Source organism: Streptomyces minutiscleroticus (assembly GCF_014650875.1).
GTDB classification, from domain to species: Bacteria; Actinomycetota; Actinomycetes; order Streptomycetales; family Streptomycetaceae; genus Streptomyces; species Streptomyces minutiscleroticus.
Map to the genome: position 1 here is coordinate 1 of NZ_BMVU01000040.1, position 55,187 is coordinate 55,187.

Consider the following 55,187-nt stretch of genomic DNA (forward strand, 5'->3'; position numbering starts at 1 on the left):
CCCGGTTACATTCCGAACCCGGAAGCTAAGCCTCACAGCGCCGATGGTACTGCAGGGGGGACCCTGTGGGAGAGTAGGACGCCGCCGAACAATTCTTGGGAAAGCCCCACACCATTGGTGTGGGGCTTTCCGCATTTCCGGACCCTTTCCGGGACCTTTCCCGGATGAAAGATGTAGTGCACCGGTACTACGGTGGCCCTCATGACGTCCGAGAGCTCCCCGATCCCCGTAGTCCGTTCCGTGCGCGCCGATGAGTGGCCGCAGGTCAAGGAGTTGCGGCTGGCCGCGCTGCAGGATCCCGTCGCGCCCCTCGCCTTCCTGGAGAGCCACGACGACGTGGTGACCCGGCCGGACGCCTACTGGCGGGAGCGGACCGAGGGCGCCGCGGCGGGCAGGACCGACCGGCAGCAGGTGATCGTGGAGGCGCCGGCGGACGGACGGTGGCTCGGCTCGGTCACCGTACTGGTCGAGGAGGCCGGGACCGGAGACCCGTTCGGAACCGAGGTCGACCAGCGGCAGGCTCACCTGGTCGGGGTCTTCGTACGGCCCGAGGCGCGGGGCAAGGGGATCACGGAGCGGCTCTTCGCGGCCGCCCTGGAGTGGGCGTGGGACGTCGCAGGCGTCGACCGGGTGCGCCTCTTCGTGCACGAGCGGAACTCCCGGGCCGAGGGCTTCTACCGCAAGATCGGGTTCGTTCCGACAGGGAGGACCGTGCCTGTGCCGGGGAACCCCGGACAGCGGGAGCTGGAGTTCGTACGGACGCGCAAGCGGGCGTAGCCCTGCAACCAGCCCTGCTGCGACGCCGCACCCTCTCGGGCTGGTGCTCCGGTACCGACGATGTTCCGGTACCGCCGGATCTCACACCGGCAGGTCGTGGTGCGGCCAGCGGGTGCGGGCCTGCTCCCGGGAGCGGAGCAGGGCCAACGTGGGCAGACCGCGGTCCGCGCCCGTGGTGAGCAGGTCCGGGAGTTGCGGCAGCGGCGCGACGGCGGCCACGTCGTCCAGGACCAGGGAGAGTGGTGGGTCGAGGCGACCGGAGGATGACCGTTCGGCCATGCGCCGGCCGCGCTCGACCACGCTTGCGGCCAGGGCCGTCAGGAGGGGCATCGCGCCGGGCCGCGTCCGGGGGTCCTCGATGGCTTCACCGACCACATAAAGTGTTCCCCCTTCGTTGATGAAGGAATCCAAGGTGAGCGCGTCGGTTCGGTTGGGAGTGCAGGACTCGCGGACGTTGATGGTCGAGAGGGCGGCCAGGGCGCGGGACGTCAGCTCCTGCGCGATGTCGCGGCGCTCGGGGTGCGAGGTGAGTGCCGCCTCCAGCTCGCCCGCGGAGCCGGAGGCCGCCTTGGTGTTCGTGCGCAGCGTACGGACCGCGTCCTGGACCTGGGTGCCCTGGGCCCAGCGGTGGACGTGCCGGATGGTGCGGCCGTCGACGGCCGCCGCGTGCAGATAGCTGCGGAGGAGCGTTTCCGCGACGTCGGCCACGGCCTGGTCGATCTTCGCGGTGGGGCGGACGGGGGAGAGCAGGGCGGCCGCCCGCGCCGCCGCGGTGGCCCTGTCCTCGCAGCCGGTGGTCGGCGGCCAGTGGAGGCGGGCCGGCGTGTCGCAGAGGTGCGAGGGGTCGTAGAGGAGGACGGGACCGAGCTTGGCCCGGGCGTCCTTGGTCTCCGCCCAGAGCGCGGGGGAGGACGTGATCACCAGGGCGGGGCCCTCGGCGTCGCGCACGGCCTGGACGGCCAGCGGGTGGCGGGTCTCGGCGGGGCCGAGGACCACCGGGCCGCGGGGCGCGGGCACGGTGACCGGGAGCGGACCGGTCGCGGCGGCGCGCAGCGGTTCGGGGATCAGGGGGCGTTCGCGCACCGGCGCGGCGGCGCCGACGGCGGCCTCCGGAGGGGCCGGGACCACGGCACCGTACGTGCCGGGAAGGCCGGGCACCGGTCCTCCCGCGCCGCCGGTCCCGCCGTAGGCGTCGCCGGGGAGTCCGGACGACAACGGGACCGGGCCGGACGTTCCCGCCGTCCCGTACGCGTCGGGCACACCACCGGTCATGGGTGTCCCCGGAACTGCGGCGGCAGGACCGCCATGGATGTCGTGGACACCGCGGACATCGTGTGCCGTGTGGAGGTACCGCGTATGCGTTCCCGTGGCGTCCGCGGGCGGCTTCTCGTACGCCACGGCTCCTTCTCGGCCCGGGCTCCGTTCGGCAGCCGGTGCCTGCGGCGGAGCCGTGGGCCGTGGGGCGGGCGTCGATGACGCGGGGGTCGCGGGAGGAACGGCGGCGGTGGTCCGGTCCGCGGCGGGGGCCGCCGCGGCCTTCCTGCGGGCCGCGCGGCCCGCCCGCCACCGTGCCGCCGTGCCCATCACGAAGACCGTCAGCACCAGCAGCACCATCAGCTGGCCGATGAACAGCCCCCAGAACAGCCCGTAGCCCGACAGCTGCTCCTCGGGGGTCCCGGGCCAGGCACCCGGGACGTCGTGCGGCTGCCCGACGAGGTGGCGCATGGCCAGCGGGGTGCGGACGAAGGTGACGCCCGAGGGCCAGGAGCCGTGGGCGAAGAGGCCGGCCAGGCCCGTGGCCGACCACACCAGCACGGTCATGCCGAGCAGTAAGGCGAGCACCCCGACCAGCAGTCCGTCGGGGACGCCCCGCTCGCCCTGGCGTCCGCCCTCGCGTCCGCTTCCGCGCTCCTCCGGCCTCATCTCATGCCACCGCTCTCGTCCCGCGCTCTCGTGCCGCTTCGTACGGGTCGCCGGTCACGCCACCGTGGACTCGGACGAGCCGTCGATGTCCGCCATGTGCTGCTCCATGAAGGCCGCCGCCCGCTCCTCCGCCTCCAGCTCGGCGGCGCGCAGGGCGTCGTCCGTGAGGTCGCTGGAGGACTCCGTCATCGCGCGGTCGGTGAAGACCAGGGGACGCTCGGTCTCGGTGATCAGGTGTTTGACCACCTGCACGTTGCCGTTGACGTCCCAGACCGCGATGCCCGGGGTCAGGGTCGGGATGATCTCGACCGCCCAGCGGGGCAGGCCGAGGACCCGGCCCGTGGCTCTGGCCTCGTCGGCCTTCTGGGCGTAGACGGTCCGGGTGGAGGCCATCTTCAGGATCGCCGCGGCCTCCTTCGCGGCGGCTCCGTCCACGACGTCGGACAGGTGGTGGACCACCGCCACGAAGGACAGGCCGAGCCGCCGGCCGAACTTCAGCAGCCGCTGGAACAGCTGGGCCACGAAGGGGCTGTTGATGATGTGCCAGGCCTCTTCGACCAGGAAGATGCGCTTCTTGCGGTCGGGGCGGATCCAGGTGTGCTCCAGCCACACGCCGACGATCGCCATCAGGATGGGCATGGCGATGGAGTTGCGGTCGATGTGGGAGAGGTCGAAGACGATCAGCGGCGCGTCCAGGTCGATGCCGACCGTCGTCGGCCCGTCGAACATGCCCCTGAGGTCACCGTCGACCAGCCGGTCCAGGACCAGGGCCACGTCCAGGCCCCAGGCCCGCACGTCCTCCGTGGCGACGTTCATCGCCTCGGCCGACTCGGGCTCGGGGTGGCGCAGCTGGTCCACGATGTCCGTCAGGACCGGCTGGCGGTCCACGATCGTCCCGTTCACGTAGGCGTGGGCGACCTTCAGCGCGAAGCCGGACCGCTCGTCCAGGCCGTGCCCCATCGCGACCTCGATGATCGTGCGGAGCAGGGCCAGCTGGCCGGTGGTGGTGATCGCCGGGTCCAGCGGGTTGAGCCGGATGCCGTGGTCCAGGGCCGCCGTCGGGTCGAGCCGGATGGGAGTTATGCCCATCTCCTCGGCGATGAGGTTCCACTCGCCGACGCCGTCCTCGCCCTGCGCGTCGAGGACCACGACCTGGCGGTCGCGGAATCTCAGCTGCCGCAGGACGTACGTCTTCTCCAGCGCGGACTTGCCGTTGCCGGACTCGCCGAGCACCAGCCAGTGCGGGGCCGGGAGCTGCTGTCCGTAGAGCTGGAAGGGGTCGTAGATGTAGCCCTTGCCGGAGTACACCTCGCGGCCGATGATGACGCCGGAGTCGCCGAGGCCGGGCGCGGCCGTCGGCAGGTAGACCGCCTGGGCCTGTCCCGTCGACGTCCGCACCGGAAGCCGGGTCGTCTCGACCTTCCCGAAGAGGAAGGACGTGAAGGCGTCCGTGAGCATGGACAGCGGATCCCGCATCGCAGCAGCCCTTCTACCGTCGGATGCCGGTGGCGAACGGCAGTGTGTTCACGAAGGCGCGGTGGTGTTCGCGGTCGCACCACTCCAGCTTCAGGTACGACTTGCCGGCCGAGGCGCGGATGGTGCGCTTGTCTCTCGCGAGCGCCTCCGGCGTACGGGAGGAGACCGTGATGTAGCCGACGAGGTTGACGCCCGCGGCGCCGCTCGCCAGGTCCTCGCCGCGCTGGTCGAGGCGGCTGTGCGAGGCGAGGTCGCGGGGGTCGACCGTGCGGTTCATCTTGGCGGCGCGGCTGGCCTCGGCCACGTCGTTGGTCTTCTCGGTGAGCATGCGCTCGATGGCGATCTCCGTGGGCTCCAGGTCCATGGTGACGGCGACCGTGCGGATCACGTCGGGGGTGTGGACGAGGAGCGGGGCGAGGAAGTTGACGCCGACGGGGGTCATGGGCCACTCCTTGATCCAGGCCGTGGCGTGGCACCAGGGGGCGCGGGTGGAGGACTCGCGGGTCTTCGCCTGGAGGTACGTCGGCTCCATCGCGTCCAGCTCGGCCGGCCAGGCGTTGCGCTTCGTCATCGCCTGGATGTGGTCGATCGGGTGGTCCGGGTCGTACATGGAGTGGATCAGGGAGGAGAGCCGGCTCTGGCCCAGGGGCTGGCGCACCCGGATGTCGGCCTCCTGCAGGCGGGAGCAGATGTCGGTCAGCTCGCGCGCCATGACGACGGCGAGGCCGGCGTCCCGGTCGAGCTTCTTCCCGCCGTGCGGGCGGGCCGCGCGGGCCATCGCCTGGGCCTCGGCGGCCAGCTCCCGCGAGTAGTGCATGCAGGCGACGAGGTAGGCGCGGTGCTGCTCGCTGCTGGTGGAGACCATGGACTGCAGCTGGTCGTAGGACTGCTGGAGCCAGGCCGGGGCGCGGTCGTCGCCGCGCACGGCGACGTCCTTGGCGTGCGCGTCCGGGTCGGCGGGGAGCGTACGGGCGAGCATCTGCAGGCGGGTGACGAAGCCGTCGCCGTTCGCGACGTGCTTCAGCAGGGTGCCGAAGCGGTCGACCAGGGCCTCCTGGTCCTCGGAGTCGCGCAGGCCCACGCCGGGGCCCTCGATCTCGATGGCGGCGGTGACGGTGCGCCGGTCGGCGTGCAGGAGCACGGCGATCTCGTCGGGCCCGAAGGGGGCGGAGAGCCAGTTGATCCGTCCGATGCCGGGCGGCGGGCCGACCTCGACCTCGCGTCCGTCGATGCGGGTGCCGGCCTCCATGGCGGTGCTGCGGTAGGCGGTGCCCTGGCGCAGGGTGCGCTTGTAGCTGCGGTTGATCTCGAACCACTTGTAGAACGTGCGGCGCCGGTACGGGACGTACACGGCGGCCAGCGCCAGCAGCGGGAAGCCCATGAGGAGCACGATGCGCAGGGACAGGACGGGAACGAGGAGCCCGCACATCATGCCGAGGAACGCGCCCGCGATGATCAGGGCGATCTCGCCGGTCTCGCGGTTCCGGCCGATGATCGCGTTCGGCCGGGCGCGGCCGATCAGATACGTACGGCGGGGCGTGACCGGATGGGACAGGTGGGACTCGGTCGTCAACGCCCTTCACCTCCCGAGCGGTTGGTACTGCTGTTGCGTGTGTTGCCGGCGTGAGGAGTGTTCACGGGGCTGTTGCGGGGCGGCGGGGCCGAGGGGGCGGAGCCGCCGCCGGAGCCGGAGGTGCGTGCGCTGTGGGCGGCGACGCCTCCGGTGGCGGGGTTGGCGGGACGCGGCTGGGAACTGCCGCCTCCGCCGCCCGCGCCGTTGTTGTCGGCCCGGGTGCTGTGGGTCTTGATGCCCTGGGCGACGAGGGTGGCGGGGGAGCTGATGACCGCGGCGGCCTTGCCCTCCGCGCCCTGCATGATGCGGTTGTTGCGGGAGCCGGCGATCTCGTCGCCGAAGCCCGGGACGAAGCGGTAGATCATCGCGCTGGCGAAGATGGCCAGCAGGATGATGGCGAGGCCGGAGACGACGGCGGAGAACGCGTCGGGGCCGTCCTCGGCCGACAGGGCGCCGGCCAGGCCGAGCACTATCACGATGACGGGCTTCACCAGGATGACCGCGATCATGATGCCCGCCCAGCGGCGGACGTGGCCCCACAGGTTCTTGTCGACGAGCCCGGCGTACACGACCGTGCCGAGCAGCGCGCCCACGTAGAGGAGGGCGGCGCGGATCACCAGCTCCAGCCAGAGCACGCCGGCGGCGAGGATGGAGACGAGGGAGACGACGATCAGCATGATCGGCCCGCCGCCGATGTCCTCGCCCTTTTCCAGGGCAGCGGAGAAGTTCCCGAAGAACGTGTCCGTCTTGTCGCCGGTGGCCTTGGCCAGCACGTCCGTGACGCTGTCGGTCGCGGAGACGACGGTGTAGAGGATCAGCGGGGTGAACGCCGAGGCCAGGACGGTCAGCCAGAGGAAGCCGATCGCCTCGGACAGGGCCGTGCCGAGGGGGACGCCCCGCACGGCGCGCTTGGCCACGGCGAGCAGCCACAGCAGCAGGGTCAGGATCGTCGACGCGGCGAAGACGACGGCGTACTGCTGCAGGAACGTGGGGTTGGTGAAGTCGACGTTCGCCGTGCTCTGCACGGCGTCGCTGAGCTTGTCGATCGTCCAGGACGCGGCGTCGGCGCAGCCCTTGGCCAGGGAGGAGAGGGGGTCGAGCGTGCTGCCGATGGAGGGACCGTCGGCGCCGCCTCCGCCGCCGCCTCCGCTGTTGTTGCGCTCGCACTCCTCCTTCATGGAGCCGACGACGAACCGGCAGTCGTCGTCACCGGACGGCGACGGCGACGGCGTCGGTGCGGCGACCGCGCGGGTGGCCAGCAGGACGAGTGCCGTCTGGACGGTCGCTGCGGCTGCGGTGACCTTCAGTACGCGGCGTGGGCTACCGGGCATACGTGAAGCCTCCGAACTCCTCGACAGCCTTCGAGATCTCTTCGGACGGCGAGACCTTGTTGTCGCCGTTCACCGGCGCGGGCCCCTCCTGCTGGGAGAAGGCGTCGATCTTCCAGTCACCGTCGGTCCACCGCAGCTGCAGCGTCATCGTGAACCAGTCGCTGCGGACCGGGTCGGTGGAGTCGTCCCCCGCGGTGCCGAACACGCCGGTGCACCAGACCTCCGTGGTCGCCGCGGTGTCCGAGTAGGCCGTGGCCTTCGTGCCGACCGGCATGGTGCGCGACACGTAGGTCTGTCCCGCCGGGGCCTCGCCGTTCCGGTCAAGCCCGACGCTCTTCAGGAACTCCGTGGAGTACGCCTTGTCCATCCTGCTCTTGAACGCGGACACCTTGTCGGCTGCGAAGATCTGTTCGAGGATCTGGGCCCGCCGGGCCGGCTTGTAGATGTCGGCGGACGCGAGCGCCACCGCGTAGTTCGCCGCCGCCGACTGTGCCCCCTCCTGGCTGTGCTCGAAACCCGACGGGATGCCTCCGGTCGTGGTCCGCACGGGGCGGTCGCCGGACGGGGCCGTGGGGGCCGCCGCGCTGCCGGCGGCCTCGTCGTCGGCCGGGCCGGAGCCGCCGCCCCCGCGGTTGGCGAAGGCGATGGCCGCGATCAGCAGCACCACGACGCCGACGACCGTGACCAGGCTTCTGGACGAGGACCGTCCGGACCGCCGGGCGCCGCCGTACATGTCGTCGCCCCGGCCGGGCAGCCGGGTACGTGTCTGGCCGCTGCCCCCGTACCCGCCGTCGTTCCCGGAGCGCGCGGCGTCTCCGTACCCGCTCTCGTCGCCGAGACTCATGCCGCGTCAGCCCCCTCGGCCTCATGGTGAACCGCGTAGTACGACGGTAGCCGCGCTGGTGGCCGCGCGGGCGCGGTGTGGTGACTCGACATCAGGGAAACGCAACCTCAGCCGGTGGGCACGACGGACGGGTGGGGAGATAGGGGGGAACCGGGCGCGCCCGGCCGGGGACTGAGGGGCGCCTGGCGCGGCGGCGGGTTACACGGCCATGCCGTACACGATGGTGAAGAGCGTGCCGAGGGAGCCGATGATGAAGACTCCGGTCAGGCCCGCGATGATGAGCCCCTTGCCCTGTTCGGCACTGAAGGTGTCGCGCAGGGCCGTCGCGCCGATGCGCTGCTTGGCCGCGCCCCAGATCGCGATGCCGAGGCAGAGGAGGATGGCCACCGCCATCACGACCTCGATCATCACCCGCGCCTCGTTGCCCAGAGTGCCGAACGGCCCCCAGTCCGGGGCGATTCCCCCGATGATCGTGGTGATGTCGCCCTCTTCGGCCGCAAGGAACATGTAAGTCACCGCCCCTAATGGGTAGTTCTGTCTCCCCTGCCACTCTGCGCAGAGGTCAGGCTCATTGTCGCCGACAATGGTGCCTTCGTATGTCGACTTGGCGTCATTGATTGGCGGGTTTCGTACGAATCCCTTGCCGCCGCCCCTCGCCGGCCCCTGCGGGCGGTCCGGAACGGTGAATCAGGAGGCGTATGGTCACTCTGTGTATCACGCCAGGTCACGGCGGGCAATGAAGAACAGCGGAACCTGTCGTACGGGTGCGTCGTTATCCCCTTCTACATCTTTTCCAGCTTCCCACGCCGAGTGACGGTCTTTCGGGACTTGGCCACGTGATGATTCTCCGTAAATGTGATCGTTCCGCTGCGGGGTCGCCGCCTCTACACTGACCCCGGTGGACTCCTGTGCGACGAGGGGCGGTTGACGGTGCGTAAGGCGTGGATCGTGGCGTCCGCCGTCGTCGGCGCAGGTCTGAGCTTCGTGATGCTGCTGGTCGTCGGGGTCTACATGGTCGCCGGGAACCTCGCCAACGGCGTCGGCGGCGGTTCGGTCGGACTGGCCAAGGGCGCCGTGCCCGCCGCCTACCGGGCGCTCGTGCAGAAGTGGGGCAATCTGTGCAGCGCGATCAACCCCGCGCTGCTCGCCGCGCAGCTGTACCAGGAGAGCGGGTTCAACCCCAGAGCCCAGAGCGCGGCCGCGGCGCAGGGCATAGCGCAGTTCATCCCCGGCACCTGGGCCACGCACGGGGTCGACGGCAACGGCGACGGCAGACGCGACGTCTGGGACCCGGCCGACGCGATCCCGTCGGCCGCCTCCTACGACTGCGAGCTCGCCAAGTACGTCAAGGACGCGCCCGGCGACCCGACGGAGAACATGCTGGCCGCGTACAACGCGGGGGCGTACGCCGTCATCAAGTACGGGGGCGTCCCGCCGTACGCGGAGACCCGGAACTACGTCAAGACGATCACGACCCTGCAGGAGAGCTTCGCCGCGCCCGTCGAGCGCGTCGACCCCTCGCGGCAGGCCGCCGCGGCGATCGAGTACGCGCAGAAGAAGCTCGGCACGCCCTATCTGTGGGGCGGCACCGGCACCGCCGCGCAGGGCGGGCGCTTCGACTGTTCGGGCCTGACGCAGGCCGCGTATCGCAGCGTGGGCATCGAGCTGCCGCGCGTCGCCAACGACCAGTACAACGCGGGACCGCACCCGAGCCGCGACGAGCTGCTCCCCGGTGACCTGGTGTTCTTCTCCGACGACCTCACCAATTCGCGGGCCATCCGGCACGTGGGGATCTACGTCGGCGGGGGCTACATGATCGACGCGCCGCGCACGGGCGCCGTGATCCGGTTCGACCCGGTCGACACGCCGGACTACTTCGGCGCCACCCGGGTGACCGAGGATGGCGCGAAAGCGTTGCCCACCTCTGTGTGAACCCCTCCCCTGAGCTGCGGAGACGAGTCTCTCTTCGATAACGTCTGCGTGATCATTCGGTGGAGTGCGGAACGCGGGGAACCGGACTGTGCGTTCCTCTATGTGTAGAGCAGATCTACCACCACGGGGGTGCATCGGGCGGCGCGCGCACGGGTGCGCCCGCAACTGACGACGAAGGGGCCGCAGCGCAGATGGCTGGACTCGCCGAATCAGGGTCGAACCCCGACGTCGACTTGCTCTACGACATCAACGGGCTCGCCAAGGAAGCGCCGCACTGGTTCGACCGGTGCATGGAGTTCGTGGGCGAGTACGGGCTGCTTCTCGCCATGGTGCTGCTCGTGCTGTGGTGCTGGTGGGGCGTGCGCCGCCGGGGCGGCGAGAGCGCCGCCGCGTCCGTGGCCGCACTGGTGTGGGTCCCCCTCGCGGCGGGCGTGGCCGTCCTGGTCAACGTGCCCATCCGGGGCTTCGTGGAGAGACCCCGGCCCTTCCTGGAACACCAGGGCCTCGAAGTCCTCATCGAGGGCAAGAACGACTACTCCTTCGTGAGCGACCACGCGACGCTCACGATGGCGATGGGCGTCGCGCTGTTCGTGGCGAACCGGAAGTTCGGCCTCGTCGGCATCCTGCTCGGGCTGCTCGGCGGGTTCTGCCGGGTCTACATGGGCGTGCACTACCCGACGGACGTCGTCGGCGGCTTCGCGCTCGGCACGGCCGTGGCGCTGCTGCTGTCCCCGCCCGCCATGGCGCTGCTGACCCCCCTCATGCGAGCCGTCGAGCGCTCGCCGAAGGTCTCCTGGCTGGTCAGAGCGCGGGGCGCGGAGCGGTCCGGGGACGGGCCGCTGATCCCGGGGGCGCGGTCGGGCGCGGCGTCCGAGGAGCGCGACCTGGCCGCCTGAGCGGCCGGACCGGTCCTTCCCCTTCCACCGGCTCTCCTCCGAGGCCGCGGTGTCCACGGGCACCGCGGCCTCGCCGTGTTCCCGCGCTCTCCGCCGTGCCGTCGTCGGGGCCTTCCGCCGCCCCCGCGGGGTCTCGCGGACACGCCTCCCTACAGCCCCTGCGGATACGCGAAGAAGCGGTCCGGGTCGTACCGCTTCCTCAGCTTCTCCAGGCGGGCGGCGACCGGGCCGTAGTAGGCGGTGCGCCAGTCCTTCAGGCCCGGGTCCGTGTAGTTCTGGTAGGCCGCGCCCGAGGCGTGGGACCTCATCGCCGCGTGCGTGGAATCCAGCCACGACCGGGCCGCGGCGCCCGGGGTGCCCGCGTCCCAGGAGGCGACGTACTGGGCGAGCATCCGCGAGCGGCGGTGCACGAACGCCGTCGCGGTCGGGTCCACCCGGTTCACCGCGCCGCCGAGCGCGGTCAGCGCGACACTGCCCGAGTCCTCGCGCATCCCGGCCACCCGGTCCAGCAGGGTCCGGACGCCGGCCTCCGGCAGGGAGCGGTCGAAGAAGTCCGAGCGGGCCGCGTACGTCTCCCGCCTCAGCGCGCCCCGCGGGGAGCGACCGGGCACCGTCCCCGGCAGATGGCACTGCTCGTCCCCGTCGAAGGAGGCGCAGCCCGCGTACACCTCCATCGACTCCCGGTACGAGCGGCGGCGCAGGGAGACGCCGCTCGCGGGGGCGCCGACGGCGTCGGCGAGCCGGTCGACGGCGTTCTGCAGTTCGCCGTAGGTGCCGAGGGACAGCGCGGTGACGGAGACCGAGGGCGTGCCGCGGGTGCTGTCGAGGCGGCAGGCGGACCAGATCTCGTCGGGCTGGTCCGGTCCCCACTCCTGCCAGGCCCGCACCACGTCGGCGGCGCGCGGCCAGGGCCAGCTCAGGTCGGCGGAGACGGCCTGCGGCGCCGGGTGGGTCCTGAAGTGCAGCTCGGTGACGACGCCGAAGTTGCCGTTGCCCGCGCCGCGCAGCGCCCAGAACAGGTCCGCGTTCTCCTCCGCGTCGGCCGTGATCTCCTTGCCGTCCGCGGTGACCAGGACGGCGCGGGTCAGGCTGTCGCAGGTCAGGCCGTACGCGCGGGAGACGACCCCGTGGCCGCCGCCGAGCGTGAGCCCGGAGACGCCGACGGTCGGGCAGGAGCCGGCGGGTATGGTCGCGCCCTTCGCGGCGAGCGCCCGGTAGACGTCGATGAGCTTGGCACCGGCGCCGACGACGGCCTCGCCGCCCGAGGCCCGCACCGCCGACAGCCGCGACACGTCGACGATCAGCCGGCCGTCGCCGGAGGAGAAGCCCGCGTAGGAGTGGCCGCCGTTGCGGATCGCCACCGGGACGCCGTGCGCGCGGGCGTGGGCGAGGACCGTGCGGACGTCGCCGGTGTGGGCGGCGTAGGCGACGGCCGCGGGTCTCAGGGAGTCGAAGCGGGTGTTGTAGAGCTGCCGGGCGACCGTCCAGTCGGCGTCGCCCGGCCGGACGAGGGTGCCGTCCAGGTCGCGGGCCAGCGCCTTCCAGTCGGCGGGGGCGGCGGACGCGGTGGGTCGGCCCGCGGTGCGGGAGGCCGTCCCGCCGGCGGGCGCGCGCCCGCCGCCGCCGCTGCCGCCCGCCGTGCCGCTGCATCCGGCCGCGGCGGCCGCCGAGAGCGCGGCCGTGCCGCCGACCGTGAACGTGCGCCGTCGCATGTGTGCCCCTCCCTGGAGAACCCGTGGGACGAGACGGGTTCTCGCCCGTACGGGTTCCCCGGTGACGCCGGCGGGAACGGGCGCGGCCCCCGGGAGCGGCCCGTCCGCCCGCACCGCGCGATCGCGGCGTCCGGAGGTCTCGGGAGCTCCGCGTGCCCTTCGCGTGCCCTCCCCGTGAGCGTTCCGTGACCTCACCGCACTGACGGCAGGGGTTCACCCTCCGTTCATTCACGGCCATCGGCGGCTTCACCTGATCTGCCTAATTTCGGCCTTACCGGGTGCGGGGTGCGTACGAAAGAACGCTTTCACACCCTCCGCTCCACAGCAGTACGACGGCAGTCCCGGACGTGCCCGGGGAACTGCACCACGACTTCGCACGCCGCCGGCAGAAGGCGGCTCCTCGGAAGGAACCACCGAAAGTGAAGCTTCAGCGCAAGAACCGGCTTCGCGCCCTTTCCCTCGGTGCCGTCGCCGTCTCCGGCGCCCTGGCCCTGACGGCGTGCGGCTCCGACGACACGAGCGGCAACGCGGACGGCGGCAGCAAGACCTCCACGGCCGCCGCCAGCAAGATCGACTGCGGTGACGCCAAGGGCCAGCTGCAGGCTTCCGGCTCCTCCGCGCAGAAGAACGCCGTCGACGCCTGGGTCAAGGCCTACCGGACCGCCTGCCCCGGCGTGCAGATCAACTACAACCCGACCGGCTCGGGCGCCGGCATCACGGCGTTCCTGCAGGGCCAGACGGCCTTCGCCGGCTCCGACTCCGCGCTGGACTCCACGGAGATCGCCGACTCCAAGAAGGTCTGCACCGGCGGCCAGGCCGTCGACCTGCCCATGGTCGTCGGCCCGATCGCGGTCGGCTTCAACGTCCCGGGCGTCGACACCCTGGCCCTGGACGCCGCGACCCTCGCCCAGATCTTCGACGGCAAGATCACCAACTGGAACGACGACGCCATCGCGAAGCTGAACCCCGACGCGCAGCTCCCCGACCTGAAGATCCAGGCCTTCCACCGCTCGGACGAGTCCGGCACCACGGAGAACTTCACCAAGTACCTCAAGGCCGCGGCGCCCAAGGACTGGAAGTACGAGCCCGAGAAGGCCTGGCAGGCCAAGGGCGGCCAGTCCGCGTCCGGCTCCTCCGGTGTCGCCCAGCAGGTGAAGCAGACCTCGGGCGCGATCTCCTACATGGAGCTGTCCTACGCCAAGGACGGCATCAAGACGGTCGACGTCAAGACCGAGGCCACCGAGCCGGTCGCGGCCACCGCCGAGAACGCCACCAAGTCCCTGACCGAGGCCAAGGTCGTCGGCTCCGGCAAGGACCTGGCGCTCGAGCTGAACTACACGCCGTCCGCCGAGGGCGCCTACCCGATCACCCTGGTCACCTACGAGATCGTCTGTGACAAGGGCAACAAGGCGGAGACCCTGCCCGCCACCAAGTCCTTCCTGAACTACATCGCCTCCGAGGACGGCCAGGCGCAGCTGACCGAGGCCGGCTACGCCCCCGTTCCCGACGACATCATCGGCAAGGTCCGCGAGACCGTCTCGGAACTGAGCTGATCCGAGCGCGGGTCCGCCCCCGAGGGGCGGGCCCGCGCCGTCCGGTGCACCGCCGCCAGGAGCCCCCACCGCATGGGCGGCTCCGCCCCGAGCCGCCCGCACGGCGGCTCCGCAGACCGGAGAACCCGATGGACATATCAACGCAGAACACTGCCGCTCCACCCGTGACCGACCAGCCCTCCGACGCCCAGCAGAAGCGCGCCGCGCGCGGCGCCACCCGACCCGGTGACCGGATCTTCCTCGGTCTCTCCCGCGGCTCCGGCATCTTCCTGCTGGTGATCATGGCGGCCATCGCCGTCTTCCTCACCTACCGTGCCGCGATCGCGATCGGCAAGGACGAGGCCAACTTCTTCACCACCTTCGAGTGGAACCCCACCGGCACGCCGCCGGAGTTCGGCATCGCGGTCCTGGCCTTCGGCACCGTCGTGTCGTCGATCATCGCCATGGCCATCGCGGTCCCGGTCTCGGTGGGCATCGCCCTGTTCATCACGCACTACGCCCCGCGCCGCATCGGCGGCGTCATCGCGTACGTGGTCGACCTGCTCGCCGCCGTGCCCTCCATCGTGTACGGCCTGTGGGGCGTCCTCTTCCTCGTGCCGCAGCTGGACGGCCTCTACGGCTGGCTGGACGACTACCTCGGCTGGACCGGCGTCTTCTCGTGGCAGGGCGGCGCGCCCCGCTCGCTGTTCACCGTCGGCATCCTGCTCGCGATCATGATCCTGCCGATCATCACCAACGTGAGCCGCGAGGTCTTCCGGCAGGTCCCGCAGATGCACGAGGAGGCGGCCCTGGCCCTCGGCGCCACGCGCTGGGAGGTCATCCGCATGGCCGTCCTGCCCTTCGGCCGCTCCGGCATCATCTCCGCCTCGATGCTCGGCCTCGGCCGCGCGCTCGGCGAGACCATGGCGGTGGCGATGGTCCTCTCCCCGCTCTTCGACATCCAGGCCAGCCTGCTCGACTACGGCGGCGGCACCTTCGCGCAGAACATCGCCAGCAAGTTCAACGAGGCCACCGAGATGGGCCGGGACGCGCTCATCGCCTCCGGCCTGGTGCTCTTCGTCATCACACTGCTGGTCAACGGCGCGGCTCGCATGATCATCGCCCGCCGCAAGGAGTACTCGGGGGCCAACGCATGAGCAACGCAACCCTCCCTGACACGCAGGGCAAGCGCCCGAGCAGCCTGCGCGGCGCGACGCTGCCCAAGTGGTTCCCCTGGGCGGTCGCCGCGGGCTCGATCGTCCTCGGCCTCGGCATCAGCGCCGCGGCGGGGCTGGAGAGCGACATCCAGTGGGGCCTGATCGCCGCGGTCCTCTTCGTCCTCGGCTCGTACGGCATCGCCGCGAAGGTCGAGGGGCGCCGGCAGGCCAAGGACCGGGTGGCGACCAGCCTGGTGTGGGTCGCGTTCATCCTGGCCGTCCTCCCGCTGGCCTCCCTGATCTGGGAGACCGTCAAGCGCGGTGTGAAGGTCCTCGACGGGTACTTCCTCACCCACTCGATGGGCATCGTCGGCGACACCGAGCCCGGCGGCGGCATCTACCACGCCATCCTCGGCACCCTGGAGCAGGTCGGCCTCGCCACCCTGATCGCCGTGCCGATCGGCGTGCTGACCGCGATCTACCTGGTCGAGTACGGCCGGGGCCGGCTCGCCAAGGCCGTCACCTTCTTCGTCGACGTCATGACGGGCATCCCGTCGATCGTCGCGGGCCTGTTCGTCCTCAGCCTGTGGATCATCACCCTCGGCATGGGCTACTCCGGCTTCGCCGGCTCGATGGCCCTGACCATCCTGATGCTGCCGGTCGTCGTCCGCTCCACCGAGGAGATGCTCAAGCTCGTCCCGAACGAGCTGCGCGAAGCCTCCCTGGCGCTGGGCGTGCCGAAGTGGCGGACCATCCTGAAGGTCGTGCTGCCGACCTCGATCGGCGGCATCACCACGGGCGTGATGCTCGCGGTCGCCCGTATCGCCGGTGAGACCGCCCCCGTGCTGCTGCTGGTGTGGGTCACGCCCCTCATCAACGCCAACCCGTTCTCCGACCCGCAGGCGTCGCTGCCGGTGTACATCTACCTGCAGTACGCGAACAGCGGCGGCGAGGGCGCGGCGTACGACCGGGCGTGGGCCGCGGCACTGGTCCTCATCCTCTTCATCATGATCCTCAACATGGCGGCCCGCGGACTCGCCCGCTGGAAGGCCCCCAAGACCGGTCGCTGACGCGGCCATACAGCGACCGACGCTCGAAGTACTGGAAGTGAAGAAGCCATGGCCAAGCGCATAGACGTCAGCGGGCTCACCGCCTACTACGGTTCCCACAAGGCCATCGAGGACATCTCGATGACCGTGGAGCCGCGCTCCGTGACGGCCTTCATCGGCCCGTCCGGCTGCGGGAAGTCGACCTTCCTGCGCACCCTGAACCGGATGCACGAGGTCACCCCCGGCGGCCGCGTCGAGGGCAAGGTGCTCCTGGACGACGAGGACCTGTACGGGGCGAGCATCGACCCCGTGGCCGTGCGCCGCACGGTCGGCATGGTCTTCCAGCGGCCCAACCCCTTCCCCACCATGTCGATCTTCGACAACGTGGCGGCGGGCCTCCGCCTGAACGGCAGCTACAAGAAGTCCGAGCTGAACGACGTCGTCGAGAAGTCCCTCAAGGGCGCCAACCTCTGGAACGAGGTGAAGGACCGCCTCAACAAGCCCGGCTCGGGCCTGTCCGGCGGTCAGCAGCAGCGCCTGTGCATCGCCCGCGCGATCGCCGTCGAGCCGGACGTCCTGCTGATGGACGAGCCCTGCTCGGCCCTCGACCCGATCTCGACCCTCGCCATCGAGGACCTGATCGGCGAGCTGAAGGAGCGCTTCACGATCGTCATCGTGACGCACAACATGCAGCAGGCGGCGCGCGTCTCGGACCGCACGGCGTTCTTCAACCTGGCGGCCGTGGGCCAGCCCGGCAAGCTGATCGAGATCGACGACACGGAGCGCATCTTCTCCAACCCGTCGGTCCAGGCGACCGAGGACTACATCTCCGGCCGCTTCGGCTGACCGGACGGGTGCCCCGGCCGCGGCGGCCGGGGCACCCGTCCCCCGATGACCCCTCGCGGTGCTGCATGGCGGTGCCACCGCGAGGACGAAGAGGGCCCGCCCCCTGGCTCCCGGGGGGCGGGCCCGTTCGTTCGTGCGCGGGGCGGATCCCGCCGCGCTACAGCGCGACCAGGTTCACGATCCAGAAGCTGACCGCCGCGACGAGGGCCGCCGCCGGCATGGTGATGAACCAGCCCAGGATGATGTTCTTGGCCACGCCCCAGCGCACCGCGTTCACGCGCTTGGTGGCGCCGACGCCCATGATCGCGGAAGTGATCACGTGCGTGGTCGAGATCGGCGCGTGGAAGAGGAACGCGGTGGTGAACATGATCGACGCGCCGGTCGCCTCGGCGGCGAAGCCCTGCGGCGGGTCGAGCTCGATGATCTTGCGGCCGAGGGTGCGCATGATGCGCCAGCCGCCCGCGTACGTGCCGAGCGAGAGCATCAGGGCACAGGCGATCTTGACCCAGACCGGGATCGGGTCGCTGTAGTCCTCGACGTCGGCGATGACCAGCGCCATCACCACGATGCCCATCGTCTTCTGCGCGTCCTGCAGACCGTGGCCGAGGGCCATGCCGGCCGCCGACACCGTCTGCGCGATGCGGAAGCCGCGCTTGGCCTTGTGCGGGTTGGTCCGCCGGAAGAGCCACAGGATGGCCGTCATCACCAGGTAGCCGATCACCAGGCCGACCACCGGCGAGACGAACATCGGGATGACGATCTTCTCCAGGACGCCGGACCAGTACACCGTCGTCCCGCCCGCGAGCGCCGCGCCCACCATGCCGCCGAACAGGGCGTGCGAGGAGGACGACGGGAGCCCGAAGTACCAGGTGATCAGGTTCCAGGCGATCGCGCCGACCAGGGCGGCGAAGAGGATGCCCATCCCCTTCGAGCCCTCGGGCGTGGAGATCAGCCCCTCGCTGACCGTCTTGGCGACGCCGCTGCCGAGGAACGCGCCCGCCAGGTTCATCACCGCGGCCATCGCCAGCGCGGCGCGCGGCGTCAGGGCCCGGGTGGAGACCGAGGTCGCGATCGCGTTGGCCGAGTCGTGGAAGCCGTTGGTGTACGTGAAGAAGAGCGCGACCCCGATGGTCACGACCAGAGCGAAGGTGTCCATGAGGGGCTCAGGACTCCTTGACGGCGATGGTCTCCACCGTGTTCGCCACGTGCTCGAAGGCGTCGGCCGCCTCCTCCAGTACGTCCACGATCTGCTTCAGCTTGAGCACCTCGATCGCGTCGTACTTGCCGTTGAACAGCGTCGCCAGCAGTTTGCGGTGGATCTGGTCCGCCTGGTTCTCCAGGCGGTTGACCTCGATCCAGTACTCGGTGAGGTTGTCCATCGTGCGCAGGTTCGGCATGGCCTCGGCGGTCAGCTCCGCCGCCCGCGCCAGGACCTCGATCTGCTGCTCGACGCCCTTGGGCAGTTCCTCCACGTTGTAGAGGACGACCAGGTCGACGGCCTCCTCCATGAAGTCCATGATGTCGTCGAGGGACGACGCGAGGCTGTAGATGTCCTCGCGGTCGAACGGCGTGATGAAGGAGGAGTTCAGCTGGTGGAAGATCGCATGCGTGGCGTCGTCACCGGCGTGTTCCGCGGCCCGCATACGCTCTGCGATCTCGGCCCGGGCGGAGACGTCCGCCCCGAGCAGTTCCATCAGGAGCTTCGAGCCCGTGACGATGTTGTCCGCGGAGGCGGCGAACATGTCGTAGAAGCTCGTCTCCCTGGGGGTCAGACGAAAACGCACGTGGGGTCCTCGGGGTGCTTCGGTTTCGGTCAGGCTGATGCTAAGCGCATCATCCGGCCACGGCTAAGCGGCCGTCCCCAAGTGTCGCCCATCAGGCAGAGTGATGGGGACGGGGCCCCGCCGGCCGTCGGCCACAGGCTCCCTACCCAAGGAAATTCGGTACCATATACCCCGTAGGGGTATGTGTATCCGGCGAAGCCGACAGGCCGACCGGAAGATTCTCCAGGAGGACGCGATGACGACCACCGAGGCCGGCGCGACGAGCGCGGAAGCGCCCTCCGAGGCCCCCCGGGACGCCGACGGGGCGGAGACCGACCACGACCGCGGGATCCACGGCTACCACCAGCAGAAGGACGAGCACCTCAAGCGGCTGCGCCGGATCGAGGGCCAGATCCGCGGCCTGCAGCGCATGGTCGGCGAGGACGTCTACTGCATCGACATACTCACCCAGGTCTCCGCCTCCACCAAGGCGCTGCAGTCCTTCGCCCTCCAGCTCCTGGAGGAGCACCTGCGCCACTGCGTCGCCGACGCGGCCCGCAAGGGCGGCTCCGAGATCGACGCGAAGGTCGAGGAGGCGACGAAGGCGATCGGGCGGCTGCTGCGCACGTGAGCCGACGGCGGCCGGCTCCCGGCCGGGCGCGCGGAGGGCCGCTTCCGGCGGGACGCGTGGACGGCCGCCCGTCCGGCCGCGCACTGCGGCCGCCCGGGTGCACCGTCCGGCCGAGGGCGCGGGAAGGCGCGTCCGCGGTCGGCGACGGGCCGGTCACGTGACGCGGCGGGGACCGGGCCGCGTCCGCTCAGTGGTGTGGCCTACTTCGGGTTCGTCCCGTGCTTCGCGAGGAAGCGTTGTTCGGCCATCTTCAGCACCTCGTCGATGCGGTCGGGGCTGAGCCGGTCCTCATGGGCGGCCGAGGCCGCGATGATCAGATCTCCGCACAGCTCGATCTCGGCGAGGGCCACGTGGTCCTGGACCGCCGTACCGCGCATCGGAGCCACGTGCATCACCTCTTCCTGCCGTCACCGACTTCTTAGGGTAGGGAGCGGCGCACGGACAGCGCATGGCACCAACGGACCATTTCCGGTCCGGCACCTTCCGGCCGGGACGGGGCCCGGCGGCGCTACCGCTCGGCGATCCGCCCGGCGAAGATGTCGTCCTCGTCCGGCAGCCGCACGTCGGCGGGGACGCCGAAGTCGTACAGCAGGACCGTCGAGGCGACGGCGACGGTGCCCTCGTGCGTGTCGTTCACGAAGCTGAAGCGGTGCCGGACCTTGCGGACGCGGCCCTCGTCGTCGAGGTAGGCGTCGAAGGGCACCAGGGCCGTGGCGAACCCTTTCGCCGCCGCCCGCAGCGGCCCCCGGTTGCCCTCGGAGGCCCCCTTCGCGGCCAGCGCGAGGTCGGCCGTGCCGCGGTAGTGGCGCACGGCGGTGCCGGCTACCTCGGCCGTGCCGACGTACGTGGCGTCGCGGGTGCCGCGCAGCAGCTCGACGGCGGCGGACGGGTCGGTGGCGCCGCCGGTGACCAGGTTCCCGTCGGACAGCCCCGCCGTGTCGACGCGCACCCACTTGTCGGCGGGCACGCCCGCGCCGCGGTTCTTCATGTACAGGGCGCCCGGGGCGAGCAGTTCGGTGATCGGGCGGTGCTCCTCGCTGCCGGTCGGATCCTGCGGCAGCAGCACCCGCAGCCGGCCGAGCCGGTCCCGGAAGTCGTAGACGCCCTCGCCGCGGATGGTCACGCGGGTGCCGCCGGTGGCCATCTCCATCGACGTACGGGCCCGGGAGCTGCCGGCGCGGGCCAGGCCGGCGGCCGCCCGGTGCAGGCTCTCCACGGGGTCCGCGGCGCGCGCGTCCTCGGCGGCCGCCCCGGTGGGGGAGCAGCCGGTGCCGCAGACCGCCAGTCCCACCGCCGCGGCGGCCAGCGCCGCCGCCGTGCCGGTCCGCCTGTGCTGCCGCTCCCTCATCGTCTGCCTACCCCCAAGCCGGGCCGTCCTCGCGGGCCTTGTCGCTCCGGTTAACGACGGGTAAGGGGTGCCGTCACGCCGAGGGACTCCGTTCACCTGCGCTGGGTACCGTGGTGCGTGTGACACAGCAGGCGGATCCGGTCTCCTCCGGACATCGCACGACGACGGTCGAACAGGGACGCTTCTGCACGGCCCGGTGCTCCTGCGGCTGGCGCGGTCCGGCCCGCCGCGCCCGCAGCCTGGCCAGGACCGACGCGGAGCGCCACGTCGAGCGGCCGTGACGCCGGGTCAGGCGTGCCGCGGAAGCGCCAGGAACTCGTCGACGAGCAGGCGGTCGCGGGAGCGGGTGAGACGCGCGCGGGCCGCTTCCGGGGACATCCAGCACACCCGGTCCACCTCGGCGTTGGGCACGAAGCGGCCCCCGGTCTCCTCGGCCGCCCAGTAGTGGACCACCTTCGGGCGTCCGTCGGCGACGTAGTGGGAGTCGGACAGTCGCGGGCCGGGGGCGCAGCGGTGGCCGGTCTCCTCCTCGACCTCGCGCAGCGCGGCCGCGAGCGGCTCCTCGGCGCGCTTCAGCTTGCCCTTGGGGTGCGACCAGTCGTCGTACTTCGGCCGGTGGACCAGGCAGATCTCCAGGGACCCGGTGCCGGGGGCGCGGCGCCACAGGACGCAGCCGGCCGCCCGGACCGTGCGCGCGGCGGCCGCCGGCCGCTCCCCGTGCCCGGCCGCCACCTGCTGCCCGTCCCCGGGCGCCACCTGCTGCCCGTCCCCGGGCGCCCGCCCGGGCGCCGCCCGCTCCCCGTGCTCCGTCCTCGGCCGTTCCCCGCCCGCTCCGGTCACGCCGTGCCCACCGCCTCCTTCGACCAGGCCCGCTGGAACGCGAAGCGGGCCGCCTCCACCTCGTGCCGCTGGTCGGCGTGGAGCACGCCGAGCGCGTACGCCGTCGCCGGGGCGATCCGCGGGGTGCGGGCCGCGGCCGCCGCGGCGGACGCCGCCTCCGACGCGTCCCGGTGCCGGTCCAGCGCCCGCCCCGCGTCGAGCAGGCGCACGTCGGCGCAGGGGGCGGTGTCGCCGTGCCGCACCTCGCGGGCGTAGCGGTGCAGCCGCAGCAGGAGGCGGACCTGGTGCCAGGGGGCGTCCTGCGGGTGCGGGGCCGCGTCCGGGGACAGGCCGTGCACCAGGGCCTCCGCGTTGTACGGGTGGCCCGCGGTGACCAGGGGCAGCGCGGCGATCGCGGCGGTGAGACGTTCCTCCGCGGCGCACGCCAGGGGCTCGAGGCCGGTCGTACGGGCCGCCGGGGCCAGCGGGACCTCACTGGCGAGCACCGCGACGCTGTCCGCGACCGCGTGGAACCGGGAGGAGCCCAGCGCCTGGAGCGCGGCGGAGTGGGCGCGGGTCCGGGCGAGGGTCAGCTGGCGCTCCAGGAGGGCGCCTGCCTTGGCCGCGCCGACCGCGAGGGCCCCCTTCTCCGGACCGGCCGTCCCCGCGCGGCCGTCGGCCTGCCCGGGCAGGGCCGGGGTGCCGGACAGCCGGTTCAGCGCCGCCAGCAGCCTCTCCAGGCGGGCCGCGTACGCGTGCTCGCGGGCCAGCGTGCCCGACAGCCAGGCCAGCTCGGGCCGCAGGGACTCCGACCAGTCGGCGTCGAGCAGCGGCCGGAAGGTGTGCAGCGTGCCGCTGATGCGGCGGGCCGAGCGGCGCAGGGCGCGCACCGCGTCGGCCGGTCCGTCCGCGCCGGACCCGGACCCGGACTCGCGGTGCTGCCGCAGCGAGCGCAGGAACTCCGTGGCCCGGTCCCGCAGATACGCGGCCAGGCGGTCGCCGTCCGCCGGGACGGTCGCCGGTGCCGTCGCCGGTCCGGCCACGGGGTCAGGGTTTCGCTGTGCCACGCCGGCGCCTCCGGGCGTCAATGAGCATCTCCTGGACGTTGCGCAGGGGGTGGCCCTCGGCGTCGGTCGCGTGCCGGGTCCACTCCCCGTCGGGGCCGAGGTGCCAGGAGGAGGTGGTGTCGGACATGCCGGTCTCCAACAGCCGGTTCAGGGACGCCCGGTGGGCCGGGTCCGTCACCCTGACCAGCGCCTCGATCCGGCGGTCGAGGTTGCGGTGCATCATGTCGGCGCTGCCGATCCACACCTCGGGCTCGCCGCCGTTGCCGAAGGCGAAGACCCGGGAGTGCTCCAGGAAGCGGCCGAGGACGGAGCGGACGCGGATGTTCTCCGACAGCCCCGGCACGCCCGGCCGCACCGCGCAGATGCCGCGCACCCACACGTCGACCGGCACGCCCGCCTGGGAGGCCCGGTACAGGGCGTCGACGACCGCCTCGTCCACCATCGAGTTGACCTTGATGCGGACGTGGGCGGGGCGGCCCGCGCGGTGGTGCTGGATCTCCTTGTGGATGCGGGAGACCAGGCCGTCGCGCAGCGACTTGGGGGCGACGAGCAGCCGGCGGTAGGTCTCGCGGCGCGAGTAGCCGGAGAGCCGGTTGAACAGGTCGGACAGGTCCGCGCCGACCTGCGGGTCCGCGGTCAGCAGGCCGAGGTCCTCGTAGAGCCGGGCCGTCTTGGGGTGGTAGTTGCCCGTGCCGACGTGGGAGTAGCGGCGCAGGGTGTCGCCCTCCTGGCGCACCACGAGCGAGAGCTTGCAGTGGGTCTTGAGGCCGACCAGGCCGTACACGACGTGGCAGCCCGCCTCCTCCAGCTTGCGGGCCCACTTGATGTTGGCCTGCTCGTCGAAGCGCGCCTTGATCTCGACCAGCACCAGGACCTGCTTGCCGGACTCGGCCGCGTCGATCAGCGCGTCCACTATCGGCGAGTCGCCGGAGGTCCGGTACAGCGTCTGCTTGATCGCGAGCACGTCCGGGTCGGCCGCCGCCTGCTCCAGGAACGCCTGCACGGAGGTGGAGAAGGAGTCGTACGGGTGGTGCAGCAGCACGTCCCGCTCGCGCAGGGCGGCGAAGACGTCGGGCGGCGAGGCCGACTCGACCTCGGCGAGGTCGCGGTGGGTGCCCGCGACGAACTTGGGGTACTTCAGCTCCGGCCGGTCCAGGGCCCCTATCCCGAACAGGCCCGTGAGGTCCAGCGGGCCGGGCAGCGGGTACACCTCGGCCTCGCCGATCTTCAGCTCGCGGACCAGCAGGTCGAGCACGTACCGGTCGATGGACTCCTCGACCTCCAGGCGCACCGGCGGGCCGAAGCGGCGCCGCATGAGCTCCTTCTCCAGGGCCTGGAGCAGGTTCTCGGCGTCGTCCTCCTCGACCTCCAGGTCCTCGTTGCGGGTGAGGCGGAAGGTGTGGTGCTCCAGCACCTCCATGCCCGGGAAGAGCTCCTCCAGGTGCGCGGCGATCACGTCCTCGATGGGGACGTAGCGGTCCGGGGAGGCCTCCAGGAAGCGGGAGAGCAGCGGCGGGACCTTGACGCGGGCGAAGTGGCGGTGGCCCGAGACGGGGTTGCGCACGACGACCGCGAGGTTCAGCGACAGGCCCGAGATGTACGGGAAGGGGTGCGCGGGGTCGACGGCCAGCGGGGTGAGGACCGGGAAGATCTGGTGCCGGAACAGGGTGAAGAGGCGGGCCTGCTCCTTCTCGGTCAGCTCGTTCCAGCGCACCAGGTGGATGCCCTCGTCGGCGAGCGCCGGGGCCACGTCCTCCTGGTAGCAGGCGGCGTGCCGGGCCATGAGCTCGCGGGAGCGGGCCCAGATCATCTCCAGCACCTCGCGGGGCTGGAGGCCGGAGGCGGAGCGGGTGGCGACGCCGGTGGCGATGCGGCGCTTGAGGCCGGCCACCCGCACCATGAAGAACTCGTCGAGGTTGCCGGCGAAGATCGCGAGGAACTTGGCGCGCTCCAGCAGCGGCGTGGAGGGGTCCTCGGCGAGCTCCAGGACCCGCTCGTTGAACGCGAGCCAGCTGCGCTCCCGGTCCAGGAACCGGCCCTGCGGCAGCTGCGCCCCGTCCTCGTCCAGGTCCTCGTAGGCGTCCAGGTCGGCGTCGATGTCCGGTTCCAGGTCGGAGACCGCGGACGCCACCGTGTGCGGGCGGTGCGCGGCGATGGAGCCCACGGAGGGCTGCGGGTGCTGGACCTGCTCCTCGGTCTTCTGCTGACTCATGAACCCATTCTTCCGTGCGCGGGCCGGTACGGGCGCGTCGGCGAGGGCGGGAGGCAGCATGCCGTCGGGGTGGGGGGCGGCCCCGTTCGCCGGCGGAGTGTCCGGCGGAGGCGAGGGCTCGGGCACGGCGGGGTTCATTGCCTGAGCGTCGCAAGCCCGTCTGAATCGACGGTTACGGCGACATGACGTGCGGGACACCGGGGGGAGACCCGCGGGCGTCCGCGAGGGCCGGGCTCCGCGGAGCGGCAGGGCTCCGGGGCCGCCCTGGCGGCCCAGGGGCCCGGTGGCTCCGGGGCCCGCGCGGGCGGCCGTGCGGACCGGTGCCGGACGGCCGGCCCGCACGGGCGCGCGGTCAGGACTCCGTGCGGTACATCAGGTCCGTCTCGTACGTGGTGAAGCCGAGGCGCTCGTAGACCGAGACCGCCGCCTTGTTGTCGGCGTCGACGTACAGCATCGCCGTGGGCAGGCCCCGGGCGGCCAGGTGGCGCAGGCCGACCGTGGTCAGGGCCCTGCCCAGGCCGCCGCCCTGCGCGCCGGGCCGCACGCCCACCACGTACACCTCGCCCAGTCCCTCCTCGGCGTGCACCTTCGTCCAGTGGAAGCCGACCAGCTCCTCGCCGCGGAAGGCCAGGAAGAAGCCGGACGGGTCGAACCAGGGCTCCGCGACGCGGTCGTCGAGGTCCCGCTGGGTGAGCGAGCCCTGCTCGGGGTGGTGGGCGAAGGCCGCCGCGTTCACCGCGAGCCAGGCGGCGTCGTCCCGCCCCGGCATGAAGGCGCGGACGGTGACGCCCTGCGGCAGCACCGGCTCGGGCAGCTCCAGGTCCGTCAGCGGGCGCCGCATCTGGCGCAGCTCGCGGAAGAGGGTGAGGCCGAGGACCTGCGCCAGGTGCCGGGCCGCGGCGTGCCCGCCGTGCGCCCAGACGCGCAGCCGCTTGCCGGTCCGGGTGAGCAGCGCGGTGCCCAGGGCGCGCCCGTGCCCGTGCGCGCGGTGGTCCGGGTGCACGACGAGTTCGGCGGCCGGCGCCTCGACCGGGTCGGTGCCGTCCAGCTGCGCGTACCCGACGAGGTCGTCGCCCACGGTCAGGAGCAGGTGCTGCACGCCCTCGCGCGCGCCGCCGCGCAGCTGCAGCCTGCCCTGCTCGGACACCGCCTGCTGCCGGTCGGTGCGGGCGGCGGTCGCGAGCAGCGCGAACACGGCCTCCGTCTGCTCGGGGGTCGGCTCGGAGACGGTCTCGATGCGGCGGAGGGGACGGGACGTGGCGGTGTCGTCGCTGGTCATGGCTACGAGAGTACGGGCTGTCCGGTTCATGGCGAAGTGCACCCGACGGCAACCACTCCGTAACCCTGGACCCCCTGTTTCGCTACGCGCGTTGACCCTAGGCTGCGCCAGGACGGAACCCCGTTCACACACCACGCACAGGGGGGCACATGCCAGCCTCGACCCAGCCACAGCGCGAAGGACGCCGCGCCCGGCGGCTCCTCGCGGCCGCCGCCGGCCTCGCCACCGTCGGCGCGCTCACCGCGGCGCTGCCGGCCGCGGCGGGCGAGTCGCACCACGGCAAGGGCGGCAAGCACCAGGACGAGCGGAGCCGCTACCAGGACGTGCAACTGCTGTCCTTCAACGACCTGCACGGCAACCTGGAGCCGCCGTCCGGCTCCTCGGGCCGGGTCACCGAGACGCAGGCCGACGGCACCACGAAGACGGTCGACGCGGGCGGTGTCGAGTACCTGGCGACGCACCTGCGCCAGGCCCGCAAGGGCAACGCGTACTCGATCACCGCGGCCGGCGGCGACATGGTCGGCGCCTCGCCGCTGATCTCCGGCCTGTTCCACGACGAGCCCACGATCGAGGCGCTGAACAAGCTCGACCTCGACGTGACCAGCGTGGGCAACCACGAGTTCGACGAGGGCGCCAAGGAACTGGCCCGCCTGCAGAAGGGCGGCTGCCACCCCACCGACGGCTGCTACGTCGAGGGCAAGAAGTTCCAGGGCGCCGACTTCCCCTACCTCGCCGCCAACGTGCTCGACGAGAAGAGCGGCAAGCCGGTCCTCGCCCCCTACTGGGTGTGGAAGAAGAACGGCGTCAAGGTCGGCTTCATCGGCGTGACCCTGGAGAACACCCCCGGCGTCGTCTCCGCCGAGGGCGTGAAGGGCCTGAAGTTCAAGGACGAGGTCGAGACGATCGACAAGTACGCCAAGGTGCTCCAGAAGCAGGGCGTCAAGTCGATCGTCGCGCTGATCCACGAGGGCGGCGCGCCCGCCTCCTCCTCGTACAACTACGACTGCGACGCCCCGGGCGCCGGCGACGGCATCTCCGGCCCGATCGTCGACATCGCCGAGAACGTCTCGCCCATGGTCGACGCGCTGGTCACCGGCCACACGCACAACGCGTACGTGTGCACGATCGACGACCCGGCGGGCAAGCCGCGCATGGTCACCTCGGCCGCCTCCTTCGGCCGTCTCTACACGGACACCACGCTGACCTACGACCGCCGGACCGGCGACATCGCCCGTACGGCCGTGAAGTCCGCGAACCACGTCGTCACCCGCGACGTGCCCAAGGCGCCGGACATGACCAGCCTGATCGGCAAGTGGAACGCGCTGGCCGCGCCCATCGGCAACCGCGCCGTCGGCCACATCTCCGGCGACATCGGCACGGCCGGCACCGAGTCCCCGCTCGGCGACCTGATCGCCGACGCGCAGCTCGCGTACGGCAAGGAGCTGGACCCGGAGACCGACCTCGCGTTCATGAACCCGGGCGGCATCCGCACCGGCCTGACCTACGCGGCGAGCGGCAGCGAGGGCGACGGCGTGGTGACGTACGCGGAGGGCTTCGCGGTGCAGCCGTTCGCCAACACCGTCAACCTGAAGGACATCACCGGTGAGCAGCTGATCAAGGTGCTCCAGGAGCAGGTCAGCGGCGCGAACGCGGCCTCGCCGAAGGTCCTGCAGATCTCCTCCGGGCTGACCTACACCCTGGACCTGACGAAGTCGGGCGCCGAGCGCGTGGTCGCGGACTCGGTCCGGCTGAACGGCGCCGCGATCGACCCGTCCGCCACCTACCGCGTCGCGATGAACAGCTTCCTCGCGGGCGGCGGCGACGGCTTCACCACGCTGGGGCAGGGCACGAACGAGCTGGTGGGCGAGGACGACCTGGCCGCCCTCACCGACTACCTGACGGCCAACTCCTCGGCCGCCGACCCGATCGAGCCGCCGGCGGCGGACCGGATCACGGTCGTGCGGTAGCGCGCAGGTACGCCTGCGGTTCCCTCTGCGGGGGCGGTGGGTGGTGTCCGGCCGGACACCACCCACCGCCCCTTCCTTTTTCTCTCCCTCCCGCTCCCCTTTTCCCGGCAATGATCTCGGTGAATTCCGTGTAAGCGGCGTCATAAAGTCTGTGTGAAATGCGTTTCGGTTCCCGGGGGACGCTGAAAACAGGTCTCAGGGGCATTTCATCGAGGTCTCAGCGGATATGGCTTTTTCGGGTTCCGGTGTCCCGTAGTGTTTTCCGTGTCGAAGCCGAACAAGGCGAACGGCAAAAGGAATTCACTTCACGAGAAAGAGGGACTCCCATGAGCTTCCACAAGGTCGCCCCGGTCAAGAAGGCCCGCAAGGCCGCTCCGGCCCCGAAGAAGCAGGCCGCGAAGGCCGCCCCGAAGGCGCCCGCGAAGAAGGCGCGGCGCCGCCCGGTCGGCAACAACCGCTAGGCGCCGGCCGCGGCCGCACAGGCCACCCGGCGGGCCGGGGCCGCACGGTCCCGGCCGCCGGGCCGCCCGCCACGCCACGAGGCGGGGCCCCGGACGCGCCCGGCGGCCCCGCCTCGGCCGTGTCCGGCGGACCTGTCGCGGCCGTGTCCGGCGGACCTGTCGCGGCCGTGTTCGGCGGACCTGTCGCGGCCGTGTTCGGCGGGTCCGCGGGTCCTGACCAGGGGGTCTGCCCGGCCCGTTCGCCGGCCCGCTCCGCCGGTCCGCTCCGGCGGTCCGTGTGCCGGCCCGTCCGGCCCGTCTCATGAGGGAGAACCAACGACCATGCGGAAAGCCCGGAAGGCCTTCGCCCGTTTCTGGCCGCTCACGCGCGGCGACCGCCGGTGGCTGCTGCTGATCATCGGCTGCGTCGTCGTGTCCGCGCTGGCCGAGACCGCGTCGATCCTGCTCTTCGCCGACCTCACCGACCACGCCCTGAAGGCGGGCTCGCTCTCCGCGTTCTGGGGCCCGGCCGGCGCCTGGCTCGGCGTCGCCGTGCTCGGCGCGCTCGTCGGCTACCTCGGCAACTCGCTCGCCGCGTGGACCGCCGAGCGCTTCGTCCTGCGACTGCGGGCGCACGTCTTCCGCCACGTCCAGCGGATGCCCCCGCACTTCTTCCAGCGCCACCGCCGGGGCGACCTGGTGGCCCGGCTCACCGGCGACGTCGAGGCCATCGAGCAGATGGTCGTCTCGGGCGTGGTCGGCACCGTCTCCGCCGCCTTCTCGGCCGTCTTCTACGCCGCCGCCGCGCTCTGGCTGCGCTGGGACCTGGCCCTCGCCACCTTCGTCCTCGCCCCCGTCCTCCTCCTCACGGCCCGCCGCTTCTCCGGCCGCATCAGCTCGGCCGCGCGGGACGAGCGGACCGCCGACGGCGCCCTCACCTCCGTCGTCGAGGAGGCCCTCGGCAACATCGTGCTGACCCAGGCGTACAACCGCCGCCGCGACGAGGAGCGCCGCCTGGACCGCGAGGCCCGCGCCTGGCTGCGGGCCAGTGTGCGCGGCGCCCGCGCGAGCGAGCTGTACGAGCAGTTCGTCGAGGTCATGGAGACGCTGTGCGTGCTCGCCGTGATCGGCCTCGGCGCGTGGGAGATCTCCCAGGACCGGATGTCGCTGGGCGACCTGCTCGCCTTCGCGGCCTTCCTCGGCTACCTCTACCCGCCGGTCCGCAGCCTGGGCGGACTGGGACTGACGCTCACCGCCGCCACGGCGGGCGCCGACCGCCTCCGGGAGGTCCTCGACGCCCGTCCCGCCGTGACCGACCCCGCCGACCCCGTCGCCCCGTGGCCCGTCCGCGGGCGGGTGAGCCTCCACGGCGCGTCCTTCCGCTACCCGGGCGCGGCCGCCGACTCGCTGCGGGACGTGACGTTCACGGCGGGACCCGGCGAACTCGTGCTGGTCACCGGCGCCAGCGGGGCCGGCAAGTCGACCCTGTCCAAGCTGCTCCTGCGCTTCTACGACCCGGACGCGGGCGCGGTGCGCCTGGACGGCGTCCCGCTGCCGGACCTGCCACTTGATTTCCTGCGCGAGAACGTCGCCCTGCTGCCCCAGGAGACGCTCGTCCTGCACGGCACCGTCCGCGAGAACATCGCGTGCGGACGGCCCGGCGCGAGCGACGCCGAGATCGAGCGCGCGGCCCGGGACGCCGCCGCGCACGACTTCATCAGCGCCCTGCCCGAGGGCTACGACACCCCTCTCGCCCCCGGCACGGCGGTCCTCTCCGGCGGCCAGCTGCAGCGCGTCGCCATCGCCCGCGCCATGCTGCGGGCCGCGCCGGTGCTCGTGCTCGACGAGCCGACCGCCGGCCTCGACGCGCTCGCCGCCCGCCAGGTGGTGCGGCCGCTGCGGCGGCTGACGGCGGGCCGTACGACCGTCATGATCACGCACGACCTCCACCTCGCCCCCGACGCCGACCGCGTCCTCGTCGTCGAAGAGGGCCGGCTGGTGGAGTCGGGCACCCACGCGGAGCTGCTGGCCAGGGGCGGTGCGTACGCCCGGCTGCACGGGGCGGCGGCGCCCGCGGCCCCGGTGGCCGCGGTGGTGGAGGCCGCGGCCGTCGTCGTCCCGATCGTGGACCGCGGACCGGCGCCCGCCTTGACCAGCGACGGCACGTCCGCCGCCTTGTCGAGGGTGTGGCCGTAGTACGTCTTCGCCTCGAACGCCGTGCCGCCGCTCTCGTTGCGGCCGCTGGTGCCCGAGAAGACGTTGCCGCGCTGCACGACCGACGCGGTGCTGTCCTTGATCACGGGATTGACGAAGCCCTGGAAGCAGCTGTTCTCCAGCAGCGTCCTCGTCGCGCCGCGCGCGTAGTTGCCGTACGAGGAGGTGATGTCGGTGCCCGCCACGTCCTCCGGGTAGTTGTTGTAGAGGTGCGCGTGGGCGGCGTTGTCGGTGGAGGGGTTGCGCTGCCCGGTCTCGCGGATCCAGTTGTGGTGAACCGTGATGCCGGTGACGACGTTCCCGGTCCAGCCGATGCCGAAGGCCTTGTTGTCGTTGCTCAGCCGGTTCCAGGACACGGTGACGTACGTACTGTCCTTGCGGACGTCGATCAGCCCGTCCGCCATGCGCCGCAGGCCGTTGTGGTCGATCCACACATGGTGCGCGCCGTCCGTCTGGACGGCGTCGAAGTCGTGCTCCTTGTCGTTCCGGACTCCTTGGTACGTGTCCCGGACGGTCAGATTCCGGATGATCGCGTTGTGCACGCCGGAGCCGAGGAAGAAGCCCCCCGCCGACGATCTGCCCGGCGGTGCCGGAGCCGACGATCGTCTTGTCGGAGGCGACCTTGATCTCCTTGCCCACGGGCGAGATGTCGATCGTCCCGGCGACGACGATGACGTACGGCTCGGCGGCCGTGGCGTACTTCTCCAGGTCGGCCTGGGTCCTCACGGTCACGGTCCGACCGTCCCGGCCGCCGTACGTGCCGTTCTGGCCGAGGGCGTCGACGGAGGCGAAGCCGTCCGCGGTGGCGGTCGCCCAGGCCGGGGCGGCGGCGGTGACGGTGGCGGCGGACGCCTGCCGGACGCCGGTGCCGAGGAGGCCGGTGCCGGCTCCGTGGGCCAGGGTGCCGGCGGCGACCAGGGCCAGCGGGACGCCGGCCGCCAGCGCGGTCGTCCTGCTCCTGCGGTGCCGTGCCTTGCTGCGGGTGTCGGTCACGGGGTGCTCCCGGTCGGGTCGAGTGAAGGGCGGATCGGTTCACTCGCTCGTGGGAGCCGAGGGGGGAAAGGTTGCCGGGGGCGGGGAGGAGCCGGAGGCCGGGCCGGCCCACCGGGGGCCTCTCCTCCCCGGGAGGCGCCTGCTCCGTGCCTGCTCCGCGCCGGCTTTACGCCTGCTCGGCGCCTGCTCCGGCCGGTGGGGACCGTCGCCGGACGCGGCCCGGGGCGGGCCTCAGAGGGCCAGGTCGGGCGGGGGTGTGGGCGCCCCCGGCAGCCGTACCGTCACCGTCGTGCCGCCGCCCTCCGCGCGGGTCAGCGTCACCTCGCCGCCCGCCTGCCGGACCGTACGGGCCACGATGGACAGGCCCAGGCCGGAGCCGGGCAGGGACCGCGCCGACGGCGAGCGCCAGAAGCGGTCGAAGACGTACGGGAGCTCCTCGGCGGCGATGCCGGGGCCGTGGTCGCGGACGGTGAGGACGCCGCCCGTGAGCCGGACCTCGATCGTGCCGCCCTCCGGGCTGAACTTCACCGCGTTGTCCAGGATGTTGACGAGCGCGCGCTCCAGCGCGGCCGGCTCCGCCCGGGTGTACCACGGCTCCAGGTCGGCCGTGATGGTCAGCTCCGGACCGCGCAGCCGGGCCCGGCGCAGGGCGGTCTCCACGGTGTCCCGCAGCGGGATCACCTGGACGCGCTCACCGCGCTGCCCCTCCGAGCGGGACAGCTCCTGAAGGTCCCCGATCAGCGAGGCCAGCTCCGTCATCTGGGCCTTCACCGAGGCCAGGAGCGCCTTGCGGTCGGCCTCGGGGATCGGGCGGCCGGTCTCCTCGCTGCGGGTGAGCAGCTCGATGTTCGTACGGAGGGAGGTGAGGGGGGTGCGGAGCTCGTGGCCGGCGTCCGCGATCAGCTGCTGCTGGAGTTCGTGGGAGCTGGCCAGGGACGACGTCATGGAGTTGAAGGAGCGGGACAGGCGGGCGATCTCGTCGTCGCTGTCGTCCTCGACGGGGATGCGGACGGTGAGGTCCTCGGTGCGGGCGACGTGCTCGACCGCCTCGGTCAGCCTGTCCACGGGGCGCAGGCCGGCCCGGGCGACCGCGAGGCCGGCGGCACCGGCGCCGAGGACCCCGACGCCGGAGACGAGGAGCAGGATCAGCGCCAGGTCGTTGAGCGTGCCCTGGGTGCTCTTCAGGGAGACGGCGACCATGAGGCCGACGGTGGGACCCGGCGTCCCGGCGAGGGTGGTGGTCGGCATCGGCTTGAGCATCACCCGGACCGCGTCGCCGTCCGCGTCGGTGCCGTTGCGGAAGTACAGCTTGCCGGTGTCGCCGTTCCCGATCTGGTCCTTGTCGGCCTGGGTGACCTTGATCTTCCCGACGGAGGAGTCGAGGACGCAGACGGTCCCGTCCTCCCTGACCAGCTGCAGGTAGTTGTTCCGGTAGGGGCTGTCGGTGCTCTGCGGGGTCTCGGAGCAGTTGTTGAGGGCGGAGTTGAGCGCCTGGTCGGGGGCGCGCACGCCCCTTTGCAGATCGTCGTTGACCTGTTCGTACAGCCTGCTCTGCACGATGAACCAGCAGGTCACCGACACCGCCGCCACCGCGAACGCCACCGCCGCCGCGACCAGCAGCGCCAGCCGCGAGCGCAGCGGCAGCGCACGGAACCGCCTGATCACTCCGCGCCGCCCGACCGCAGGACGTACCCCACGCCCCGCACGGTGTGCACCAGGCGCGGCTCGCCGCCCGCCTCGGTCTTGCGGCGCAGGTACATGACGTACACGTCCAGGGAGTTGGAGGAGGGCTCGAAGTCGAAGCCCCAGACGGCCTTCAGGATCTGCTCGCGGGTGAGGACCTGGCGCGGGTGGGCGAGGAACATCTCCAGGAGGGTGAACTCGGTGCGGGTCAGCTCGACCGCGCGGTCGCCCCGGGTCACCTCGCGGGTGGCCAGGTCCATGCGCAGGTCGGCGAAGGTGAGCGCGTCGTCCTCGGGCGCGCCGACCGCCGACGCCGCGTACGAGCTGCGGCGCAGCAGCGCCCGGATGCGGGCGAACAGCTCGTCCAGTTCGAAGGGCTTGACCAGGTAGTCGTCGGCGCCCGCGTCGAGGCCGGTCACGCGGTCGCCCACGGTGTCGCGGGCGGTCAGCATCAGGATGGGCGTGGTGGTGCCCGCGCCGCGGATCCGGCGGGCGGCCGTCAGCCCGTCCATGCGGGGCATCTGGATGTCCAGGACCACCAGGTCGGGCTGGTAGGCGGAGGCCTTCTCCAGCGCGTCCGCGCCGTCCACGGCCACCTCGGTGTCGTAGCCCTCGAAGGCGAGGCTGCGCTGGAGCGCCTCGCGTACGGCGGGCTCGTCGTCGACGATCAGGATGCGCTGGGGGTCACGGTCGCCATCGGCGGGGCTCATGGGCGTGGTGTTCCTCGGGTGCGGTGGGTCGGGTCCGGCTCTCAGCCTCGCACGATCGCCGTCGGCGGTGTGCGGCCGCGTCGGGGACGCGCGGCGCGGCGGCGGGCCGCGGAGCGGCGCACGGACCGGGGGAGGGCCGGCGGGGCGACCTCGGGGGCGCGGCCGGCCGGCGGGTGCAGCTCGCGGGCCACCTCCAGGGCGAGGCCGAGTCCGGCGGGGTCGCCGCCCGCGACGGTGTGGGCGATCTGCGCGACCTGCGTGACGTGCCTGGTCATGAGGGTCTCCTGGGAAGGGGACGGGCCCGCGGGCGGCTCAGCTGTCGGAGCCGCCGGCGCGCAGGGTGTCGAGGTCGGCCTTGACGGTGTCGATCGGGATGGCGAAGCCGAGGCCGACGCTGCCCGCGCCGGAGGAGGACGAGGAGTCGCCGCTCGCGGAGTACATCGCGGAGTTGATGCCGATGATGTCGCCGTTCATGTCGATCAGCGCGCCGCCGGAGTTGCCCGGGTTCAGCGAGGCGTCGGTCTGGATCGCCTTGTACGTGGTCGTGGACGAGCCGGTGTCGCCGTTGAACTGCTGCCCGCCGAACTCGAACGGCCACTGGCCGCTGCCGCCGCCCCGGCCGGACTGCTGCCCCTGGCTCTCGTCCGTGGAGACGGTGACGTCGCGGTCGAGCGCGGAGACGATGCCGCTGGTGACGGTGCCGGTCAGGCCCTCGGGGGAGCCGATCGCCACGACCTCGTCGCCGACCTGGACGGCGGAGGAGTCGCCGAGCGCGGCGGCCGTCAGACCGGAGGCGTTCTCCAGCTTGATCAGCGCGAGGTCCTTCTTGCTGTCGGTGCCGACGACCTGCGCGGTGTACTCCTTGCCGCCGCTGGTCGACACCTTGATCGAGGAGGCGCCGGAGATCACGTGGTTGTTGGTGACGATCTCGCCGTCGCCGGTGATGATCACGCCGGAGCCGGTGGACTCGCCGGAGTCGGAGGAGGCGCTGATCTCGACGATGCTCGGGCCGACCGCCTCGGCGACGCCCGCGACGGTGCCCTTCCTGGCCGCGGCCACCACGCTCGTGCCGGTGCTGGTCGAGGTGGTGTCGTTGCCGGTCAGCTCCTGGAAGGCGTAGGCGGTGCCGCCGCCCACGGCCGCGGCCGCGATGGCGACGGCGGCGAGCAGGGCCAGCGGCCCCCTGGCGCGCTTCTTCGGGGCGGGGGCGGCGGGAACCGGCTCCGCGAGGAGCGCGGTGGGGGCGGCGGGGTGCCCGTCGGAGCCGAAGGCCGCGAAGGACCCGCCGGAACCGGAACCGGGACCGCCCTCGCCGCCCCGGCCGGACCCGGACCAGGCGGTGGCGTCCGCTCCGGCGGCCGGCGTGGCCGGCTCGTACGCCGGCGGGGGCGGCCACTCCGGGTTCACGGGGGAGTGCCGCCGGTCGTACGAGGACGGAGCGGGCTGGAGAGGCTGCGCGGGCCGGACGGGCTGCGCGGACTGCTCGGACGGCTGCTGGTCACCCTGGTACTCGCCGCTGCGGCGGAAGCTCTCGGTCATGGAGAAGAGCCTGTCGCGCGATCATGAGAGCTCCCTGAGCGCGCTCTGAGAAGCCCGGCAGAACCTCGTATGCCCGATATAAAGCCGTCCGCGAGGCGCCCGGGGGCGGGAAACGGCGGGTTGCCGCGAGGTGAGGGCGCGGAGGGCGCCGGACGAATACTTGTCCACTGCATGTGAAGGCCCTGTGCCGGGAGGGGCGCGCGGCCTACGATCACCGCGCCGGAGGGGGGCTCCGCGGTTCGCCCGGTCCGACGCGGACGCCCGCGCTCGGCCGGGCCGGTGCGTCGTACGCCCTTCTCGGGCCATCGAATCCCCCGGCCCCCGTCCGACGGGCCCGGGACGACACCCACGCACCCAGGAGCCCTGAGTGATACGTGCCCTGCGCGTCCGCCTGAGACGCCCTTCGAGGGTGCTGCCCGCGGCCGCCCTCGCACTGGCGCTGAGCTGCGCCGGAGCCTTCGCCGCCCAGCCCGCGGCCGCCGCCGGCGGCGCGGCGGACCTGCCCGACCCGGGCGTCGCCCGGACCGCCGCCGTCCCCGCCCCGACCGCCTCCGACCGGGAGCTGCGCGAGCGGGTCGTGGCGGCCGCCGAGGACCGGGCGGTGCCCGAGACCCCCAAGAGGACCCCGTTCGTCATCGGCGGCACCGAGACGAGCATCTCCGGCGCGCCGTGGATGGTCCAGCTCGCCTACTACGACGCGACCACCGAGGACAGCTACTTCTGCGGCGGCACCCTGGTCGCCCCGAACAAGGTCCTCACGGCCGCCCACTGCGTCGCCGGCCTGGACTGGGCGGAGAACGGCGCCGTCGTGGCCGGCGCCACCGGCCTGTACGACGGCACCAGCGGCACCGTCGCGGGCGTCTGGTCGCAGTGGAACCACACCCGCTACAACGGCGAGACCTACCAGCACGACATCGCGGTCCTCACCCTCGACCGCCCGCTGGACCAGCCGTGGCTGCGCCTGGCGGCCGCCGGCGACACCCCGTCGTACACGCCCGGCCGGACCGGCACGGTGTACGGCTGGGGTCTGACCTCGGGCGCCGAGGACGCCGACCTCTCGGCGACCCTGCGCAAGGCGAGCCTGCCGCTGGTCGACGACGCCACCTGCGACAGCGCGGCGAAGTCGGTCTTCGGGCAGGACTACTTCGTCGAGGGCTCGATGGTCTGCGCCGGCACCCCGGCGACCGGCGCCGACGAGGGCACCACGACCCCCTGCAACGGCGACTCCGGCGGCCCGCTCGTGGTCGGCAACAAGGTCGTCGGCATCGTCTCCTGGGGCGTCGAGGGCTGCACCGCCCAGGGCGCCTACCCGGTCTTCACCAAGGTCTCCTCGTACACCTGGGCCGCCCAGCCGCGCATCGACGACGCCGACCGGTCGTTCGACGGCCGGGCCGACCTGCTGGCCCGCACCCCGTCCGGCGGCCTGTTCGAGCAGGTCAGCCAGGGCACGTCCCTCGCGCAGCGGAGCTTTTTGAGCCACGGCTGGCAGGACGTGAGCTGGGGCCTTCAGGCCGACCTCGACCGGGACTGGTTCCAGGACCTGGTCATCCGCGACAAGAACGACGGCAAGCTCTACCGCAGCTACTTCGACCACGGCGCCGGCGACTACACCTGGATGCAGATCACCTCGGTGTGGGGCGGCTACACGTCGTACGCGATCCCCGGCGACATGACCGGCGACGCCCGCCCCGACCTGGTCGCGGTGGACACCGACGGCTCGGTCTACCTCTACCCGGGCAAGGGGACCGGCGAGTTCTACGGCAAGGTGAAGGTCGTCGACAGGTCCTGGAAGGGCGTGACGGTCTTCGGGCACGGCGACCTGTCCGGCGACGGCCGGGCCGACCTGCTGGTCCGCAACGGCTCGGGCGTCCTGTACCTCTACCGCGGCACCCAGCAGGAGCACACGCCGTGGTCGACGCGGATCGAGGCCCGCACCGGCTGGAACTTCACCTCGTACGTCGCGAACGGCGACATGACCGGCGACGGCATCGCGGACGTCGTCACGCGTGACTCCGGCGGCAGGCTGTGGCTCTACCCGGGCACCAACAGGGCCTCCGCCGACCTCTTCGGCGCGCGGATCGGCCTGGGCGGCGGGTTCGACCAGTACGACCTGCTGTTCTAGGCGACTCTCCGCACGGGGTGCGCCGGTCCCGTCGGTCCGCTCAGCCGCAGCCGCAGGACCGGCGCACCACCAGCCGCGAGGGGAACTGCTTCAGGCGCTCCCGGCGGGACCCGGCGACCCGCAGGCCGTCGTCGAGCACCAGGTCGACGGCCGCGCGGGCCATCGCGGGGCGGTCGGAGGCGACCGTCGTCAGCGGCGGGTCGGTGAGCCCCGCCTCCTTGACGTCGTCGTAGCCGGCCACGGCCAGTTCGCCGGGGACGTCGATGCGCAGCTCGCGCGCCGCGCGCAGGACGCCGATCGCCTGGTCGTCGGTGGAGCAGAAGATCGCCGGGGGCCGGTGCGGTCCCGCCAGCAGCTCCAGGGCGACCTGGTAGGCGTCGTAGCGGTTGTAGGGGGCCTCGAACAGTCGGCCCTCGGTGTCCAGGCCGGCCTCCTGCATCGCGCGCCGCCAGCCCTCGACGTGGTCGGAGACCGGGTCGCCGACCTCCGGCGTCTCGGAGGTGCCGCCCAGGCACGCGACGTACGGGTGCCCGTGCTCCAGCAGGTGCCGGGTGGCGAGCTGGGCGCCGCCCACGTCGTCGGTGACGACGGCCACGTCGTCGATCGCCTCGGGCCGCTCGTGCAGCAGCACCACCCGGGCGTCCCAGGCATCGATCTCTGCGGCGGCGTTGTCGGTCAGCGCGTGGCTGACCAGGATCAGGCCGGAGACCCGCATGCCGAGGAAGGCGCGCAGATAGTGCACCTCGCGCTCGGCGACGTAGTCGGAGTTGCCGACCAGGACCATCTTGCCGCGCTCGGCGGCGGCCTGTTCGACCGCGTGCGCCATCTCCCCGAAGAAGGGCTGGCGCGCGTCCGGCACGATCATGCCTATGAGGTCCGTCCGCCGCGACGCCATCGCCTGCGCGACGCGGTCGGGCCGGTAGCCCAGCTCCTTGATCGCGGCGAGGACGCGCTCGCGCGTGGCCGGGGCGACCGGCCGGGGTCCGTTGTTGATGACATAGCTGACGACGGCGGTGGAAGTACCCGCCAGTCGCGCCACGTCGTCCCGTGTCACCTTGGCCACGCGCGGAGTCTACGCGGATGGACCTACCTCTGGGCAGGCCGTGCGGCGGCTTCCTGGGGCTCGGCCCCGGCGTCCGCGGAGGCGGCGTGCGCCGTCACGCCCGTCTCGTCCTCTTTCGTCCCGGACGCCGCGGCGCCCTCCCCGGCCTCGCCCGAGCGCGCCGGGGTCCCGGCGGGCCGCTCCGGCTTCTCGGGCGTGACGAAGCGGTAGCCCACGTTGCGGACGGTGCCGATCAGCGACTCGTGCTCGGGGCCGAGCTTGGCGCGCAGCCGCCGCACGTGGACGTCGACCGTGCGCGTGCCGCCGAAGTAGTCGTAGCCCCAGACCTCCTGGAGCAGCTGGGCCCGGGTGAAGACCCGGCCCGGGTGCTGCGCGAGGTACTTGAGCAGCTCGAACTCCTTGAAGGTCAGGTCCAGGACCCGGCCCTTGAGCTTGGCGCTGTAGGTCGCCTCGTCCACCGAGAGGTCGCCGTTGCGGATCTCCATGGGGGAGTCGTCGGCGACGATCTGCTGGCGGCCCATGGCCAGCCGCAGCCGCGCCTCGACCTCGGCCGGGCCCGCGGTGTCGAGCAGGACGTCGTCGATGCCCCAGTCGGCGGTGACGGCCGCGAGGCCGCCCTCCGTCACGACGAGGATCAGCGGACAGCCGGGCCCCGTGGACCGCAGCAGCTGGCACAGGCTGCGCACCTGCGGCAGATCACGGCGCCCGTCGATCAGGATCACGTCGGCACCGGGGGTGTCGACCAGCGCGGGGCCCTCCGCCGGGGCCACGCGCACGTTGTGCAGCAGGAGGCCGAGGGCGGGGAGCACCTCCGTGGACGGCTGAAGGGCGTTGGTCAGGAGCAGCAGAGAACTCATCGCGCTCCCCCCGCCCGGATCGTCATACGTTCGTGCACGGTTCGCTCGCCCATAACGTCTGGTTCCTCCTCGGTCCCTGCGTGGGGGCACCTCCCACGCCCCGGTCCGGGGGCGGCGGGGGAGTTCTGCGGCACTGCTTCGTACAGAGGGCGGAGCCCGCCCCGTGGGCTCCGCGACTGCGCCGCGGGCGCCGTATACAGCGTTCGTATACAACGCCCGGTAAAGCACAAGAGGACCCGGGGGCAACACTGCCCGAGTCCTCTGCTCAGCAGAATAGCCCACATGAGTTCGGGTCCGGCAGGTCATGTGACGCGATCATCTCCCCGGCCGTGCCCCGCGGACGGCGCCGCGCGGAGCCGCCGCGCCCCCGCGCACGCCCTGCTCGAGGCGGCCGACGGGGTGGCGATCGACGCCGCGTACACACCGGAAACACCGACGATGACGGTCCGGTCATCGTCGTCGCACACGGCTTCACCGGCGATCTCGGCCGCCCGCACGTGCGCCGCGCGGCGGGCCTCCTCGCGCGGCACGCGGCCGTGGTGACCTTCTCCTTCCGCGGTCACGGGGCCTCCGGCGGCCGGTCCGCGGCCGGCGACCGCGAAGTGCCGGACCTGGCGGCCGCGGTGGAGTGGGCCCGGAGCCCGGGGCACCGGAGGGCGACCACGGTCGGCTGCTGGGGGCACCACCACCCCGGATACCGGCCGCCGCCTTCGGCGGTCACGCGCGGCTGTGGCCGGAGCGCGGCACGGGCCACGCCGAGCACGCGGCGGACGACGGGCTGCCGGACCGGATCGGGGCGTGGGCGGTCCGCGCGGCGGGCTAGCCTGGCCGTGTCGACCGTCGTCACCGAGTGAGGAAGCAGATGGCAAAGGGCACGGTGCGCTACTGGGCGGCCGCCAAGGCCGCCGCCGGCGTCGCCGAGGAGCCGTACGAGGCGGACACGCTCGCCGCGGCACTCGACGCGGCCCGCGAGCGGCATCCCGGCGAACTGGTGCGCGTACTGCGGCGATGCTCGTTCCTCGTCGACGGGGATCCCGTGGGCACCCGCGGGCATGAGACGGTACGCCTGGCCGAGGGCGGCACGGTCGAGGTGCTCCCGCCGTTCGCAGGAGGGTGACCTTCAGACCATGAGCAACCAGCCCTACGAGGGGCACGGCGCCCATCACCGGCAGCCGGCCCCCCAGCCGCGGTACGAAGACGTCGTGCCCGCCCCGCAGGACGACCACACCCAGCGGTGGGAGGGGCAGACCTGGGAGACCCAGGTGCAGCCGCCCGTCACCGCCGCCGACCTGGCCGAGACGGCGTACCTGCCCCCGCAGACGGGGGCGGATCCGGTGTACGGCCACGGGCACGCGGCACCGGACCCGTACGGCCACGCCGGACAGCAGGCGGCCCAGGGCGGGCAGGGGTACGGCGACGGGCAGGGGTACGGCGGACCGTCCGGCTCCGGCCACCCCCACTCCGCCCCGCAGACGACCTACGGCCAGCAGGCGTCCTACGGCCGGCAAGCGCCCGCGTCCTACGGCCAGCAGGCGCCCTACCAGCAGGCGTCCTACCAGCAGGCGTCCTACCAGCAGGTCTCGTACGGCCGGCAGGTCTCCTACGGCGGACAGGCCGGGCAGCCCGGCGGCTTCGGCGGGCCGGCCGCCCATGGGCAGCCGGCCGACTCCGGGCACGCGCAGCAGTACGCCGGGACCGGCGGGCCGTACGGCGCCCCGTACGGAGGGACCGGGCAGTACGGCGTCACCGGGCAGGCGCTGCCCCCGGAGGCGCCGGCCGGGACGGCCGGGCACCCGGCGCCGCAGGTCCCGCACCCCGCCGCCGCGCACGCCGCACCGGCCCCGGCGGAACCGGCCGCGCCGGGCACCGACGGCGGACCGGCCTACGGTCCGCCCACCCTCACCGGCAACGCCCGGATCACCGACGCCCAGCGCGCCCGCGCCGAGGGCCGCTCGCCGATCATCGAGCCGGGCATCCAGCCCGCCGCCCTCACCGCCGTGCTCGGGCTGCTGCTCTCCGGCGCGGCCGCGATCGGCTCGTACGCGCTGCTCGTGCCGCTGGTGCTGCTGCAGGCCGTGACCGCCGCCGGCTGGTTCCGGCTGAACGGCATGTGGCCCGCCCGCCAGGGCATCGCGCTGGCCTTCCTCGGCGCGCTCGTCGCGGACGCGGCCCTGCTCGCGGCCGGCCGGGAGCACGGCCCCGCGGCGATCCTCGGCGCCCTGGGCGTGTGGGTCCTGCTCTCCCTGGTCCTCCAGCTGCGCAGTCACGCCGACCCCGACGAGCGGATGTACGGCCTGATGGCGACCGTCGCGTCGGCGGCCCTCTCGATCATTGCGGCCGGGCACCTCGCGGCCGTGCCGGACGCGGTGACGACGGGCGCCGCCGCGGTGGCGGTGGGCATCCTGGTCCGCGCGCTGCCGCTGCCGACCCCGGTGTCCGTGGTGGTGTCCCTGCTGGCCGCGGCCGCCGCGGGCTGGGTCGTGGGCGGCATGACGGACCTGGGCACGGGCGGCGCCCTGCTCGGCGCCGGCGCGGGGCTGTGCGCGCTGATCGGCCACCGGGTCGCCGCCTACGACTACCCGTCCCGCTTCGTCCACATGACGGCGGGCGTGGCGCTGCCGCTCGCCGCCGCCGCCCCGGCGGTCTACCTGCTGGGACGCGCCCTGGTCTGACCCGGGACCGGCCGTCGCGTGTGTCACGGATGATCGACAACCGGCCGTCGCCTCCACGACGGGGGCGGCGGCCGGAGTTACGCTCGCGGTCCGGCGTCCGTCTGGCCCGCCGGTGACCGTTGTCGTGGGCGAGCGCCCGGGGTGGGGGAAAGACCGAGACATGCGTGCACTGCGAATACTGCTGGTCCTCGCCCTCGTGCTGGGCGGGCTCTTCGTGCTCGCCGACCGGCTCGCGCTGAACTATGCCGAGGACCGGGTGGCCGAGAGGCTGAAGAACAACGAGGGGCTGGCGCGTACGCCCGACGTCTCCGTCCAGGGTTTCCCCTTCCTCACCCAGCTGGCGGGCGGCAGGCTCGACGAGGTCCGGGTCGGCATCGAGGACTTCGAGGCGTCCGCCGAGGGGACCGGCGACGGCGGCTCCGGCGGCACGGGCGGCGACGCGATCCGCATCGACCGGCTGGACGCGCGGCTGCACGGCGTCACCCTCTCCGGGGACTACAGCTCCGCCACCGCCGACTCCGCCACCGGCACCGCCACGATCGGGTACGACGAGCTGCTGCGGACGGCCAAGGCCGAGCCGATCCGGGTCACCTCCGGGATCACCGCCCGGGTCGTCGGGCTCTCCGACGGCGGCGACGGCAAGATCAAGGTCCAGGTGGAGGCGACGGTGCTCGGCACCAAGCTGCCCCAGCCGGTCACCGTGCTCAGCTCCGTCGCCGTGAAGGACGACAGGATCGAGGTGCGCGCCGACTCCCTGCCCGACCTGGGCGTGGCCCTGGCCGAGAACAAGTTCCGCGAGATAACCGACATCCAGCAGCGGATCGACGGGCTGCCGGGCGGCATCGCGCTCGACAAGGTGGCCGCCGCGAAGGACGGGGTCGAGATCACGGTGAAGGGTTCGGACGTGGAGCTCGCCGGGTAGGACGCACCGGAGGCGGACACCTGTCCGACAGGCGAGACGGAGCCGTCCGCACCGCGGCGCGCAGGGGCCGGGAGCCGCACCGGTCCCGGCCGGGGACTCCCCCGGTGCTCCGTCTTTCCCGTATGCCGGACGATCGCGTCTCAGTATGCGACATACCGGTGACACGCGCGCCGGTACGTCCCTACGATCGGTGACATGAAGCGACAGGCGGATCTCACGAAGCGGCGGGCAGTAGACCTGTGCCGCGTCGCCGCCATGCTCTGTCGCCCCTTCTGAGCGGGAGCACCGCCTCCCGAGCCCCGCGGCACCCGACCGTCCTCGTCGGGTCCGCCCGTGTGCCGCGTACGCCCCCGGACCCCCGGCCCGCGTGCCCGCGCCCGCCCGAGCACCCCAGCACAGCACCGCCGCAACTGCCCCGGAGGAGAGAACAGCATGAGCCGCAGCGACGTCCTGGTAGACGCCGACTGGGTCCAGGAGCACCTGGACGACCCGCAGGTCGTCCTCGTCGAGGTCGACGAGGACACCACCGCGTACGACAAGAACCACATCAAGAACGCGATCAAGCTCGACTGGACGAAGGACCTGCAGGACCCGGTCCGCCGCGACTTCCTCGACCAGGAGGGCTTCGAGAAGCTCCTGTCGGCCAAGGGCATCGCCAACGACAGCCTGGTCGTCCTCTACGGCGGCAACAACAACTGGTTCGCGGCCTACGCCTACTGGTACTTCAAGCTGTACGGCCACGAGAACGTCAAGCTCCTCGACGGCGGCCGCAAGAAGTGGGAGCTGGACGCCCGCGAGCTGGTCGAGGAGGTGCCGGAGCGCGCCGCCACCCAGTACAAGGCCAAGCCGCAGGACACCTCGATCCGCGCCTTCCGCGACGACGTCGTCGCCGCGATCGGCAACCAGAACATCGTCGACGTGCGCTCGCCCGACGAGTTCTCAGGCAAGCTCCTCGCCCCGGCCCACCTGCCGCAGGAGCAGTCGCAGCGCCCCGGCCACGTGCCGACCTCGCGCAACATCCCGTGGTCGAAGAACGCCAACGACGACGGCACCTTCAAGTCCGACGACGAGCTCAAGGCCCTCTACGAGGACGAGCGGATCGACCTGTCCAAGGACACCATCGCCCTGTGCCGCATCGGCGAGCGCTCCTCGCTGACCTGGTTCGTGCTGCACGAGCTGCTCGGTGTCGAGAACGTCAAGAACTACGACGGCTCCTGGACCGAGTACGGCTCCCTCGTGGGTGTGCCGATCGAGCTCGGCCCGGCCAAGTAAGACCCGAGTCACGAGCCTCAAGGACGGAACCGACATATGTGTGGAGCGAAGGCCGGCGGCCCCGACGCCTCGACGATCAAGCCCGGTGAGACCACCATCCAGGGCCAGGTGACCCGGGACGGCGAGCCCGTGACGGGGTACGTCCGCCTGCTGGACTCGACGGGCGAGTTCACCGCCGAGGTGCCCACCTCGGCGACCGGACAGTTCCGCTTCTACGCGGCCGAGGGCACCTGGACGGTGCGCGCCCTGGTGCCCGGCGCCACGGCGGACCGTACGGTCGTCGCGCAGAAGGGCGGCCTCGCCGAAGTGGCGATCGCCGTCTGAACGGTCTCTCCCGCGGGCGCCGGTCCCCGGCCGGCGCCCGCGGCACGCCGCAGGGCCGCACCCCGGGAGCCGGACGCTCTCCCGGACGGGTGCGGCCCTGCGGCCGTCCGCGGGCATAGCCTGGAGACATGTACCGGCGAAGGCGCCACGTCTACTTCGCGATGATGGGGACCTGCCTCGGCCTGTTCGTGCTGGCCTGGGGGGTCGTACGCCTCTGGTCGGTCCCCGCGGCCGTGGCCATGTGCGTCGTGGCCATGGTGATCCCGCCGCTCGCCGCGATCACGGCCAACCGGCGCGGCCCCGAGGACCGCTGGTGGGACGAGAGGCCCGGCGCCCCCGGAGAGCCCGGCGGCCGCGGGGCGCGGTCCCGGTCCGACCGGGCGGACGGCGGGCACGACCCCGAGTCCGAGGCGTGGTGGGACGAGCTCGACCGCAGGGGCGGACGGGGCGGGCGGGACTGACGGCCCGCGGACCGACGCGGACCGGCGCGCGGTGTCGATCGGACCGGTGCGCGACGGTGATCGGACCGGCGCACGACGGTGATCGGACCGGTACGGGGACGCGGACCGTCGGCCGGTGGCGGCCGGTACGGGGGCGCCCGCCGTCAGTAGACGAGGGCCTGGGTCTCCTCCGCCATGGCCTCCTGCACGAACACCTGCGCGCCCGCGATCCGCACGCCCTCGATGACGTCCTTCTCGGTGATGTCGCGGCGCGCGGCGCACTGCGTGCACAGCGTGATCCGGCCGCCGGCCAGGATCGAGTCCACGAGGTCCGGCAGCGGGGCGGCGTGCGGCAGCTCGAACTCGGCGGCCCGGCCCGGCAGGGCGAACCAGGCGGACTCGCCGGTCAGCCACAGCGAGACCTCCACGCCGCTCGCGACGGCGACCGCCGCCACCGTGAACGCCTGAGAGCAGCGTTCGGGGGCGTCCGCCCCCGCCGTCACCTTGATCACGAGCTTCTTCGCCATGGCCGAATCGTAGTCACTCCCGCACGGCCGGTGGAGGCGCCGGCCCGGCCCGCGCTGCGGTGGGGCGCCGGGCCGGACCGACCTCACGGAGAGTCCCCGGGCCCGGACGACTAAGCTGGGGTCCGGCTCTGCCGCCACCCCGCCTCCGGCCCCGGCCGGGCGGGGAGCCGTCCGTCCACCGCGTCACCCGAGGAGCACCCCGTGCTTGAGGCATTCTTCGAAGTCCTGCTGGTCCTGGTCTGCGTCGGCGTGCTGGCCTTCGCCGGGCTGACCGTGAAGAAGCTGTACCAGGGCCAGCGCTGACCCCCGACGCTCCCACCGAGGAACTTCCGAGCTCATGATCGAGATCCCGTCCGACCTGCACAAGGACCTCGTCCCCCTCGCCTTCCTGCTCGGCAGCTGGGCCGGCGCGGGCGTCCACGACTTCCCCGGCGCCGAGAAGTGCAACTTCGGCCAGGAGGTCGCCTTCACCCACGACGGGCGGGACTTCCTGGAGTACCACTCGCGCACCTGGGTGCTCGACTCCGACGGCAACAAGGTCAGGCCCCTGGAGACCGAGTCCGGCTTCTGGCGCATCGACAAGGACCGCAAGGTCGAGGTCACGATGGTGCGCAACGACGGCGTCGTCGAGGTCTGGTACGGCGAGATGGCCGAGAAGAAGCCGCAGATCGACCTCGTCACCGACGCGGTCGCCCGGACGGAGGCCTCCGGCCCCTACAGCGGCGGCAAGCGCCTGTACGGCTACGTCAACAGCGACCTGATGTGGGTCGGCGAGAAGCAGACCCCCGAGGTCGAGCTGCGCCCCTACATGTCGGCGCACCTGAAGAAGGTCGTCACCCCCGAGGACGTCGAGCGCTGGGCCAAGGCCCTTCCGGACGACATGCCCGACGACGGGATCGCCTTCTTCAAGTAGCCCTAGACTTTCAGTGTGGTGAGCACCGACTGGAAGCACGACCTGCGGCAGCGCGGCTACCGGCTGACACCGCAGCGCCAGCTCGTCCTCGAGGCCGTGGACACCCTGGAGCACGCGACCCCCGACGACATCCTCGTCGAGGTGCGCAGGACCGCGTCCGGGGTGAACATCTCCACGGTCTACCGGACGCTGGAGCTGCTGGAGGAACTGGGCCTCGTCTCCCACGCGCACCTGGGGCACGGCGCGCCCACGTACCACCTCGCGGACCGGCACCACCACATCCACCTGGTGTGCCGGGACTGCACGAACGTGATCGAGGCGGACCTGGACGTGGCCGCGGAGTTCACGGCGAAGCTGCGCGAGACGTTCGGCTTCGACACGGACATGAAGCACTTCGCGATCTTCGGCCGCTGCCAGGACTGCGCGGAGCGGACCGGCGACGGGGACTGACCCGCACAGCGGTCCCCGATGGCCGGACGGTGCGGGACGCGGCCCCGCGCCGGGAAATAAAAACGGCAACCAACCGGTCGTAGGCTGTATGCCCATGAAGAGCCCCCTGCTGTCCCTGCCCGGCGCCGTTCCCGCCGAGGGCGTGGACGAAGGCGTCGCCGCCCACTACGGCGACCTGTTCCGCGAGCAGCGCGCCCTCGCCGACGGCACCGGTTTCGTGGACCTCTCGCACCGCGGCGTGGTGACCGTCTCCGGCGAGGACCGGCTCGGCTGGCTGCACCTGCTGCTCACCCAGCACGTCAGCGAGCTCCCGGCGGGCCGTGCCACCGAGGCGCTGATCCTCTCCGCCAACGGCCACATCGAGCACGCCCTCTACCTCGTCGACGACGGTGCGACGGTGTGGATGCACACCGAGCCCGGCGGCCAGGACGCGCTGATCGCGTACCTGGAGTCGATGAAGTTCTTCTACCGCGTGGACGTGGCCGACAGAACGGACGAGTTCGCGGTCGTGCACCTGCCGGCCGGGTCCATCGCCGAGGTTCCCGAGGGCGTCGTCGTCCGCGAGACGGCGTACGGCCGCGACCTGTTCCTGCCGCGCGCCGACCTGGAGGCGTACGCGGCGGGGAGCGGCCCGGCGGCCGGCATCCTCGCGTACGAGGCGCTGCGCGTGGAGAACCACCGGCCGCGGCTCGGCTTCGAGACCGACCACCGCACCATCCCGCACGAGCTGGGCTGGATCGGCACGGCCGTGCACCTGCAGAAGGGCTGCTACCGCGGCCAGGAGACCGTCGCCCGCGTGCAGAACCTGGGCCGGCCGCCGCGCCGCCTGGTCTTCCTGCACCTGGACGGCAGCGAGGTGCACCTGCCCGGCCACGGCGCCGAGGTGCGGCTGGCCGCGGACGGCCCCGAGGGCCGCAAGGTCGGCTTCGTCACCACGTCCGTGCGCCACCACGAGCTGGGCCCGATCGCGCTGGCCCTGGTGAAGCGGAACGTCCCCGCGGACGCGCCGCTGCTGGCCGAGACGACGGCCGCGGCCCAGGAAGTGGTCGTCGAGCCGTAGGGAACCGGGACCCGGGACCGGGAGCCCTCACATCTCCAGCAGCACGGTGAACGGGCCGTCGTTCGTCAGCGAGACGCGCATCTGCGCGCCGAAGCGGCCCGTCGCCACCGTCGCGCCCAGCGTCCGCAGCTGCGCGACCACCTCGTCCACCAGCGGTTCGGCGACGTCGCCGGGCGCGGCCGCGTTCCAGGTGGGGCGGCGGCCCTTGCGGGCGTCCCCGTAGAGGGTGAACTGGCTGACCACCAGCAGCGGGGCGCCGGTGTCGCTGCACGACCTCTCGTCCTGCAGCACGCGCAGCGTCCACAGCTTGCGGGCCAGCTGCGCGGCCTTCTCCTTGGTGTCCTCGTGGGTCACGCCCACCAGGACGCACAGGCCCTCGCCGTCGACCGCCCCGACCGTCTCGCCGTCCACGACGACGCTCGCGCCGTCCACCCTCTGCACCACCGCACGCATGGGGACATCATGCCGTGCGGCGGCACGGCGTCCGTACGGGGCCTTCGGCGGCGTCCCCCCGGGGCTTTTCAGGGGGCCTCCAACCACCCCATGTAGGGCCGATCGGGGGCACTCGGTCACATAGCGGCCACTCGGGGTGGCACGATGCCGTGTACCGCGGCGCACCCTTCGAGGTGACCGCGCCGGCCGAGGGGACGGTAGAGGCACATGAGTACATCCAGCACCGGGCGGCAGCCCGGGTCCGCCGCGCCGATCCGCGCGGGGCGCCCGCAGCGGCCGGGCCCGGCGCGCCCGCCCGTGCAGCGGACCGGCGGCCCGCCCGCGGCGTCCGCCGGACCGGCCGTCGGGCCGCCCGAGCACGGCACGGCCGTCCTGGCCCTGGGCGACCTGGGCCTGGAGGAGCTGCGCGCGCTGCGCCGGGACGCCCAGCGCGACGAGGCGGACCTCAGCTACGTGCGGCGGCTGCTCCAGGGACGGGTCGACATCCTGCGGGCGGAGCTGAAGCGCAGAGGCGGCCTCGCGGAGCCCGTGCGGGAGCCGTCGGTGGTCGACCGGCTCTCGGAGATCCTCGCCGACACGCCCGCCCGGCAGCGCTCGTCGGCCCGCCACGTGACGGTGGGCACGCCGGAGGGCGAGGAGTACCGGCGGCTGGCCGAGGAGATGCTCGCCGAGGTCGAGCTGTCCGACCTCACGGCCCGTACGGACGCGGAGCTGAACACCGCCCTGAGGCGGCTGGAACGCTATGAGCAGCGGGTTTCCCGCAGCCGCCAGGAGCTGCAGCGCACGGCCGACGATTGCAGCACGGAGATCGCACGCAGGTACCGTGAAGGCGAAGCACAAGTAGACGACCTGCTCATGTGACGCGTCCGCCCCGGTGGCCCCGGGGGCCGCGGACGGAGCGGGTCCCGCCCGGAAGGCCCCCGCCGATGTCCGCAGCCCCTGTCCCCACCGCCGCCGGCGTCATACCCCCCGTCCTCGCCGAGGTCGTGCGGTCCGGCTTCGTCGAGGGCCGGCACCGCGGGAGCCTGGTCCTGCTGGCCGCGGACGGCTCGGTCGAGCTGGCGCTCGGCGACGTGGACGCCCCGGTCTTCCCGCGCTCCTCGAACAAGCCGATGCAGGCGGCCGCCGTGCTGCGGGCGGGCCTGGACCTGGCGGGCGAGCGGCTGGCGCTGGCCGCCGCGAGCCACTCCGGCGAGGTCTTCCACCGGGACCTGGTGACCAAGATGCTCGCCGAGCACGGTCTGACGGCCGACCAGCTCCAGTGCCCGCCCGACCTGCCGCTGGACCAGACGGAGGCGGAGACGTACCTGGCCTCCGGCGCCGTCCGCGACCGGGTGACCATGAACTGCTCCGGCAAGCACACCGCGATGCTCGCCGCGTGCGTCCTGCGGGGCTGGCCCACGGAGACGTACCTGGACCCGGACCACCCGCTCCAGCGGCTGGTCCGCACGGTCGTCGAGGAGGCGGCGGGCGAGCGGGTGGCGGCGGTCGGCACGGACGGCTGCGGCGCGCCGCTGATGGCCGTCGGCCTGACCGGCCTGGCCCGGGCCTTCCGCTCCTTCGTGCTCGCCGGGCCGGGCACGCCCGAGCGCCGGGTCGCGGACGCCATGCGCGCCCACCCCGAGTACGTCGCGGGCACCCGCCGTCCCGACACCTGGCTGATGCGGGAGGTCCCGGGCGCCCTGTCGAAGATGGGCGCTGAGGCGGTGCAGGCGGTGGCGCTGCCGGACGGCCGGGCGCTGGCGTTCAAGGTCGAGGACGGGGCCACCCGGGCCCTCGGGCCCGTCCTGGCCCGCGCCCTGCGGCTGCTGGGCGTGGACGCACCGGTCCTCGACCGCGTCGGCCGCGCGCCGCTGCTGGGTGCGGGCCGCGAGGTGGGGGAGATCCGCGCGGCGTTCTGAAGAATCGTTCCGCTGCGATGCGGGCGGACCGTCGCGGTCCCGCCCGCACCCCGGAAATCCGGACGACATCCCGCTCCCCGTCGGCCTAGCGTGCTGCCATGAGCCTGCGCCCCGACACCCATGACATCGACGTACGCCCGATCGCCGAGGCCGAGATCCCGGAGTGGACACGCGCCCTGAACACCGGGTTCCTGCGGCCGCCGCACCCCTCGGAGGCGGAGCTGGTGGGCCGTGCCGCGTACATCGAGCCGGAGCGGACGCTGGGGGCGTTCGACGACGGGCGGTGCGTGGGGACGTTCCGGTCGTTCGCGCAGCGGCTCACGGCGGTCGGCGGGGCGGCCGTCCCCGCCGACGCGATCACGAACGTCTCCGTCACGGCGACCCACCGCCGCCGTGGCCTCCTCGGCCGCATGATGGCCCGGGACCTGGCGGCCGCGAGGGAGCGCGGCGACGTCGTGGCGACGCTCATCGCCGCCGAGTACCCGATCTACGGCCGGTACGGCTTCGGGCCGGCCGCCCGCGTCGCCCGGTGGACCGTCGACGTGCCCCGCACCGGTCTCGACCGCCGCCGGTCCGGGCCGGACGACGGCGGGCGCGTCGACCTCGTGGACGGCGAGGACGTCCGCAAGCTCGGCCCCGAGCTGCACGAGCGGCTGTGCCGGATCCAGCCGGGCGCCGTGGACCGCACCGAGCGCTGGTGGCAGCTCGCGACCGGCGCGCTGAGCACCGGCCGCCCCTGGACCGAGCCCTTCCACGCCGTGTACCGCGCGGCGGACGGCGAGGTGCAGGGCCTGCTGACCTACACCGCCGACGACCACTGGGGCGACCGCAAGCAGCCCCTGGTCACCGCCGAGGTCAAGGACCTGATCGCGGTGACCCCGACCGCCGAGCGGGCCCTGTGGCACTACCTGTGCTCGGTGGACTGGGTGACCACGGTCAAGAGCGGCGGGCGCGCCCCCGACGACCTGCTTCCGGACCTGCTGCCCGACCCGCGCGCCGCCGGCATCGACATGGTGGCGGACTTCCTGTGGGTGCGGATCCTGGACGTCGTCCGCGCCCTCGAGGCCCGTACGTACGCCGCCGCCGGCACGCTCGTGCTGGAGGTCGCCGACGCGGACGGGCTGTCCGCCGGCCGCTACCGGCTGGAGACGTCGCCGGACGGGGCGTCCTGCGTCCGGACGACCGGGACCGCCGACCTCGCGCTCGACGTGCGCGAGCTGGCGGCGCTGTGGCTGGGCGACGAGTCGGCGGTGCGGCTCGCCGCGCTCGGGCGGGTGACGGAAGCACGAGCGGGCGCCGCCACCGTCGCCGACGCCCTGCTGCGTACGCCCAGGCGACCGTGGTGCCCGGACGTCTTCTGATCCCTTCTCCCTCGTTCCGTTCCCCTTCCTCACCTCCTTCTCCGCCTGCTCCGTAGCGACGGGCACGGGTGACGGTGGTACCGGCCGGCGCGGCTCCCGGCTCCCCTCCGGAAGGGAGCCGCGCCGGTCACATCCGAGGGCCGGTCCGTGGGACCGGCGGCCCGGGCCCGCTCCCCCCGGCGCGGGCCCGGCGGGACCGGGCAGGACCCGGTCCCGGTCTCAGCCGGACCGGGCGAGCAGCATCACCAGGAGGACCGCCCCGACGCCGCCGAGGGCGCCGTTCCTGGCCTTGACGCCGATGGACAGCGCGACGAAGGCGATGATCCCCATCGGCCCGTACTTCCACTGCACGAGCTGCTCGAATCCGATGACCAGGGCGGCGACGACGAGAGCGACGAGCGGCATGGCGGTCCCTCCTTCGGGACGGAGCGGCGGACTTCCGCGGGGAGGACCGTCCACCTGGTCGGATGGGTGCGACTCTGGTAGCCAACATCTAAATTTTCCAACCATGTTGCTGAAGTTGGCGACCAACTCACATCAAGCTAATCCCACTTGGAGGAGTCTCATAACCACCTTTCCGGCAACTCCCTGAAGATGGCGTGAAGTTGTAGTGTTCCGTTGTGGACCCGGAGAACGGCGCCGCCGAAGGACGGAAGAGACCGGTGCGGCCGCAGCGGTCGCACCGCGAGGTGGCCGAAGCACTGCGCGACCGGATCAGGACGGGCGAGCTGCGGCCGGGACAGCGCCTGCCCACGCAGACCAGACTGGCCGAGGAGTTCGGCGTCGAGCGGGGGGCCGTACGGCAGGCGCTGCGCATCCTGAGGTCGGAGAACTTTCTCGCCGACGTCCCCAGGGGCGGCCCGGCGATCGTCGCCCTGCCCGCGGAGCGGGTACCGACCGGGCCCGGAGCCCCGCCGCAGCCCACCACGGTGACGCTCGCGCCGCGCATAGCGGCCGCCTTCCGTGCGCCGCACGTGGAGATCGACGCGCTGTGCCTGACGTCGGTCTCCCTCACCCTCGCCATGAGCGAACCGCTGCGCCACATCCACGCGGGGCGCATGAAACCGGCCAAGGTCGACGTGCGGGTCCTGCTGCCGGGCCGGAACATCGACCTGGCCTTCCCGGCTCCGGTGGACGGCCGGGACGACCGGGGCGACGACGACCCCGTGCACCAGCGCTGGCTGGCCCAGCGCAACGCCCAGGGCCAGGTGCTCAAGCACAACCTGCGCGCCCTGCGGGCCACCCACGGCATCGAGGTGAACGTCTCGTTCCGGGCGCTGCCCTTCACCCCGCCGGTCAAGCTGTACCTGCTCAACGGCGTCGAGGCGCTCTTCGCGTACTACACACTCAAACGGCGTGAGGAGGAGTTCGGCAACGAGCAGCTGGAGCTGTACGACGCCGAGGGCACGCGGTCCACGCTGTTCTCCTTCGGGCTGGGGGCCGGGCTGCGGGACACCACGTTCGTGGAACAGTCCCATCTGTGGTTCAACGCGCTGTGGGAGACCATCAGTTCGGAGCTGGTGCTCTCGGACTGAGGCCTCCCGGGTGCGGCGCCGGCGGCCGTGGCCGCCGTCCTGGCCGTGGCCGTGACTCCGACTTCGACGCAGGTCAAAGGGCGGGGCCCGACACGGTGAGGGCCAGGACGACCGCTCCCATGGAGCTGAAGGCGGGGCTCTTCGCCCGGATGCCCACGGCCAGGAGCAGCAGCCCGACGACGCCCGTCGGGCCGTACCGCCACCGGACGAGCTGTTCGAGGCCGATGACGAAGACAGTGGACACGAGCGTGATGACGGGCATGGTGGTTCCTCCTGACAGACTCCTCGGCGCGGTACGCGAGGTGGAGAACGCGGCACAGGGGACAGAGCCGGGTGCCAACTGCCGACAGGAGGAGGGAAAACTTCCGCCATCTCTTACAAGTTGGCAACCAACTTTGGCTTACTGATCCCCACTTGGCCGGTATTTATAAACAACTTTCAAACAACTCCCGGGAGATGGGCTAGAGTTGTAGCGTTTGGTCGTGACTCAGGAGAACGTTGCAGTGAACGGCAGCAAACGGCTCTCGCCGCAGGAGATCGCCGATGTCCTGCGGGACCGCATCCGCGCCGGTGACCTCAAGGCCGGGGACCGGATGCCCACCCAGGCCGAACTGGCGGAGGAGTTCGGGGTCGAGCGCGGCGCCGTCCGTCAGGCCCTGCGCGTGCTCCAGGAGGACGGCCTGCTCAGCAATGTGAGCAAGGGCAGCCCGCCGCGTATCGCCGAGCCGTCGGCGGCGTCGTACGAGCCGCAGCCCCCGATCGTGGGTCTCGCGCCCCGGCTCACACGGGCGTTCGAGTCGCCGCAGGTCCGCGTCGACACGGTGTGCCTGACGGCGGAGACCCTGATGCTGGCCCTCGGCGAGCCCGTCCGCCTCGTCCACGAGGGCCGCGTCCGTCCGCGGTCCATCGACGTCCGCGTCCTGCTGCCCAGCCGCGACATCCCCCTGGCCTTCCCCGTCCCCGTGGACGGCCGGGGCGACGTGGTGCACCAGCGCTGGCTCACCCAGCGCAACGCCCAGGTGCAGGTCCTGCGTCACAACCTGCGCGCCCTGCGCTCCTCCCACGGCGTCGAGGTGAATGTCTCGTTCCGGGCGCTGCCCTTCACCCCGCCGGTCAAGCTGTACCTGCTCAACGGCGTCGAGGCGCTGATCGCCTACTACCTCGTCACCGAACGCGAGGAGGAGGTGGGCGGCGAGACCCTGGGGATGTACGACGTCCTGGGCCTGGAGTCGCGGCTCTTCTCCTTCGAACGCGGGGCGGGCCATCGGGACGCGATGTTCGTGGACCAGTCGCAGAAGTGGTTCGACGCCCTATGGGAAACCATCAGCACGGACCTGACACTTTCCTAGTGACTTCTGATACAAAGCAGACCGAATCGGTGGCGGAACAGCCAGGGATACAGACAGAAAAGCTGCGGAATCTGATCACACGAGCGCGCTTCGTCCTCTTCGACTTCGACGGGCCGATCTGCCGCCTCTTCGCGGGCCTGCCGGCGGAGCGCGTGGCGGGCGACCTCGTGGAGTGGCTCGGGCGGCAGGGCCTGCGCGGGCTGCTCACGGACGAGGAGCGCGCGCACCCCGACCCGATGGCGGTGCTGCGCGC

At 72.5% G+C, this 55,187-nt stretch carries 55 protein-coding genes, 1 rRNA gene and 2 pseudogenes (1 of these 58 running past the window's edge); 32 read left to right on the forward strand and 26 right to left on the reverse strand.

Annotated features, from left to right (window positions below; all coding sequences use genetic code 11):
- A 5S ribosomal RNA gene (gene rrf / locus IE271_RS29350) occupies positions 1–90 on the forward strand; the annotation flags it as partial.
- Between the two features lie 111 nt (positions 91–201).
- Positions 202–777: a GNAT family N-acetyltransferase gene (locus tag IE271_RS29355; protein WP_190193497.1), complete on the forward strand. Its 576-nt coding sequence runs from the start codon at positions 202–204 to the stop codon at positions 775–777.
- 81 nt (positions 778–858) lie between these two features.
- Here the strand turns inward: IE271_RS29355 and IE271_RS29360 are convergent, their stop codons facing one another.
- From IE271_RS29360 to IE271_RS29385, 6 genes are all read right to left on the reverse strand, one after another.
- Positions 859–2,700, reverse strand: coding sequence for a type IV secretory system conjugative DNA transfer family protein (locus IE271_RS29360; protein WP_190193498.1), 1,842 nt, complete (start codon positions 2,698–2,700; stop codon positions 859–861).
- 54 nt (positions 2,701–2,754) lie between these two features.
- On the reverse strand, positions 2,755–4,176 hold the full coding sequence (locus IE271_RS29365; RefSeq protein ID WP_190193499.1) for an ATP-binding protein: 1,422 nt from the start codon (positions 4,174–4,176) through the stop codon (positions 2,755–2,757).
- A gap of 13 nt (positions 4,177–4,189) precedes the next feature.
- Positions 4,190–5,749, reverse strand: coding sequence for an SCO6880 family protein (locus tag IE271_RS29370; RefSeq protein WP_190193500.1), 1,560 nt, complete (start codon positions 5,747–5,749; stop codon positions 4,190–4,192).
- On the reverse strand, positions 5,746–7,080 hold the full coding sequence (locus tag IE271_RS29375; protein WP_190193501.1) for a hypothetical protein: 1,335 nt from the start codon (positions 7,078–7,080) through the stop codon (positions 5,746–5,748). The genes IE271_RS29370 and IE271_RS29375 overlap by 4 nt, the downstream gene beginning before the upstream one ends.
- The gene (locus tag IE271_RS29380) at positions 7,070–7,924 is read right to left on the reverse strand and encodes a DUF8175 domain-containg protein (RefSeq protein ID WP_190193502.1); all 855 of its coding nucleotides are present in this window, start codon (positions 7,922–7,924) and stop codon (positions 7,070–7,072) included. The genes IE271_RS29375 and IE271_RS29380 overlap by 11 nt, the downstream gene beginning before the upstream one ends.
- A gap of 198 nt (positions 7,925–8,122) precedes the next feature.
- A complete protein-coding gene (locus IE271_RS29385; protein ID WP_190193503.1) occupies positions 8,123–8,431 on the reverse strand; it encodes a DUF8827 family protein in 309 nt (102 codons plus the stop codon).
- 417 nt (positions 8,432–8,848) lie between these two features.
- On the opposite strand from IE271_RS29385, the gene IE271_RS29390 reads away from it, so the two are divergent.
- Both IE271_RS29390 and IE271_RS29395 read left to right on the forward strand, forming a co-directional pair.
- Entirely contained in the window at positions 8,849–9,856 is a 1,008-nt protein-coding gene (locus IE271_RS29390; protein WP_229919627.1) for a bifunctional lytic transglycosylase/C40 family peptidase, read from the forward strand.
- A 191-nt stretch (positions 9,857–10,047) separates the two neighbouring features.
- A complete protein-coding gene (locus IE271_RS29395) occupies positions 10,048–10,752 on the forward strand; it encodes a phosphatase PAP2 family protein (protein WP_190193504.1) in 705 nt (234 codons plus the stop codon).
- Positions 10,753–10,901: 149 nt separating this feature from the next.
- Here IE271_RS29395 and IE271_RS29400 read toward each other — a convergent pair whose 3' ends face one another.
- The gene (locus IE271_RS29400; protein WP_190193505.1) at positions 10,902–12,464 is read right to left on the reverse strand and encodes an FAD-binding oxidoreductase; all 1,563 of its coding nucleotides are present in this window, start codon (positions 12,462–12,464) and stop codon (positions 10,902–10,904) included.
- A gap of 419 nt (positions 12,465–12,883) precedes the next feature.
- Here IE271_RS29400 and pstS point away from each other — a divergent pair, with 419 nt between their 5' ends.
- The 4 genes from pstS (at position 12,884) to pstB (ending at position 17,048) form a co-directional block, all read left to right on the forward strand.
- The gene (gene pstS, locus IE271_RS29405) at positions 12,884–14,017 is read left to right on the forward strand and encodes a phosphate ABC transporter substrate-binding protein PstS (RefSeq protein ID WP_190193506.1); all 1,134 of its coding nucleotides are present in this window, start codon (positions 12,884–12,886) and stop codon (positions 14,015–14,017) included.
- 128 nt (positions 14,018–14,145) lie between these two features.
- Positions 14,146–15,153 carry a phosphate ABC transporter permease subunit PstC gene (gene pstC / locus IE271_RS29410; protein ID WP_190193507.1) on the forward strand — a complete coding sequence of 336 codons (1,008 nt, stop codon included), beginning with the start codon at positions 14,146–14,148 and terminating at the stop codon, positions 15,151–15,153.
- On the forward strand, positions 15,150–16,223 hold the full coding sequence (pstA, locus tag IE271_RS29415; RefSeq protein WP_190193508.1) for a phosphate ABC transporter permease PstA: 1,074 nt from the start codon (positions 15,150–15,152) through the stop codon (positions 16,221–16,223). Before pstC ends, pstA begins: the two co-directional genes overlap by 4 nt.
- 48 nt (positions 16,224–16,271) lie before the next feature.
- Positions 16,272–17,048 carry a phosphate ABC transporter ATP-binding protein PstB gene (pstB, locus tag IE271_RS29420; RefSeq protein ID WP_190193509.1) on the forward strand — a complete coding sequence of 259 codons (777 nt, stop codon included), beginning with the start codon at positions 16,272–16,274 and terminating at the stop codon, positions 17,046–17,048.
- 157 nt (positions 17,049–17,205) lie between these two features.
- Here pstB and IE271_RS29425 read toward each other — a convergent pair whose 3' ends face one another.
- Together IE271_RS29425 and IE271_RS29430 are read right to left on the reverse strand one after the other, a co-directional pair.
- Entirely contained in the window at positions 17,206–18,204 is a 999-nt protein-coding gene (locus IE271_RS29425; protein WP_190193510.1) for an inorganic phosphate transporter, read from the reverse strand.
- A 7-nt stretch (positions 18,205–18,211) separates the two neighbouring features.
- Complete coding sequence (locus IE271_RS29430; protein WP_190193511.1) at positions 18,212–18,832, reverse strand: DUF47 domain-containing protein; 621 nt, start codon at positions 18,830–18,832, stop codon at positions 18,212–18,214.
- Positions 18,833–19,067: 235 nt separating this feature from the next.
- Between IE271_RS29430 and IE271_RS29435 the strand changes: the two genes are divergently transcribed.
- Positions 19,068–19,442: a metal-sensitive transcriptional regulator gene (locus IE271_RS29435; RefSeq protein WP_190193512.1), complete on the forward strand. Its 375-nt coding sequence runs from the start codon at positions 19,068–19,070 to the stop codon at positions 19,440–19,442.
- Between the two features lie 200 nt (positions 19,443–19,642).
- Here IE271_RS29435 and IE271_RS29440 read toward each other — a convergent pair whose 3' ends face one another.
- Together IE271_RS29440 and IE271_RS29445 are read right to left on the reverse strand one after the other, a co-directional pair.
- The gene (locus IE271_RS29440) at positions 19,643–19,834 is read right to left on the reverse strand and encodes a hypothetical protein (protein ID WP_190193513.1); all 192 of its coding nucleotides are present in this window, start codon (positions 19,832–19,834) and stop codon (positions 19,643–19,645) included.
- A gap of 116 nt (positions 19,835–19,950) precedes the next feature.
- Positions 19,951–20,790, reverse strand: coding sequence for an SCO4651 family lipoprotein (locus IE271_RS29445; protein WP_190193514.1), 840 nt, complete (start codon positions 20,788–20,790; stop codon positions 19,951–19,953).
- Between the two features lie 119 nt (positions 20,791–20,909).
- Here IE271_RS29445 and IE271_RS29450 point away from each other — a divergent pair, with 119 nt between their 5' ends.
- Positions 20,910–21,071, forward strand: a complete 162-nt coding sequence (locus IE271_RS29450; RefSeq protein ID WP_190193515.1) for a hypothetical protein — start codon at positions 20,910–20,912, stop codon at positions 21,069–21,071.
- Positions 21,072–21,078: 7 nt separating this feature from the next.
- Here IE271_RS29450 and IE271_RS29455 read toward each other — a convergent pair whose 3' ends face one another.
- The 4 genes from IE271_RS29455 to mshD form a co-directional block, all read right to left on the reverse strand.
- Positions 21,079–21,630, reverse strand: coding sequence for an NUDIX hydrolase (locus IE271_RS29455; protein WP_373308859.1), 552 nt, complete (start codon positions 21,628–21,630; stop codon positions 21,079–21,081).
- Positions 21,627–22,676, reverse strand: a complete 1,050-nt coding sequence (locus tag IE271_RS29460; protein WP_190193516.1) for a CHAD domain-containing protein — start codon at positions 22,674–22,676, stop codon at positions 21,627–21,629. The genes IE271_RS29455 and IE271_RS29460 overlap by 4 nt, the downstream gene beginning before the upstream one ends.
- Positions 22,657–24,888 carry an RNA degradosome polyphosphate kinase gene (locus IE271_RS29465; protein ID WP_190193517.1) on the reverse strand — a complete coding sequence of 744 codons (2,232 nt, stop codon included), beginning with the start codon at positions 24,886–24,888 and terminating at the stop codon, positions 22,657–22,659. The genes IE271_RS29460 and IE271_RS29465 overlap by 20 nt, the downstream gene beginning before the upstream one ends.
- 352 nt (positions 24,889–25,240) lie before the next feature.
- Positions 25,241–26,167, reverse strand: a complete 927-nt coding sequence (gene mshD / locus IE271_RS29470) for a mycothiol synthase (RefSeq protein ID WP_190193518.1) — start codon at positions 26,165–26,167, stop codon at positions 25,241–25,243.
- A 149-nt stretch (positions 26,168–26,316) separates the two neighbouring features.
- On the opposite strand from mshD, the gene IE271_RS29475 reads away from it, so the two are divergent.
- From IE271_RS29475 to IE271_RS29480, 3 genes are all read left to right on the forward strand, one after another.
- Positions 26,317–28,134, forward strand: coding sequence for a bifunctional metallophosphatase/5'-nucleotidase (locus IE271_RS29475; protein ID WP_190193519.1), 1,818 nt, complete (start codon positions 26,317–26,319; stop codon positions 28,132–28,134).
- A 326-nt stretch (positions 28,135–28,460) separates the two neighbouring features.
- Positions 28,461–28,595: a hypothetical protein gene (locus IE271_RS43420; protein ID WP_268256228.1), complete on the forward strand. Its 135-nt coding sequence runs from the start codon at positions 28,461–28,463 to the stop codon at positions 28,593–28,595.
- 321 nt (positions 28,596–28,916) lie between these two features.
- Positions 28,917–30,770, forward strand: coding sequence for an ABC transporter ATP-binding protein (locus tag IE271_RS29480; RefSeq protein ID WP_190193520.1), 1,854 nt, complete (start codon positions 28,917–28,919; stop codon positions 30,768–30,770).
- Here the strand turns inward: IE271_RS29480 and IE271_RS29485 are convergent.
- The 5 genes and pseudogenes from IE271_RS29485 to IE271_RS29505 all read right to left on the reverse strand — a co-directional run.
- A pseudogene (locus tag IE271_RS29485) lies at positions 30,652–31,781 on the reverse strand (pectate lyase family protein); the annotation flags it as partial. The gene IE271_RS29480 and the pseudogene IE271_RS29485 sit on opposite strands and share 119 nt — an antisense overlap.
- Before the next feature lie 231 nt (positions 31,782–32,012).
- Positions 32,013–33,446: a sensor histidine kinase gene (locus IE271_RS29490; protein ID WP_190193521.1), complete on the reverse strand. Its 1,434-nt coding sequence runs from the start codon at positions 33,444–33,446 to the stop codon at positions 32,013–32,015.
- The gene (locus IE271_RS29495; protein WP_190193522.1) at positions 33,443–34,174 is read right to left on the reverse strand and encodes a response regulator transcription factor; all 732 of its coding nucleotides are present in this window, start codon (positions 34,172–34,174) and stop codon (positions 33,443–33,445) included. Before IE271_RS29495 ends, IE271_RS29490 begins: the two co-directional genes overlap by 4 nt.
- A 41-nt stretch (positions 34,175–34,215) precedes the next feature.
- Positions 34,216–34,449 carry a hypothetical protein gene (locus IE271_RS29500; RefSeq protein ID WP_190193523.1) on the reverse strand — a complete coding sequence of 78 codons (234 nt, stop codon included), beginning with the start codon at positions 34,447–34,449 and terminating at the stop codon, positions 34,216–34,218.
- 37 nt (positions 34,450–34,486) lie between these two features.
- A complete protein-coding gene (locus tag IE271_RS29505) occupies positions 34,487–35,713 on the reverse strand; it encodes a S1C family serine protease (RefSeq protein WP_190193524.1) in 1,227 nt (408 codons plus the stop codon).
- Positions 35,714–36,080: 367 nt separating this feature from the next.
- On the opposite strand from IE271_RS29505, the gene IE271_RS29510 reads away from it, so the two are divergent.
- A complete protein-coding gene (locus IE271_RS29510) occupies positions 36,081–37,835 on the forward strand; it encodes a trypsin-like serine protease (protein ID WP_190193525.1) in 1,755 nt (584 codons plus the stop codon).
- 40 nt (positions 37,836–37,875) lie between these two features.
- On the opposite strand, the gene IE271_RS29515 is transcribed toward IE271_RS29510, so the two are convergent.
- Positions 37,876–38,898: a LacI family DNA-binding transcriptional regulator gene (locus IE271_RS29515; protein ID WP_190193526.1), complete on the reverse strand. Its 1,023-nt coding sequence runs from the start codon at positions 38,896–38,898 to the stop codon at positions 37,876–37,878.
- Positions 38,899–38,921: 23 nt separating this feature from the next.
- Entirely contained in the window at positions 38,922–39,755 is an 834-nt protein-coding gene (locus IE271_RS29520) for a response regulator transcription factor (protein ID WP_190193527.1), read from the reverse strand.
- 306 nt (positions 39,756–40,061) lie between these two features.
- Between IE271_RS29520 and IE271_RS44375 the strand changes: the two are divergent.
- From IE271_RS44375 to IE271_RS29555, 9 genes and pseudogenes are all read left to right on the forward strand, one after another.
- A pseudogene (locus tag IE271_RS44375) lies at positions 40,062–40,426 on the forward strand (alpha/beta fold hydrolase); the annotation flags it as partial.
- Entirely contained in the window at positions 40,384–40,578 is a 195-nt protein-coding gene (locus IE271_RS42395; protein ID WP_229919633.1) for a hypothetical protein, read from the forward strand. The pseudogene IE271_RS44375 and the gene IE271_RS42395, both read left to right, overlap by 43 nt.
- 39 nt (positions 40,579–40,617) lie before the next feature.
- Positions 40,618–40,872, forward strand: coding sequence for a MoaD/ThiS family protein (locus tag IE271_RS29530; protein ID WP_190193528.1), 255 nt, complete (start codon positions 40,618–40,620; stop codon positions 40,870–40,872).
- A gap of 10 nt (positions 40,873–40,882) precedes the next feature.
- Positions 40,883–42,427 (forward strand): hypothetical protein, encoded by a 1,545-nt coding sequence (locus IE271_RS29535; RefSeq protein ID WP_190193529.1) that lies wholly within the window; start codon positions 40,883–40,885, stop codon positions 42,425–42,427.
- Positions 42,428–42,587: 160 nt separating this feature from the next.
- Complete coding sequence (locus tag IE271_RS29540) at positions 42,588–43,349, forward strand: LmeA family phospholipid-binding protein (RefSeq protein ID WP_190193530.1); 762 nt, start codon at positions 42,588–42,590, stop codon at positions 43,347–43,349.
- 195 nt (positions 43,350–43,544) lie between these two features.
- Positions 43,545–43,625 (forward strand): Ms5788A family Cys-rich leader peptide, encoded by an 81-nt coding sequence (locus IE271_RS44035; RefSeq protein ID WP_350751515.1) that lies wholly within the window; start codon positions 43,545–43,547, stop codon positions 43,623–43,625.
- A gap of 156 nt (positions 43,626–43,781) precedes the next feature.
- Positions 43,782–44,621, forward strand: coding sequence for a sulfurtransferase (locus tag IE271_RS29545; protein ID WP_190193531.1), 840 nt, complete (start codon positions 43,782–43,784; stop codon positions 44,619–44,621).
- A 36-nt stretch (positions 44,622–44,657) separates the two neighbouring features.
- Positions 44,658–44,945, forward strand: a complete 288-nt coding sequence (locus IE271_RS29550; protein ID WP_028421436.1) for a DUF1416 domain-containing protein — start codon at positions 44,658–44,660, stop codon at positions 44,943–44,945.
- Positions 44,946–45,073: 128 nt separating this feature from the next.
- Positions 45,074–45,406 carry a DUF3099 domain-containing protein gene (locus IE271_RS29555; protein WP_190193532.1) on the forward strand — a complete coding sequence of 111 codons (333 nt, stop codon included), beginning with the start codon at positions 45,074–45,076 and terminating at the stop codon, positions 45,404–45,406.
- Between the two features lie 143 nt (positions 45,407–45,549).
- Here the strand turns inward: IE271_RS29555 and IE271_RS29560 are convergent, their stop codons facing one another.
- Positions 45,550–45,912 (reverse strand): DsrE family protein, encoded by a 363-nt coding sequence (locus IE271_RS29560; RefSeq protein ID WP_190193533.1) that lies wholly within the window; start codon positions 45,910–45,912, stop codon positions 45,550–45,552.
- 337 nt (positions 45,913–46,249) lie between these two features.
- On the opposite strand from IE271_RS29560, the gene IE271_RS29565 reads away from it, so the two are divergent.
- From IE271_RS29565 to ygfZ, 3 genes are all read left to right on the forward strand, one after another.
- Complete coding sequence (locus IE271_RS29565) at positions 46,250–46,825, forward strand: heme-binding beta-barrel domain-containing protein (protein WP_190193534.1); 576 nt, start codon at positions 46,250–46,252, stop codon at positions 46,823–46,825.
- Positions 46,826–46,840: 15 nt separating this feature from the next.
- Complete coding sequence (locus tag IE271_RS29570; protein ID WP_190193535.1) at positions 46,841–47,275, forward strand: Fur family transcriptional regulator; 435 nt, start codon at positions 46,841–46,843, stop codon at positions 47,273–47,275.
- Between the two features lie 94 nt (positions 47,276–47,369).
- A complete protein-coding gene (gene ygfZ, locus IE271_RS29575) occupies positions 47,370–48,335 on the forward strand; it encodes a CAF17-like 4Fe-4S cluster assembly/insertion protein YgfZ (protein ID WP_190193536.1) in 966 nt (321 codons plus the stop codon).
- Between the two features lie 27 nt (positions 48,336–48,362).
- On the opposite strand, the gene dtd is transcribed toward ygfZ, so the two are convergent.
- Positions 48,363–48,788, reverse strand: coding sequence for a D-aminoacyl-tRNA deacylase (gene dtd, locus IE271_RS29580; RefSeq protein ID WP_190193537.1), 426 nt, complete (start codon positions 48,786–48,788; stop codon positions 48,363–48,365).
- 207 nt (positions 48,789–48,995) lie between these two features.
- Between dtd and IE271_RS29585 the strand changes: the two genes are divergently transcribed.
- The 3 genes from IE271_RS29585 (at position 48,996) to IE271_RS29595 (ending at position 52,050) form a co-directional block, all read left to right on the forward strand.
- Entirely contained in the window at positions 48,996–49,649 is a 654-nt protein-coding gene (locus IE271_RS29585) for an RsiG family protein (RefSeq protein WP_190193538.1), read from the forward strand.
- A 65-nt stretch (positions 49,650–49,714) separates the two neighbouring features.
- A complete protein-coding gene (locus IE271_RS29590; RefSeq protein ID WP_190193539.1) occupies positions 49,715–50,689 on the forward strand; it encodes an asparaginase in 975 nt (324 codons plus the stop codon).
- A gap of 98 nt (positions 50,690–50,787) precedes the next feature.
- On the forward strand, positions 50,788–52,050 hold the full coding sequence (locus tag IE271_RS29595) for a GNAT family N-acetyltransferase (protein ID WP_190193540.1): 1,263 nt from the start codon (positions 50,788–50,790) through the stop codon (positions 52,048–52,050).
- A 219-nt stretch (positions 52,051–52,269) separates the two neighbouring features.
- Here the strand turns inward: IE271_RS29595 and IE271_RS29600 are convergent, their stop codons facing one another.
- Complete coding sequence (locus IE271_RS29600) at positions 52,270–52,455, reverse strand: hypothetical protein (RefSeq protein WP_190193541.1); 186 nt, start codon at positions 52,453–52,455, stop codon at positions 52,270–52,272.
- Between the two features lie 215 nt (positions 52,456–52,670).
- On the opposite strand from IE271_RS29600, the gene IE271_RS29605 reads away from it, so the two are divergent.
- Entirely contained in the window at positions 52,671–53,585 is a 915-nt protein-coding gene (locus tag IE271_RS29605) for a winged helix-turn-helix domain-containing protein (RefSeq protein WP_190193542.1), read from the forward strand.
- Positions 53,586–53,658: 73 nt separating this feature from the next.
- Here the strand turns inward: IE271_RS29605 and IE271_RS29610 are convergent, their stop codons facing one another.
- Positions 53,659–53,847, reverse strand: a complete 189-nt coding sequence (locus IE271_RS29610; protein ID WP_190193543.1) for a hypothetical protein — start codon at positions 53,845–53,847, stop codon at positions 53,659–53,661.
- A 214-nt stretch (positions 53,848–54,061) separates the two neighbouring features.
- Between IE271_RS29610 and IE271_RS29615 the strand changes: the two genes are divergently transcribed.
- Together IE271_RS29615 and IE271_RS29620 are read left to right on the forward strand one after the other, a co-directional pair.
- Entirely contained in the window at positions 54,062–54,934 is an 873-nt protein-coding gene (locus tag IE271_RS29615; protein WP_190193544.1) for a GntR family transcriptional regulator, read from the forward strand.
- Positions 54,934–55,187: the 5' end (the start) of an HAD family hydrolase gene (locus IE271_RS29620; protein ID WP_229919629.1), read on the forward strand. Its footprint extends 493 nt past the window's final position; only the first 254 of its 747 coding nucleotides appear in the window; its start codon is at positions 54,934–54,936; its stop codon lies beyond the right edge, outside the window. The genes IE271_RS29615 and IE271_RS29620 overlap by 1 nt, the downstream gene beginning before the upstream one ends.

Excerpts from the sequence above, each read along its gene's own strand:
- IE271_RS29560 (WP_190193533.1), bottom strand. The coding sequence starts at position 45,912 with ATGGCGAAGAAGCTCGTGATCAAGGTGACGGCGGGGGCGGACGCCCCC.
- mshD (WP_190193518.1), bottom strand. The coding sequence starts at position 26,167 with ATGACCAGCGACGACACCGCCACGTCCCGTCCCCTCCGCCGCATCGAG.
- IE271_RS29475 (WP_190193519.1), top strand. The coding sequence starts at position 26,317 with ATGCCAGCCTCGACCCAGCCACAGCGCGAAGGACGCCGCGCCCGGCGG.
- IE271_RS29530 (WP_190193528.1), top strand. The coding sequence starts at position 40,618 with ATGGCAAAGGGCACGGTGCGCTACTGGGCGGCCGCCAAGGCCGCCGCC.
- IE271_RS29535 (WP_190193529.1), top strand. The coding sequence starts at position 40,883 with ATGAGCAACCAGCCCTACGAGGGGCACGGCGCCCATCACCGGCAGCCG.
- IE271_RS29565 (WP_190193534.1), top strand. The coding sequence starts at position 46,250 with ATGATCGAGATCCCGTCCGACCTGCACAAGGACCTCGTCCCCCTCGCC.
- IE271_RS29445 (WP_190193514.1), bottom strand. The coding sequence starts at position 20,790 with ATGAGGGAGCGGCAGCACAGGCGGACCGGCACGGCGGCGGCGCTGGCC.
- pstA (WP_190193508.1), top strand. The coding sequence starts at position 15,150 with ATGAGCAACGCAACCCTCCCTGACACGCAGGGCAAGCGCCCGAGCAGC.
- IE271_RS29495 (WP_190193522.1), bottom strand. The coding sequence starts at position 34,174 with ATGAGCCCCGCCGATGGCGACCGTGACCCCCAGCGCATCCTGATCGTC.
- IE271_RS29600 (WP_190193541.1), bottom strand. The coding sequence starts at position 52,455 with ATGCCGCTCGTCGCTCTCGTCGTCGCCGCCCTGGTCATCGGATTCGAG.
- IE271_RS44035 (WP_350751515.1), top strand. The coding sequence starts at position 43,545 with ATGAAGCGACAGGCGGATCTCACGAAGCGGCGGGCAGTAGACCTGTGC.
- IE271_RS29400 (WP_190193505.1), bottom strand. The coding sequence starts at position 12,464 with ATGCGACGGCGCACGTTCACGGTCGGCGGCACGGCCGCGCTCTCGGCG.
- IE271_RS29480 (WP_190193520.1), top strand. The coding sequence starts at position 28,917 with ATGCGGAAAGCCCGGAAGGCCTTCGCCCGTTTCTGGCCGCTCACGCGC.
- IE271_RS29365 (WP_190193499.1), bottom strand. The coding sequence starts at position 4,176 with ATGCGGGATCCGCTGTCCATGCTCACGGACGCCTTCACGTCCTTCCTC.
- pstB (WP_190193509.1), top strand. The coding sequence starts at position 16,272 with ATGGCCAAGCGCATAGACGTCAGCGGGCTCACCGCCTACTACGGTTCC.
- IE271_RS29500 (WP_190193523.1), bottom strand. The coding sequence starts at position 34,449 with ATGACCAGGCACGTCACGCAGGTCGCGCAGATCGCCCACACCGTCGCG.
- IE271_RS29425 (WP_190193510.1), bottom strand. The coding sequence starts at position 18,204 with ATGGACACCTTCGCTCTGGTCGTGACCATCGGGGTCGCGCTCTTCTTC.
- IE271_RS29610 (WP_190193543.1), bottom strand. The coding sequence starts at position 53,847 with ATGCCCGTCATCACGCTCGTGTCCACTGTCTTCGTCATCGGCCTCGAA.
- IE271_RS29355 (WP_190193497.1), top strand. The coding sequence starts at position 202 with ATGACGTCCGAGAGCTCCCCGATCCCCGTAGTCCGTTCCGTGCGCGCC.
- pstC (WP_190193507.1), top strand. The coding sequence starts at position 14,146 with ATGGACATATCAACGCAGAACACTGCCGCTCCACCCGTGACCGACCAG.
- IE271_RS29395 (WP_190193504.1), top strand. The coding sequence starts at position 10,048 with ATGGCTGGACTCGCCGAATCAGGGTCGAACCCCGACGTCGACTTGCTC.
- IE271_RS29520 (WP_190193527.1), bottom strand. The coding sequence starts at position 39,755 with ATGAGTTCTCTGCTGCTCCTGACCAACGCCCTTCAGCCGTCCACGGAG.
- IE271_RS29440 (WP_190193513.1), bottom strand. The coding sequence starts at position 19,834 with ATGCACGTGGCTCCGATGCGCGGTACGGCGGTCCAGGACCACGTGGCC.
- IE271_RS29590 (WP_190193539.1), top strand. The coding sequence starts at position 49,715 with ATGTCCGCAGCCCCTGTCCCCACCGCCGCCGGCGTCATACCCCCCGTC.
- IE271_RS29380 (WP_190193502.1), bottom strand. The coding sequence starts at position 7,924 with ATGAGTCTCGGCGACGAGAGCGGGTACGGAGACGCCGCGCGCTCCGGG.
- IE271_RS29555 (WP_190193532.1), top strand. The coding sequence starts at position 45,074 with ATGTACCGGCGAAGGCGCCACGTCTACTTCGCGATGATGGGGACCTGC.
- IE271_RS29360 (WP_190193498.1), bottom strand. The coding sequence starts at position 2,700 with ATGAGGCCGGAGGAGCGCGGAAGCGGACGCGAGGGCGGACGCCAGGGC.
- dtd (WP_190193537.1), bottom strand. The coding sequence starts at position 48,788 with ATGCGTGCGGTGGTGCAGAGGGTGGACGGCGCGAGCGTCGTCGTGGAC.
- IE271_RS29550 (WP_028421436.1), top strand. The coding sequence starts at position 44,658 with ATGTGTGGAGCGAAGGCCGGCGGCCCCGACGCCTCGACGATCAAGCCC.
- IE271_RS43420 (WP_268256228.1), top strand. The coding sequence starts at position 28,461 with ATGAGCTTCCACAAGGTCGCCCCGGTCAAGAAGGCCCGCAAGGCCGCT.
- IE271_RS29375 (WP_190193501.1), bottom strand. The coding sequence starts at position 7,080 with ATGCCCGGTAGCCCACGCCGCGTACTGAAGGTCACCGCAGCCGCAGCG.
- IE271_RS29595 (WP_190193540.1), top strand. The coding sequence starts at position 50,788 with ATGAGCCTGCGCCCCGACACCCATGACATCGACGTACGCCCGATCGCC.
- IE271_RS29435 (WP_190193512.1), top strand. The coding sequence starts at position 19,068 with ATGACGACCACCGAGGCCGGCGCGACGAGCGCGGAAGCGCCCTCCGAG.
- ygfZ (WP_190193536.1), top strand. The coding sequence starts at position 47,370 with ATGAAGAGCCCCCTGCTGTCCCTGCCCGGCGCCGTTCCCGCCGAGGGC.
- IE271_RS29545 (WP_190193531.1), top strand. The coding sequence starts at position 43,782 with ATGAGCCGCAGCGACGTCCTGGTAGACGCCGACTGGGTCCAGGAGCAC.
- IE271_RS29585 (WP_190193538.1), top strand. The coding sequence starts at position 48,996 with ATGAGTACATCCAGCACCGGGCGGCAGCCCGGGTCCGCCGCGCCGATC.
- IE271_RS29385 (WP_190193503.1), bottom strand. The coding sequence starts at position 8,431 with ATGTTCCTTGCGGCCGAAGAGGGCGACATCACCACGATCATCGGGGGA.
- IE271_RS29505 (WP_190193524.1), bottom strand. The coding sequence starts at position 35,713 with ATGACCGAGAGCTTCCGCCGCAGCGGCGAGTACCAGGGTGACCAGCAG.
- IE271_RS29540 (WP_190193530.1), top strand. The coding sequence starts at position 42,588 with ATGCGTGCACTGCGAATACTGCTGGTCCTCGCCCTCGTGCTGGGCGGG.
- IE271_RS29465 (WP_190193517.1), bottom strand. The coding sequence starts at position 24,888 with ATGAGTCAGCAGAAGACCGAGGAGCAGGTCCAGCACCCGCAGCCCTCC.